Raw genomic sequence first — 57,068 nt, 5'->3', positions numbered from 1 at the left:
CGGTACAACGTCGCAGAACCGAACAGCTTGTTTTTTCCGCCGGCTACGTCAACGACAAAGGCTATCGCGCCAGCTTCGTGCGCCTTTTTGGCCAACTGCTGCTGAAGATCGTCAAGGTTGCTGGCGCCGCTGGCCGTTACGGTACCCACCGGGCGAAACGGAACGCCTGGAGCAGGAGCGGATTGGGCGCAGACGGTGGTTGTAGCGAGGAACGCGGCGGCGAAAAGCAGGTGAAAGGTGTGCATTTGTATCCCCTCCTGAAAGCAACAGGGAATACCTTAATTGTAGGCGGCGGGCAGGAAAAAGCAGCCACCGACGTGGCTGTTTTTTATTTATCGCGACGGGCATCCGGGCGAATTAAATCGAAGCGATGGCGCTCATCGATGGTGTAGTAGGCGGAGGGCCCACCCGCGCGCAGGACCGGCTGTGCGCGGGCGGTCTGATAGATTCCGTCCTCAAGCAGCGATTCATCGATATGAATACCGACCACTTCACCCAGCACCAGCCAGGTATCGACGGCGGTACCGTCGGCGCCCGTTAGCTGAATGCACTGCGAGAGGCGACACTCGAAGTTGACCGGGCTCTGCGCTACGCGCGGCGCGCTGACCAGACGGCTCGGTGCGGCGGTCAGCCCGGCGCGGGCAAATTCATCCTCGCCGTGGGGCAGGGTAGCGGAGGTTTCATTCATCGCCACCGCCAAATCACGGGTCGTCAGATTCCAGACGAACGCTTTGGTTTCCATAATATTCTGCACGCTATCTTTCCAGCCGCTGCTGGCAAAGCCGATAATCGGCGGGCGATAGTTAAAGCAGTTAAAGAAGCTGTAGGGGGCAAGGTTGCGCCGCCCTTCGACGTCAACGGAAGAGATCCAGCCAATAGGCCGTGGCCCGACGATGGCGTTTAGCGGGTCATGAGGCAGCCCGTGGCCGTGAGAAGGCTGATAAAAGTACATGACGTACCCATAATTAAGAAGCGGTAATCCAGACTCCCTTATTTACCGCGCCGCCGTCAACGGGTATCTTACGGCGCATTACGACAGGAGAAAGTCATGAGTAGCCAAAAACCGGGGTTGCACCCGCGCAACCGCCATCACAGCCGCTACGACCTGGACGCGCTGCGTCAGGCCTGCCCCGCGCTGAGCGATTTTATTATCCTCAACCCGGCCGGGGAGCAAACCGTGAATTTTGCCGACCCGCAGGCGGTGAAAACGCTGAATAAAGCGCTGCTGGCCCATTTCTACGGGGTGAAAGAGTGGGATATTCCAGACGGGTTCCTCTGCCCGCCGGTGCCGGGGCGCGCCGATTATATCCATCATCTGGGCGATCTGCTCAGCGATGAGAGCGGCAATGTGGTCAAGGGAGCCAGTATTCTGGATATCGGCGTGGGTGCGAACTGTATTTATCCGCTGATTGGTGCGCACGAGTATGGCTGGCGCTTTACCGGCAGTGAAACTCATCCTCAGGCGTTTGCCAGCGCGCAGGCTATCCTGAGCGCAAACCCGTCGCTGAACCGCATGATTCGCCTGCGTCGTCAGAAAGACGGTGCCGCGATGTTTAACGGTATCATCCACAAAAACGAACAGTACGACGCGACTCTGTGTAATCCGCCGTTCCACGATTCTGCCGCTGCCGCCCGCGCGGGTAGCGAGCGTAAGCGCCGTAATCTGGGGCAGGAGCGTGACGATGCGCTGAACTTTGGCGGCCAGCAGCAGGAACTGTGGTGCGAAGGCGGTGAGGTGGCTTTTATTAAGCAAATGATTGCTGAGAGTAAAGGCTTTGCCCGCCAGGTCATGTGGTTCACATCGCTGGTGTCAAAAGGTGAAAACCTGCCGCCGCTGTACCGGGCGTTAACCGACGTCGGTGCGGTGAAGGTGGTGAAAAAAGAGATGTCGCAGGGGCAGAAGCAGAGCCGCTTTATTGCGTGGTCGTTTATGGATGACGAACAGCGCCGCCGTTTTCTGGCGCGTAAACGCTAAAAGAAAAACGCCGTTTATCCCGGCGGGATAAACGGCGTGCTATCAGGAAACGTGCTGCAGGAACTCTTGCAGACGCTGGCTCGGTGGGTTCTTCACCAGCTCCTGCGGGTTGCCGTCTTCGGCAATCCGGCCTTTATCTATAAAGATCAGGCGCGATGCCACTTTCTCAGCAAAGCCGATTTCGTGGGTAACGATAACCATCGTCATCCCTTCCTCCGCCAGATCCTGCATGACCTTCAGCACTTCATGACGCAGCTCCGGGTCCAGCGCTGAGGTCGGCTCATCAAACAGCATCATTTTCGGCTTCACCGCCAGCGCACGGGCAATAGCCACGCGCTGCTGCTGGCCGCCGGACAGCTCGGAAGGGTAGTGGTGCGCGCGTTCCGCCAGCCCCACTTTCGCCAGCAGATCTTTCGCCAGTTTCTCCGCTTCATCTTTGTTCAGACCGCGTACGCGGGTGGGGCCAAACATCACGTTTTCCAGCGCCGTCAGGTGTGGGAACAGATAGAACTGCTGGAACACCATCCCGGCTTCCTGACGAATCAGGCGCTCGTCAACTTTGGGATCGTTGACTTTCAAACCATCAACGAACAGATCGCCGCTGGTGATTTCTTCGAGTTTGTTAATGCAGCGCAGCAGGGTGGATTTACCGGAACCGGATGGTCCGATAATGACCACCACTTCACCCTGTTTGATGTTCAGGTCAATGTTGTGCAGCACCTGGGTTTGGCCGAAGTGCTTAGAAACGTTTTTAAATTCAATCACAGGATTTTCATCCTTCTTTCAAGAATGCGGAGCACGATGTTGAGTACCTGGGTGATGATCAGGTAGATAACGCCGACGGCGGTCCAGATTTCCAGCGCGCGGAAGTTTCCGGCGATAATTTCCTGGCCGCTGCGGGTCAGCTCGGCTGCACCGATAACGATAAACAGCGACGTATCTTTGATACTGATGATCAGCTGGTTGCCTAATGCAGGCAGCATACGACGAACGGCCAGCGGCATAATCACATGGCGAATGGTTTCGCGACGCGACAGGCCGAGTGCCAGGCCTGCTTCGCTGAAGCCTTTATGGATGGACAGCACCGAGCCGCGAGTAATTTCAGCAATATACGCACCGGAGTTGATCATGATGGTGATCACTGCCGCGGTGAAGGTATCGATACGAATGTCCGGGAAGGCCATCGGCAGCGCGAAGTAGATGTACATGACCTGTACAACGATAGGCGTACCGCGGATCACTTCGATAAATACGAGGGCGATGTGGTTTGAAATCCAGCCGCCGTAAGTGCGGGCTAGACCGGCCACCAGACCGATGATGATACCGCCCGCGAGGCCGAGGATCGAAATCCACAGAGTCATTTTGGCGCCGTCCAGAAGAATTGGAATGGCAGGCCAGATGACGCTCCAGTCAAACTGCATGATGATAATCCTGTTACCGTGGTTCAAAAATAGCAGGGGCGAAAGGCCGCCCCTGAGTTTGCATCAGATTTTGGAATAATTATTTAGGTTCGGTACCGAACCATTTTTTGTAGATTTCGTTGTAGGTGCCGTTCTCTTTGAGCGTTTTCAGCGCGCCGTTCACTTTCTCACGCAGCTCGTCGCTGCCTTTAGGGAAGGCGATACCGTACTGCTGTGCTTCCAGAGATTCGCCGACCGCTTTGAACTGACCGTTACCGGCAGTTTTGATGAAGTACAGGATGTTCGGCGTATCGTGCAGCACGGCGTCAGCACGGTTTGTGCCTAACTCCATATAGGCGTTATCGATGTTCGGGAACTGGCGCAGATCTTTGGTTTTGATGTTGGCTTTCGCATAATCAACGGAGCCTGTGCCGCTTTTCACTGCGACCACTTTGCCATCGAGATCTTTCACGCTCTTGATGTCGTTATTATTGCTTTTCACCATCACCAGCAGGCCGCTTTTGTAGTAGCCGTCGGAGAAGTCGATCGCTTTTTTGCGTTCTTCGGTAATGGTGATACCGGCCAGCGCCAGATCGATGTTTTTCGTTTGCAATGCAGGGATGATACCGCTGAAGTCCATCGGCTTCAGGGTGTAATTCAGCTTCAGTTCTTTCGCAATAGCCGCCCACAGGTCAACATCAAAGCCGACATATTGATTACCCTGTTTGAATTCAAACGGGACGAATGCAGTATCGGTTGCGACGACCAGTTGTTTCTCCGCGGCCTGAGATGAAACCGCAAAAGCCAGGGTGAGTGCTGCCAGTGAAACTTTAAACATTGACTTCATAGCATTTCCTTTTATATCCACGGGGCGATCCCCTGCGAGAACAATCGTCTTATGAAAAAATCGTGCCAACTTGGCAATTAGTTGTTTCTTAACAAATAATGCTTTTCGGTCTGCACAAAAGCGGCAGGAAAAAAGTGCATTTGCACCAAAGGTGGGCACCAAAGTGGTGCGCAAAAAGTCTGTTGTTAAGTATGGCGTTTTTTAGCGCAAACGCTGGGGGGAAAACAATCTTTTATTAACGATTGTGTGAGGTGATTATTACAATTTATTTACTTCGGCGGGGATTATGCACGAACACCTGCACTTTTATGGTGCAATCCCTTCCGGCGGGGGAGCCGGAAGGTCATAAGATTTTTCTATGGTTATTCGATATTCGCTTCAATGAACCACAGGAATTTATCCAGATCGCGGGACGCGGCGGTAAAGATATCAGCGGTATCTTCATCTTTCGCTTCGCTAATGGCTTTACGCACGTCGTTCGCGACGATGGCATAGCGTTCGGCCAGCGCTTTCAGGTGATCCTGAACGCTGGAGATATCCAGCGGATAGCTTTTCAGCGGCGTCTGCGCATTAATGACCTGGGTTGTGCCGAGCGCCACGCCACCAAGCTGTACGGCGCGCTCTGCCATGGTATCCAGATGATCGGTCAGCGCAGTGCGGAAGCCATCCAGCATTTCGTGCACGGCAATAAAGTTCGCGCCGCGCATGTTCCAGTGGGCCTGTTTGGTAATCAGCGACAGATCGATAAACTGAAGAACCTGACGGTTGAGTAACGCAACGGTCGCCTGTTTTTCGCCGTCCGGAACGTCGTTACGCGTATAGAGCAGTTGGGCGTTTTTTGCTTTAACCAGTTTTGCAGTACTCATAATCATATATCCTCTTGATCCGATACACATATAAAGACGGGTGTATCTGCGTCCTCATGAATTAACGGAAACAAGTATAGCACCGTGAGCGAGACGGTATTTTCTGATTCTGCCTATAGGTATGATAGTGAGCGTGATTGGATTGATTAACTTATTTAAAAACAGTTGGTTAATTGGTGTTACTGGTGCGCTATATATTTAGGAATTTATTTTAATTGATATAAAATAAGAATCCATGCAGTTTCTCTGGGATATTATGCATAGTGGCTTGCACTATGCATAATAAAAGAATTTAGCTGACGTCAACCTGTTTGATTTTACTTTCCTGTCGCATTGTCAGCGTTGATCCCATCGAAGCAATAATGATAGCGCCCAGCGCCATCGACTGGCTTAACGTCAGCGTCTCGCCGAGGAAAATCATCCCCGACAGCGCCGCGAGCGCGGGTTCCATGCTCATCAGGGTGCCAAAGGTTCGCGTCGGCAGGCGGGTCAGCGCAATCATTTCCAGCGAGTAGGGCAGCGCGGTAGACAGGACGGCAATGGCTAACCCCAGCGGCAGCAGCGACCAGTGCCACAGCGCGTCGGCGGCCTGTAGTGCACCTAACGGTACAAAGACCACGGCGGCAATCAGTGACCCCATCGCGACGGTCGCCGGGCCATGTTCTTCACCCGCGCGGCGGCCGGTCAAAATGTAAACCGCCCAGCCAGCGCCTGCGCCCAGCGCCAGCAGCGCGCCGGTCAGGTCGACGTGCGCCACGTCCTGGCCGAGCGGCAGCAGGAACCACAGGCCCATCACCGCCAGGATCACCCAGATAAAGTCTACCGGGCGGCGCGATGAGAATAACGCCACCGCCAGCGGCCCGGTAAACTCCAGCGCCACGGCAATGCCTAGTGGAATGCGCTGCAGCGACAGATAGAAGAGGTAGTTCATCGCGCCAAGCGACAGCCCGTAAAACAACAGCGGCAGGCGCTGTTCGCGGGCAAAACGTAGACGCCAGGGTTTAAACACGACCACCAGAATCAGGGTGCCAAGGGCCAGACGCAGGGCGGTGACGCCCGGTGCGCCAATTAAAGGAAACAATGACTTAGCCAGCGATGCGCCGCTCTGAATAGAGATCATTGAGATCAGGAGAACGAGGATGGGTAACCATGACGGTAGCTTGCGAGGCGTGCTGGACATCTTTTTCCTGTCAGTATTTGTCAAAAGAGGTAAAAGCGGCAGTGTAATTGAAATAGTCGGCTACGGTTGAGGAATTGTTGAAAAAAAAACGCCCCGGAACGAGTAGAATTTGCATAGTCGATGATTATTTCGTCTGTCAAATTAGGAATTGTCTGGAAAATTGAGCGCAGTTTTTACCGAAGTAAACCGAAGATTTAACGTAAAAACATGTGTGAAATGAAGGTGATAGGCGGTGATGGAAAATTTTTGTTACATCAAGGCTGCCCTTAGACATCATCAGGACCAAAGAGTTTCTTAACAATTTTTGATATATTTAAAACTTACGGACTTATTAGAAGCACATTTGAGGTGGTTATGAAAAAAATTGCATGTCTTTCAGCACTGGCCGCTGTTCTGGCTGTTTCCGCAGGTACTGCCGTAGCTGCAACCTCCACTGTTACCGGTGGTTACGCACAGAGTGATATGCAGGGCGTCGCTAACAAAGCTGGCGGCTTCAACCTGAAATATCGCTACGAAGCTGACAACAGCCCGCTGGGTGTGATCAGCTCCTTCACCTACACTGAAAAAAGTGACACCCAGAACGGCGTGTACACCAAAGGTCAGTACTACGGCATCACTGCGGGTCCTGCTTACCGTCTGAACGACTGGGCAAGCATCTACGGCGTAATCGGCCTGGGCTACGGTAAAGCACAGGGCAACCAGTTCCCGGATAACAACAGCACCAGCGACTACGGTTTCTCCTACGGCGCAGGTCTGCAGTTCAACCCGATCGAAAACGTTGCTCTGGACTTCTCCTACGAGCAGTCTCGCATTCGTAGCGTTGACGTTGGTACCTGGATCGTTGGTGCAGGTTACCGCTTCTAATCACTTCGGTGATACAAAAAGGGGTCTCAGGACCCCTTTTTTAATGCCTTTTTTACACCCCGTTCCCGTCACATTCAACAGCCCGCCGCAATATAGTCTCCGTTTGCGCTAATCGGTATCACCGTCAGAAACAGCACCGTGGCAAACAAAATCAACATGATCCCGCCGGCTATTTTCACCGCAGGAATAACCCATTGCCCGCCGAACGCGCCGCCAAACAGGGCCACCGTGCGCTCTCTGGCATAGCGCACTGCCAGCGATAGGCAGAGAATTGATAGTGCGGTCCCCAGCGCCATCGTCATCACCGCAGCGATTCCCCACGTCACAATCCCCAGCGCGTTGGCAAACATCAAAATCATGATTGCACCGCTACACGGCCGTGCGCCAATCGCCAGAATGACGCCAAGGCGCGTTTTCCAGTCGCTCTGGGTTAGCGCCGAACCCACGCCGTGGTGATGCCCACAGCCGCAGTTTTCATCATGCTGATGCTGTGGCCTGAGCGCCGTAATGGACATTTTACGGGGGCGAAGACCTTTCAGAGACTGATAGATGACGAACAGCCCGAACGCGCCAATCATCAGCGCGCTGATTTTTTCAACGTACCAGCGGCTGGTGCTGAGATCGCCTGACGCAAGGTTGAAACCGACCGCCAGAATAAAGACAAAAAGAATCGCGCTGATGCCCTGCATCAGGCTACCGAGAAACGGCACCACACGCGCGGCGAGCAGGCTCTCTTTGTTGGTGCTGAGGTAGGTTGTGACAATAAACTTACCGTGGCCCGGGCCAACGGCGTGCAGCACGCCGTAAAAAAATGCGCCAAGCAGCAGCCACAGGCCGCCGCTGTATTCATGGTTATTGAGCTGCAGCAGGTACATGACCAGGTAGCGGTGCAGGGTAATTTGCGTGGCGAGACACCACTGGATAAAGGCGTTCCAGTGCGCGTGCAGAGCGAACGTCGCGCTGAGCAACAACAGTATCATTAGCCCGGCAATAGGAAAGCGCCAGTCGCGCGTGAGGCGTTGTGCGATCATGATGAGGCCTGCTTCAGGTGGTCGTAAAGCAAGTATAGTAAGGCGATAGCGGGGGCGTTTGCTACCCGTTTACCGGGACAAAAGGTAAACGGGAAGTCAAAGAAACGTCGTGGAATTAGCTCTTTGGATCAAACAGATCGGTCTTGAGCGTGTCGTAATCCACTTTTTGTAACTGGAAGTTAGTGATGTAGACCTTCCCGGCTTTTTGCGACGAAATAAAACGATACTTCGGCGCGATCTCTTTGGTTTGGATCCCGGTCCACTGCGTGAAGAAGCTCAGAAAATCATTGGCTGAACGTCGCGCTTTGATGAGCTTGTGCGCTTTATCATCGCTGGAAAGTACCATAAACGGCACCTGGAAGTTCTGCTGGTATTTATCGTCGTGGGCCAGGTACTGCACCGCTTTGCCGCGTTCTTTAAAGGCCAGACCGTGGTCAGAGAAATAAACCATCGAGAAGCTGTCCGTCGTGCGGCGCAGCTGATCGTAGAGCTGATTCAGCAGGCTGTCGGTTTGCGTCATGCTGTGAAGGTAGCATGAGGTCTCCTTTGACTGTACGAACTGCGCGTACTTGCCCTGGGTGCGGTCACAGGCCTGCGGATGGGAGCCCATAATATGCAGCACAATCAGCTGCGGCTGACTGCGCGGAGTGGAGAGTACCTGTTCGGTCATCTTCAGCAGATCTTCATCGCGGGTATTTTTATCCGCCTCAAAGTCACCGCTTTTCAGGAAGTGCACTTCATCGGCACGCTTGGCGATACTGGCGATCGCCGTATCGTACTCGCCAATCTGCCCTTGGTTCGAGAACCACCAGGTCTGGAAACCGGCACGGTTGGCGAGGGTGACGAAGTTATCCTGATACTGCGGCTTGCCGTCGACGACGCGGTTCAGCGTCAGGCCCAGCGACTTCTGCGTCGAACCGCTGGCTGCGACGTAGTTGGTAAACAGATAGCCGTTCACCGAGCTGGCGAACGGCGTGTTGTCCCAATGGCCGCCAAAGGCACCCAGCGCATCGCGGCGCGCGCTCTCGCCAATGACCACCACGTAGGTGTGATATTTCGGCTTCACCGCCAGCACGTTCCAGGTGTCTTTCATCCCAGACAGCTCGGCCATGCGGCGCTGTTCGTCAAGCACTTCGTTATTGTTGACGATAATGTCTTTCACGAAACGGAAGGCCGGATAGCCGCTGTCTTTTAGCTTGAAGACGCCGCCGTAGGCTTTGTTTTGTATCGGCTGCACAAAAAACACGCCAATACAGAAGATGAGGCACAGGGTGTCCATCAGGTGCCAGCGCGTTTTATCGACCGCTTTACGCCGTACGGCAATGACCCCAAGCGCAAAAATAAACACCGCGACCAGATAGCTGTACCACGGGAAGATGGTAAAAATTTCCGTCGACTCTTCTACGTTAGTGGCGTGCAGCGCCAGCAGGGTGTTGAAGTTCGGTGCACCGTAGGCCTGGCTGAACGGAAAGTAGAGCGCGGCGACGAGTGAATAAAGCCCCAGTATCACCTTTTGCACGTTGGGCGACGTGCGCCACAGGAGATGCAGCACGCCGGTAAACGCGACGGCATACAGCAGGCTAAAGGGATACCCCAGCGCCAGGTTTATCAGGATTGATTGTAAAAAGTACAATCCTGTCCACGGGCTAACGGCGAGCCCACGTGCAGCAAGGGTTTCTTTCAGGGTTAGATTCATAGATTACAACTATCAAAACGCCATGTGCGGCCCCTGGCGTCAAGGGGTCTTTATTGGCCAGACCATGCGCAAAGAGGGGACGCAAAGGACAGGGCTGCAAGAAGATAAAGCGAGCTTATTATTGGGTCAACTACTGATAACGAATTGTTTTGGGAGGGCGCTTACAAAACCAGAAAATAACCGGGGTTTTTGGGCGCAAACGGGTAGATTGCCAGCCAAATATGACAACGAGATGAAGCGGCGTTTCGCACGCCGCTTAGTGGGACGGCTTGTCCTGCTGCGGCTTGTTGTTAATCAGATCGCACAGCATACCGATCAACATTAACCGTACTTTAAAAGGAGAGTGGCTAAACACGCTGATACACCTCTTGAATTCGTTCATGGTTCCTCCTGCTTTCTGGCCCATCATTCCGTGATGAGCGTTTGCATTACATACAGATATAGCACAGGCTATATTTTATAGCTATGGCTAAAACGTTAAATTTTTGTGCTTGAGTCACAATCCATTACAATGGGCGCACTTTTGATGACGCGTTCCGGCGTCGCACAGATGAGGAAGCTTTATGGGCCGTCGCGCAGGTACGCCAATAACAAAAAAAGTGACGCAGCTGGTGAATGTTGAAGAGCACGTTGAGGGGTTTCGCCAGGTACGCGAAGCGCATCGCCGCGAACTGATTGACGATTACGTTGAGCTGATTTCCGATCTAATTCGCGAAGTGGGCGAGGCGCGACAGGTGGATATGGCAGCGCGTCTGGGCGTCTCGCAGCCCACGGTGGCGAAAATGCTGAAGCGTCTGGCGGGCGTAGGGCTGATTGAGCAGATCCCGTGGCGCGGCGTGTTTTTAACGCCAGAGGGCGAAAAACTGGCTCAGGAGAGCCGTGAGCGCCATCAGGTCGTGGAGACTTTCCTGCTGGCCCTCGGCGTTAGCGCCGATACCGCGCGCCGCGATGCGGAAGGTATTGAACATCATGTCAGCGAGGAAACGCTCGACATGTTCCGTCAGTTCACCCTGAAGCACGGGCAATTCGTGGAATGAACCTCCCTTTTCTTCGGTCGCTGGCGGGCGACCGTTTTCTGCACCTGCTGATTCTCGTCGGCGTCCTGCTGAGTTTTTTTGTTCCCTTCGCCCCCGCGCGCTGGCCGGCGGCCATCGACTGGCACACCATTATTACCCTCAGCGGGCTGATGCTGCTGACCAAAGGCGTAGAGCAAAGCGGCTATTTTGATGTCCTGGGGCGCAAAATGGCGCGCCGTTTTGCCACCGAGCGTCAGCTGGCGGTGTTTATGGTTCTGGCGGCGGCGCTGCTGTCGACCTTTCTGACCAATGACGTGGCGCTGTTTATCGTGGTGCCGTTGACCCTGACGCTAAAAAAATGGTGCGCGCTGCCGATTAACCGGCTGATTATTTTTGAGGCGCTGGCGGTGAACGCCGGTTCGCTGCTGACGCCGATTGGCAACCCGCAGAACATCCTGCTGTGGGGGCGATCGGGTCTCTCTTTCCCGGCCTTTACCCTGCAAATGCTGCCGCTGGCGGTGGCAATGTTAGCCACGCTGCTGGTGCTATGCTGGTGCTGTTTCCCGGCGAAAAAGCTGGCGTTTCAAAGCAGTGAACGCACGCCTGACTGGCAGCCGCTGTTGGTATGGAGCTGCCTGGCCTTCTACCTGATTTTTCTTGCCGCGCTGGAAATGAAGCAGGAACTGTGGGGGCTCATCGTCATCGCCGTGGGTTTCCTGCTGTTGGCTCGGCGAGTGGTGCTGAGCGTGGACTGGACGCTGCTGCTGGTATTTATGGCGATGTTCATCGATGTTCATCTGCTGACCCAACTACCGGTGCTACAGCAGGCGTTTGGCGGGGCCAGCGCGCTTTCCGGTATGTCGCTGTGGCTGACGGCGATTGGCCTATCGCAGGTGATTAGCAACGTACCGTCGACAATTTTGCTGCTGAACTATGTGCCGCCATCGACGCTGCTGGCGTGGGCGGTCAACGTTGGTGGCTTCGGGCTGCTGCCCGGCTCGCTGGCAAACCTGATAGCGCTGCGTATGGCGGCAGACCGACGCATCTGGTGGCGTTTCCACCTGTACTCTATTCCGATGCTGCTGTGGGCGGCTGTGGTGGGGTACGGCCTGCTTTTGCTTTTCTAACGCAGGCCTGACAAGCGAAGCACCTTCAGGCATTGTACGGCACGCTGCCGGATGGCGGCGTTGCCTTATCCGGCCTGCCTATCTTCTCTTCCTGTGGGAAAATTCTCTTCGATCTCACATAAAACGATCTTCCCGGTTGCGTGTTTTTTCGGCTTTACGGTATATGACTAGTCATTAAATTTAAATGACTAGTCATATAGGAGCCGAACCATGAAACCATCACTGCCCGCCCATTTCCTGTGGGGGAACTCCGTTTCCAGTATGCAGACCGAAGGCGCCTGGAATGAGGGCGGAAAAGGGATGTCGGTATACGATATTCGCGAGCCAAAAGAGTTTGCTTCTGACTGGAAGGTGGCAACCGACGCCTACCACCGCTATGAAGAAGATTTCGATCTGATGAAAGATCTGGGCATGAACTGCTACCGTTTCCAGATTGCCTGGAGCCGCGTCTGTCCGAGCGGCGATGGTGAGTTCAATGAAGAGGGCATTGCCTTCTATGAGCGTTTCATCACCGGCCTTATCGAGCGCGGTATTGAGCCGATGATCTGCCTGTACCACTTCGATATGCCGCTGGCGCTGGCCGAAAAATACAACGGTTTTACCGATCGCCGCGTGATGGAAGCGTTTATCCGCTACGGCAAAAAGATGATCGATTGCTTCGGCGATCGGGTGACCTGGTGGCTGACCTTCAACGAGCAGAATCTTTACCATATGCCGGAAACGTTCCTGATCTCCGGCTATATGCGCGGTGACAAAACGCTGCGCGAGCTGTATGAAATCCAGCATCACGTGATGATGGCGCATGCGCACCTGACGCATTACCTGCACGACACCAAACCCGGCAAACTGATGGGGGGCATGCTGGCGCACGCCCAGGTATACCCGGCCACCTGCAAGCCGCGCGACGTATTCTGCGCCCAGCAGCTCGACGAATTCTTCAATCAGAATCTCCTGCGCGCCTTTGCCGGTGAAGGCTATAGCCCGGAAGTGCTGCACTTTGTTAAGCAAGCGGGGTTCAGCGACATCTATCGCGAGGACGATCTGGCGGTGCTGGCGACCATGAAGAACGACTATATGGCGTTCAGCTACTACGCCAGCCGCACGCTGGACAGCGATCCGATCCCGGAAGGTACGCCGGTCAATAACTACATGCTGTTTGGCGACAAGCCGAACCCGCACCTGAAGGCCACCGAGTGGAACTGGCAGATAGATCCGCTCGGTTTTCGCAGTATTATTACCCGCTATTACAATGACTGGCGCCTGCCGGTGTTTCCGATTGAGAACGGCATTGGGGTGATTGAGCAGTGGGACGGCGAAAATCCGATCGCCGATGATTATCGTATCGCCTATCATCGCGACCATATCAACGCCATGAAAGCGGCGATTTTTGAGGATGGCGCCCAGGTTATTGGCTATCTGGGCTGGGGGCTGATTGATATTCTTAGCTCGCAGGGCGATATGCGTAAGCGCTACGGCGTGGTCTACGTCAATCGCGAAAACCACGATTTAAAAGACCTTAAGCGCGTGCCGAAGAAAAGCTACGACTGGCTGAAGCGGGCGATTCATAGCAACGGCGAAGAGATGTAATCACAGGAGCGGGGCATGGCAGCGAAGTACATCGCGATAGCGCGGGAAATTAAAAAACGGATCATCAGTCGGCAGTACGCTGCCGCCGATCCCTTACCTGACCAGTTTGCGCTGGCGGCGGAGTTTGGCACCAGCCGCATGACCATTCAGCAGGCGATGCGCCAGCTGATCGTGGAAGGGCTGGTCTACACCCGTCAGGGGCAGGGGACGTTTATCCGCAAAAATTTCCTCCAGCTTTCTCAGTGGGATATTCACGGCAGCGACTACGCCGGAGCGACCGAAACCTGGGGCCATCTGGGTAAAGTTGAAAGCCAGGTAATCCGCTTTGAGCTGCGTTTTCCTACCGATAAAGAGCAGGCTTCGCTGCTGATTAACGCCGATGCGCCGGTGTACGATTTTGTGCGCCTGCGCTTGCTTAACGGAGAACCGCTGTCGCTGGACACCACGGTGATGCCGGTGTCGCTGGTGCCGGGGCTGAGCAAGGCGCATCTGGAAAGCTCGGTGTTTCGCTACGTGCAGGACAACCTGGGGCTGAAGATGATGGGGTCTTATCGCGTGGTGCGCGCGCTGAAGCCGAGCGAGCTTGACCAGCAGCATCTTCACTGCGAAGCCAGCGATCCGATTCTGGAAGTTGAGCAGGTGATCTACCTGGATGACGGGACGCCGCTGGAGTATGCGCACTGCCACTATCGTTACGATCACGGCGGGATTGTGATTGTGAATAACGGATAAAAAAATGGCGGGTTTATCTCCCGCCATTTTATCTTTGCGTTTATCCGGCCTACGGACATGTAGGCCGTCACCGGGCAATCCGGATGGATTAGTTCAGACGAACCGGCATACCGGAACGGTTTTTCACTGCCTGGTCAACGATGCTCTGGTCAACGTCGGACTGGCTGGTCACTGCCTGTACGGCTTTGGTCAGCGTCACAGGTACCGTTTCACCGCCTTCGAACTGTGCTTCGGTGGTGGACAGCGGGTTGTGAACTTCGATGTAGCGGCTGCCATCGGGTTCGGTAGTGGCTTTCACCGGCTCATCAATAAACTCTACGCGAGTGCCAACCGGCACGTTTTCGAACAGGAATTTGATGTCTTCGTTACGCAGACGCACACAGCCGTGGCTTACGCGCAGGCCGATACCGAAGTTGGCGTTGGTGCCGTGAATCGCATACAGACGGCCGATGTACAGCGCGTACAGGCCCATCGGGTTATCCGGACCGGCCGGAACCACTGCCGGCAGCGGGTTGCCTGCCGCAGCATATTCTGCGTGCATTTTCGCCGTCGGGGTCCAGGTCGGGCCCGCTTTCTTACGTTCAACCTTGGTTGTCCAGTTGATCGGGGTATCTTTACCCAACTGGCCGATACCGATTGGCAGCACGATCACGGTGTTGGTGCCTTTCGGATAGTAGTACAGACGCATTTCCGCGCTGTTAATGACGATACCTTCATGCACGGTATCCGGCAGGATCAGCTGCTGAGGAATATTCAGCACGCTGCCGCCTTTAGGCAGGTAGGTATCCACGCCCGGGTTAGCTTCCAGCATGTTGGACAGACCCATCTGGTACTGGGCGGCGAAGTACTCCAGCGGCTGCTTGTTGTCCTCAGGGATCGTGATGACCTGATTCTGACCGACAATACGGCTGCCATCGGTCGGCAGCGGGTATGTTACCGCTGAAGCCGAATTGCAGAAACCTACGACAGCGAGCGCCGCAGCGAAAAGCGTTGTTAATTTCATGTTCATGTTGTGCGAGGTATCAGTGCCATTACGGCGGTTGTTTGGGAATTCAGACTGTTGGTAGGAGCGCATTATATGTGCATTCGCCGTCACAGGGAATTCGGATGTGTACGAAATCACATTTTTTTCACTTACCTTACAGTTTAGCCTTCTCGCGAAGGCGGGCGCTTTTTATTCGTAACTGTGGCATAATAGGGAGTTTGTCACATTCTTCAGGATACTCCCGTGTTAGTTACCAGCAACGTCACCATGCAGTTTGGCAGTAAGCCGCTGTTCGAAAATATCTCCGTCAAATTTGGCGGCGGCAACCGTTACGGCCTGATTGGCGCCAACGGGAGCGGCAAATCTACCTTTATGAAAATTCTCGGCGGCGACTTAGAGCCGACGCTGGGCAACGTGTCCCTCGATCCGAACGAGCGCATCGGTAAGCTGCGTCAGGATCAGTTCGCCTTTGAAGAGTTCACCGTGCTCGATACCGTGATCATGGGCCATGGCGAACTGTGGGAAGTGAAACAAGAGCGCGACCGCATCTACGGTCTGGCGGAAATGAGCGAAGAAGACGGCTATAAAGTGGCCGATCTCGAAGTACTCTACGGTGAAATGGACGGCTACTCTGCGGAATCACGCGCGGGCGAACTGCTGCTGGGCGTGGGGATCCCGCTGGAGCAGCACTACGGTCCGATGAGCGAAGTGGCGCCCGGCTGGAAGCTGCGTGTGCTGTTGGCGCAGGCGCTGTTCTCTAACCCGGATATTCTGTTGCTCGACGAACCAACGAACAACCTGGATATCGACACCATTCGCTGGCTGGAGCAGACGCTGAACGAGCGTGACAGCACCATGATCATCATTTCGCACGACCGTCACTTCCTGAACATGGTCTGCACCCACATGGCGGATATGGATTACGGCGAACTGCGCGTTTACCCGGGCAACTACGACGAATACATGACGGCGGCAACCCAGGCGCGTGAACGTCTGCTGGCCGACAACGCCAAGAAGAAAGCGCAGATTGCCGATCTGCAGTCCTTCGTCAGCCGCTTTAGCGCTAACGCATCAAAATCGCGTCAGGCAACCTCCCGCGCGCGTCAGATTGATAAAATCAAGCTGGAAGAAGTCAAAGCCTCCAGCCGTCAGAACCCGTTCATCCGCTTTGAACAGGATAAGAAACTGTTCCGTAACGCGCTGGAAGTGGAAGGTCTCACCAAAGGCTTTGAAGACGGCCCGCTGTTCAAAAACTTCAACCTGCTGCTGGAAGTGGGCGAGAAGATTGCCATTCTGGGCGCCAACGGCGTGGGTAAATCCACCCTGCTGAAGACGCTGGTTGGCGACATGCAGCCGGATAGCGGCACCGTGAAATGGTCCGAGAACGCGAGCATTGGCTACTACGCGCAGGATCACGAGTACGAGTTCGAAAACGATCTGACCGTCTTTGAGTGGATGAGCCAGTGGAAGCAGGAAGGCGACGATGAGCAGGTGGTTCGCAGCTTCCTGGGGCGTCTGCTGTTCAGCCAGGACGACATCAAGAAGCCGGCGAAGGTCCTGTCCGGTGGTGAAAAAGGCCGTATGCTGTTCGGCAAACTGATGATGCAGAAACCCAATATTCTGGTGATGGATGAACCGACTAACCACCTGGATATGGAATCGATTGAATCACTGAACATGGCGCTGGAAATGTATCAGGGCACGCTGATTTTCGTTTCTCACGACCGTGAGTTCGTCAGTTCCCTGGCGACCCGCGTGATCGAGATTACGCCGGAGCGCGTGGTCGACTTCACCGGCAACTACGAAGATTACCTGCGCAGCAAAGGTATCGACGGTTAATGCCAGATCGCTTCCCGATGGCGCTCGCGCCATCGGGAATGGTTACCACATCATTTATCACAAACAATTCATCAACAACGTTCCGAAACCCCCGCCACACCATAATTCCTGCACAATTTTATGAAGAAATGGCTCCTGCACATTCATTGATGGCGGAAGAGACGATGCAAGAATTCATGCTCTACACCAGCACGGACGACAGAACCCTTTATCGTTACCTGATACGGCAGCGCGGCCCCGTTTTCTACATAACAATGAGTCGGATGGAAAACGACGTTGAAGCGGAACAGCTTGGTACCCGGGTAGTCAGCAACATCACCCGCCAGGACGCGATTGAAGAGTGTCTGGCGCACTGTCGACGACGAAGCCATACTGAGGTCTGGAGACGGCGAAAAGCGTTGCTGGCCGGGGTGCGAAACTGGCTAGTGTGCAGCGTGGCGATGCTGACTTTTATTCGTCTGGCCATTGTCAAAAGTTAACCCTACCGCTCAACCTTTGAACGGGGCCGATGCTGATGATCATTATGCTGCTGGTGGTCAATGTCGTTTTGTACGGTGTGCTGATTGGTTTTTTGATTGCAGCAGCGTGAGAGACGCAAAAAAATGCCATGAGCGGTTACACTCATGGCGTGCTTTGTTACCAATGGAAAAAAAATCAGCGGTTTATCCACTCTGTCGCGGCGACGCCGTTAATCAGTAGCTGACGTTTTTCATTGGCAGGCAGCGTCACCTTCAGCGCCTTCCACGCCGGACGATAATCGCCGCGCGCGTTGACCTTCAGGTCAATGGTACTGCCGGTGCAGACCATTTCCCATTCCAGCCACAGCGCGTTGCCCTGCTGGTATCCCCACGACTCACCGTCATCTTCAAACAGCAGACCAGATGTGCTGCCCATGCCTTTCAGCGGGAACAGCTTCAGCTCGCGTGCATTATCTTCGGCGGCGTTAACGTAGGTGATGCGCTCGCTGAGCGGCAGGCCTGCGCCCGCGCGAACCAGCAGCGGCAGTTTCTCCAGCGGCGCATCCAGCGTTATCCATTGCCCGCCGCTGAACCAGGCACCGGTGTAAAAATCATACCAGCCAGCCTCGTTATCCGGCAGCCAGACGCGGCGTTCGCGCTCGCCGGCTTCCACTACGCTTGCGACCAGAATATCGCGGCCCAGCAGGAAGTCGTCGCACTCTTCAAACGTCTGCGCATCGTGCTCGTGGTCGAGGAAGGTTGGGCGCAGCATTGGCTCGTCATCGGCGTGCGCCTGCCACAGCAGAGTGTACAGATACGGCAGCAGGCGATAACGCAGTTCAATCGCGCTGCGAATCGCCGGGGTGACGCCGGGATACATCCACGGCTCGTTAACCGTATGATCGTCGTTCCACGAGTGGATGGTAAAGCGCGGGTGCATCACGCCGTTTTGTACCCAGCGGACAAACAGCTCCGGGTCCGGTTTATCGCCGGAGAAACCGCCGACGTCGTGGCCGAGGTTGTACAGCCCGGACAGGCTCATGCCCAGCCCCATGCGGGTGTTGTAGCGCAGGGTATCCCAGTTGGTGCGGTTATCGCCGCTCCAGGTCTGCACGTAGCGCTGCATCCCGGCGCAGCCGGAACGGGAGATCAGATACGGGCGCTTGTTCGGCGCAAAGCGCTGTTGGGCTTCCATTGAAGCGCGAATCATCAGCAGCGGCATCACCGGGCGAATATGTTTAATGGCAATCTCTTTGCCAAAGCCGTGGCAGCGCGCTTCGCCGTCCCAGACTTCAAACTCGTTGTTATCGTTCCAGGTCGAATCTATACCCATCTCCAGCAGTTGGCTGGTCACGCCGTTCTGCCACCAGGCCACGGTCTGCGGGTTGGTGAAATCGAGGTGTGAGCCTTCGTCGTCCCAGAAGCTGGAGCGTTCCGGACCGTCGCTTTCGGAATCGCGAATAAACAGCGCCTGTTCCGCTACTTCGCCGTAGCGCGGGTGATCCTGTAACAGACACGGCTTAATGTTCGCCGCCAGATGCAGACCGGCATCGTGGAACGCCTGGCTCATCACCTTCGGCTGCGGCACTTTGTCGTCGTTCCAGTTGAACACATAGCGCTTGCCGTTAATCGAGGTATAGCCAGAAGAGAGCTGGAACGAGTCGCACGGAATGGCATGCTCGTCGCACAGGCGAATAAAGTTCATCAGCTGATTCTGCGCGTCCGGCGCATCGGTGTAATGCATGGTGGAACCGCTGTAGCCGAGGCTCCATTTTGGTCCGAACAGCGTTTTGCCGGTCAGGCGAACGAAGGCTTTGGTCACGTCGAGCACGCGCTCGCCGGTAAACAGGTAGTAATCGATATCCCCGGCCTCTGCCTGCCAGCGGCGGTAGGCGGTGTGATAGTTATCAATTTCGTTACCGAGATCCAGCCAGCAGCTGCTGAGGTTGTCGTAAAACAGCCCGAAACTCACGTCGTCGCGGCGGGTGATGGTAAACGGAATATGTTTGTACAGCGGGTCGGTGCTGACCGCGTTGTAGCCCATCGCGTCGAGGTTGCGCATTTCGTAGCGCTTGCCGCCACGCTGTAAATCTCCGGCTTTATCGCCGAGGCCATAAAAACGTTCGTCTTTGCGGCGGCTCTGATAGTGCGCCACGCCGTCGCCGTGGGCGTTCACCAGATAGGCGCTGGTGGGACGGTCGTTGACCAGCGGCTGCCACTCGCCCTCGGCGTTGCGGTAATGCCATTCAATCCATAGCGGCTGGTGGACGGTAGCACGTAAGGATTCGGTCGCCACCGTTACGGTGTCGTCCTGCTGGCTCAGCGTCCAGGTCGGCAGGGTAAAGCCGCTGAGATCCTCACGGTCACGCCCTTCCCACGGCACATCCTGCGATGGGGCGATACTCCAGGTGCGATCCAGCGCCAGCTCGCCTTTGCGTTTTAACAGTACGCGGAACAGATTCTCTTCCAGCACGTACAGGCACAGGGTGTGCTGGCCGTCGACCCGCAGCTCGACGTGATGGGTTGACTGTTTTTGCAGGGTCCAGTTTTTCAGCGTTTTCATGTCTACATCCACTCTCAGGCGCGTTTTGCGCGACGTTCAGCAATAAAAGAAACCAGGAAGATGGCGCCAATCAGGTCGAAGAAACCCATGGCGATAAACAGCGGGTTGAAGCCGATTTTGTCGGCGGTCACCCCGATAATCAGGGAAAAGATGAAGCTCGCGATCCACGCGGCGGAGCCACGCATACCGTTCACGGTGGCCATCTGGCCTTTATCGAAAGACTCCACCACCAGCGCGCTCAGCATGCAGGAGATAATCTGGTGGCCGAAACCGCCAATCGACATCAGCACCACGGCGACGATAGGATCTTTAGTGAGCGCGACCACGGCGAGCGAGACCATCAGGAACGCGCCGGTCACGGAGCTTGCCACGGTGGAGTTAACGCGTGAGAAGCCAAACAGACGCACATACAGGCGGGTTAAGTAACCGCTGGCGACGCTACCGAGATCGGCGGCGAGGAAAGGCAGCCAGGCGAACAGGGCGATCTGCTTGAGATCCATGTTGTACTGCTTGGCGAAGTAGAGCGGCATCCAGAAGCTGAATACGGCCCAGGCCGGTTCCGCCATAAAGGCCGGGATCGCGATGCCGTAGAAGCGTTTGTTTTTGCCGACGGTTTTCAGCGCGGTAAGGAACGGCAGCTTGACCGGCGGCGCTTCGTTATCCTGGCGGATATAGTCCAGCTCGGCCTTGCCCAGGTTCGGGTGTTTGTCCGGGTTATGGTAAAACGCCCACCACAGCACGACCCAGGCAAGTGCCAGCAGACCGGTAAACATAAATGCGCCCTGCCAGCCGAAGGAGGCGTGGGCAAAGTAGATGATCGGCGGCGCCAGCATTGCGCCGATAGAAAAGCCTACGCCCGCCCATCCTGCCGCTACCGGGCGCTCGGATTTCGGGAACCACTCGCCAATCGTTTTGGCGTTTGCCGGGGTCGCCGCTGCTTCCGCGCCGCCCATAAAGAAGCGCAGCAGCGCCAGATGTATCCAGTTACCGGCCCCCGCATGCAGCAGACAGGCCAGCGCCCACAGGCTGGCGCAAATCATAAAGCCCAGCTTGAGGCCAATCACATCAATCAGCCAGCCGCACAGCGGCTGGAACAGGGTGTAGGCGATCTGGAAGGCACCGACGATCCAGGAATACTGCTCGGTGGTGATGCCGAGGCTGTCTTTCAGCTCTGGCGCGAGGATCCCCAGCGAGTTACGAGTGATGTAGTTGACGGTAACGCCGAGTAAAAAAAGCACCAGCATCCACCAGCGCAGGTTTTTGACGACGCGGCGGGTTTTACTGGTGGCCATTTCATTATTGATACCCTGACTCATAGGGATCTCCACAGGATGATGTAGGGAACGGTGCGGCAACTATGTGGGAAGCTGTTACACCACTTTTTTAAGGTTTTGATCGTTATTGCTTTTGTTGTTTTTGACTTCCACCGTTCTTGTATGGAAGTTGTTCTACCAATTCACCTTAAGAGACAAAAAAATCCGGGGAAAGCGGGTTTTGTGCACGTTTTTTCATAACAGGCTGATATACATTGCACATAAGTATTTCAGCCCATGCGGCATCAGGATTTTCAGTCATGAAAATTCTTTCATTTGCGAATTAGAGGCGGATCACAAAATGGAAAAGAAGCTGAAAATTGCCGAAATCGCCGCGCGAACGGGGCTGTCGGCCAGTACCGTGTCGCGGGTGCTGGCCGGTAAAGCCAACACCAGCGCCCGCGCCCGTGAGCAGGTGCTGGCCTGCGCACGGGATCTGGGGGTAATGGACGGGATGGCGGCAGGCAGAATGCTGCTAAATAGCCTGATTGTGTTCGCGCCGCCGCGTGCGTTTGACGAGCGGTCCGACATCTTTTACTACCGTGTGATCCAGAGCATCAGCAAGGCGCTGTCGCCGCATGAGGTTCGCCTGCGTTACTGTCCGCTGGATGAGAACGATAGCGATCCGGCGCTGTTTCTTTCGCGCATGAACGAACCGGAAACGCAGGCGGCGATCCTGCTTGGTATCGACTCCCCGCATATTCACGATCTGGCCGCCGATCTCGCCAAGCCCTGCGTGCTGATCAACTGTCGCGACGAACGTATGCGCTTGCCCGCCGTCGCCCCGGATCACCGGATGATCGGCGCTTTTGCCGCCCGATACCTGTTCGAGATGGGCCACCGTGAGGTCATGAACGTGATGTGCCTGCGCCGCTACACCATGGAGCAGCGGCTGGCGGGGATTAAAGAGTCGTGGCGGGCGCATAATCTGACGTTTCAGCATGAGCGCGACCTGCTGAATATCAGCAGCTTCAGCGCCAAAGGAGCCGAGGAAAAGGTGGGGGCGTGGCTGGATGCCCGGGGTAACCGTCCGCTACCGACGGCGTTTCTGGTCGGCGGCGATTTTATGGCGGCGGGGACCATCAACGCGCTGCGCCAGCGCGGACTGCGGGTGCCGCAGGATGTTTCGGTCATGAGCATTGACGGTTTTAACCTGGCGGCGATTGAAGATGTCCCGCTGACGGCGGTGCATGTGCCGCGCGATGAGCTGGGCGTTGAAGCGGTGCAGATGCTTCAGCAGCGGCTGATTCGCCCGGACGCGCCGATGGGCTCGTTACTGCTGCACGGCCGTCTGGCGGTGCGCGAGTCGGTACGGCGGGTGCGCCCCGGTAAAGGACACACCGCTGTAGAACGGGAAGGGTTGTACGACAATCAGACGTCGATGCCGAGCGCGCGTTTACCGTAAACATTGAGATCGGCGAGGGTAAAGCGTCCCTGCCACCCGGCCTCGTAGTCTTCGCGCGGGAAGTCGCCCGGCGAGGCACCACGCTCCAGCGCTGCCTTCACCTTGTGGGCGTAGGCGAGGTTTTTCGCGCACATCGGTGCTGCCGGAATATACATCACGTTACCCCAGCCTTGCTGGTTGTCGACCGGTACCACCGAGTGAATCACGTCGCAGTGCCACCATACTGAATCCCCGGCCTCAATGGCGGGAATGGCGGTCAGCGCGCTGATTAACAGCGGGTGCCACTTCTCCGAGATTGGCAGTACTTTCCCCGGCGCAACGCCGCACAGTTCATCTTCCGGAACGTCATCAAGCAGCGGGCGCAGTAGCACATAAGCCATCGCTTCGGGAATCGGCACCACGTGCAGCAGACCCTGGTCAGGAATCATATCCGACAGCGCCGTCCAGCCCTGGAAGGTGCGGAACACCGAGCATTTGGTGGTGTTATCAACGGTATACTCTTCTACATCGGTACGGTACGCCGCGTTCCACGGATCGTACTGCTCGACGTTGCCGTTAAACACGTTAGCAAACACCTGCTGATAGGCTGGCAGCAGCCAGCGCTCCAGCGCGCCGGAGTCGGTGTGCGCGCCCAAACCTTTCGACGTGGTGCCCGGCGGGCGGCGGCGAATACGGTCCGGGTAGATAACGCTGATATCCGGGTTAAACCACTGCTTACCCTCGCTTTCTACCTGCCACAGGCGGTTAAGGAACGACTGTGCCAGCGCCATCTCTTCGCTCTGGCGCGCCTGCATTTGCGCCTGTGACCAGTAGATCGGGTAGATTTCCGGGCGTGAAGCATCGAGCGAGCCGAAGAAGGTGTCACCAGGCCCTTTGTAGACGTTGTCAAAACGGTTGAGGTCGAGATAGTCGAGCATCGAACGATCCCAGGCCAGCGCCCGTTCGCGCGGGAAATGACCTTTGATCACCGCACAGCCGCGGCGTTTCACCTCGGCGCGCGTGGCTTCGCTGATTTTCCCGGCCGCCAGCGTCTCAAAGGGGATTATTGGCCACACCGGCTGTCCCTGCGCCTTCAATGCGTTAATTTCCGCTACCCGGGCCTCAATTGTGGCACTCAGGCGGTCGAAGACGGCCTGCACGTCGCCAATCTGCGCGCGCAGCGTCTGCTTCATCTGACGAATGGCCGACGTGGGATCGGCAGGGAGCGTTTCGTGGGTAAAGGTAACCGTCATATCAACCTCGCAATCTTTCGTTCGAAAGTAAAATGCATTACAGGTGATACTTTAAGTTAAAAATAAGTTAATGCAAGTTTAAATTTTAGAGGGTGTGACCGGGCGAGTCGGCCGGATAAGGCGAAGCCGCCATCCGGCACTGTGCACGATGGTGCCTGATGGCGGCTTCGCCTTATAAGGCCTACAAAGGGAGAAAATCAGAAGGGGGCATTGCCGTCCAGCACGGCCTGGATCACGTTCAGCGCGCCGTCGTGGTTATTGTCATCGGTACGATAGCCAGCAATCGCTTTTATGCTGTCGACGGCGTTATCCATCGCAAAGGCATATTTTACCAGCTTGAGCATTTCCGCATCGTTACCGCTGTCGCCGATGGCCACGCATTGCTGCGGGGAGCACTGCCAGCGCTTCAGCAGGCGGCTGATGCCGTTGGCTTTATGCAGCCCCGGAATAATCAGATCGACGAAGCCAAAGCCGCTGGTAACCGGCTTCATAATACCGTCGAGAGAGACGTGCAGCTTATCGACCAGCTCGGGAATATCGCTGTCCGGTAGATTGAGCGAGAACTTAAAAATTTTGTCGTCAACGGCGTGGAAGTCGGCCACGCGCTGGAGGCGATAGTAGTGTTTTGACATGAGCTCAACCAGCGCTTGCGGCGCACGGTCGCTGATATAGGCGCTTTCCAGGCCGCAGGCGACAAAGTGCATCTGCGGGTCTTTTAACAGTTCGCCAAGCACCGCCTGGTACTCATGACGCGTCAGCTCGCCGTGGAAAAGCTGCTGCCCGTGCTCGTATACCAGCGCGCCGTTTTCGGCGACATAGGAGATGCAGTCGCGAATTTCCGGGAAAAAGGTAATTAATTGATAGTACTGGTTGCCGCTGGCGACAACGAATTCAATGCCACGCTGTTGAAGCTGTTCAAACTGCGCCAGAAACCGCGAACGGTCGTAGGTCTTGGCGTCATTAAGAAAAGTTCCGTCCATATCAGTGACGATAACTTTAACGGTCATGCGGGATGCTCCTGGGGTAACTTCGGCCAGAAACAATTTAATTACAATGTGAGCTAAAGCACAAATTTATTTCATTTGAAAGTGGGGATGGTGCGCGGTGAACTCTGAATCCTGAACCCGTCCATCTCCCTGAAAGGGAATTTCCTAGCGGTATACGGCGTCGATGACGCTCAGCTCCTGATAACACTTCAACCATCTTATTATTCTGATTGGAGTTAAACATTGGTCTAAGGTTACCTCTTATTTTAAGAGAGACGACGTGTCTGGTGATCCATGAGACGAGTCTACGATGATATTCGCTGCGCCACTTGTCGAGATTGTCCTGCACATTTTCCAGTGACAGGAACCAGTGAATGTTCAGGCATGCATCTTGCCAACTGCTGTTACATGACTCAATAAATGACGGCTTTCCGTGGAGTGAGAAGTCCATCGTGACACCGTGCTCATGCCCCCTTTTATCCAGACTTTTTGAGATAAACTTGCCGCCGTTACCCGTCTGGATATGTACCGGCAGACGCTTATCCAGCGCCTGGGCTCCGGTCTCTTAGTTAAAAGAAAGTCTCCATTTGTATCCCAAAGCTCCATTCACCGCCGGCGGTGAAATCTTTCTGGCCTAAGGTGTCGTGCTTGCTGTAGTTATCCAGCGCTTTATCCCAGTCCATCCAGGTGGCAAAAAGGCGTATCTCAGGACGACTGAAGAACGGCGAAATATTATCGGCGCGGAAGGTTGGCGCAAACGTCAGCTTGTAAAAATTGCCGCGAACCTTCTGGTAGTCCTGATAACCATTGGGATCCAGATCCATATACTGCCAGGTGGCTTCATACGCCAGTACGAAGTTGGTGGTGAGGTTCTGCATCAACCGCCCATTAAGTGTCAGCCAGCGATAGTCATCGTTTTTGACGTAACGGTTGCGGCTGGATTGCGCCAGGATTGAGGGCGCAAAGTCCCAGTCAGGCGCCAGATTTACGATGCCATAGCTGGCGAAACGCGCAGTGGTCGCCTCGGCAAGCAACGCCGGATCCGTACCGATATTCTTGACCTCCGCGCCCAGCCCATGTCCCACGGAAAGTGCGCTTCTGGATTCCCCGGCGGCGAGGCCGTAAAAGCTGTCTGTCTTATAACCTAGCAGCCCCATATAGCCTCTGCTGGCCGCATTGAAGACCTTAATGCCATTCAGCGTTTCGCGGTCGTTGTTATCTTTTGCCTCCATACCGCTGAGAAGTATCTGGACCGGGCCAATGTAGTTGTTGGCGGTCAGAATATAGTTCTGGACGTCGTTATTGATGACGTCTACGTCGCCGAAACTACGGCCAATAAAGGAGAAGTTACTCCGCGCATTGTCGCTCCAGCGAATGTCATAAATGCCGCCGCCGGTACCATTGAGTGCCATGATTTTCGAGTCCAGCCAGGGAATTTCGTAGTTATCGCGGTCAACGCGTTTCCCGGCCCAGAGCGTGGTGTCTTTAAACGCGCCGGTAAAGCTCGGCAGCGAGGCGATCTCCGCAAACGCCTGGCTCACGTTGAGCGTGCTGGACTCGGCGGTCCAGTCGTTATAGCTCTTTTGCTGGTCCGCAATCATGGTCATAAAGCGCGTGGTGGCACCGTTATCCAGACGCTGTTTTTTCTCCAGGTAGACTTCAACATAGGTGTCTGGCTCATTGCCCAGGCGTCCGACGGCCCCGCCGGTCTGTCCCGCGGGGGTCAGGTATGGCCCCCCCTGCGCATGGCGGGCGTTTTGCGAGGTCATCAACCCGGAACGGGCATAGCCGTGCAGCTCAAAATAGCCGTTATCGTCCGGCGTATTTTTCTCAATTTTTTGGGTTCGTTGATCGAGATCTTTGGCTATTTTTTGCGTTTTCTCCATGTCCTGAATATTCTGCCGCAGCTGCTGGCGTAGCTGGACATTTTCTTGTTCGGCGGCCGCAGCGCGAAATTCTGACTGCTGTAAACGGTGTTCCAGTTGATTCAGGCGTTCTTCAACTGATAATTGTTGAGAGGATATGGCATAGGGAATAGTGAGGACATTAACGAGCGCAAGGCTAATTAATTTAGCTGAAAAGAGTTTCATATTATTCTCGTGGTTGCTATCGAATACAAAAGTAAAAAGAAACCCTGCGTAATTGAAATTACGCAACAGCGGGGTCGATATTAAAAAGCCCTAGCGGGCCCGGCTGACATTTATATATCCATGCCTTTTATTGTCAGCGGCCCGATAAGGTTACATCGGATGATTAATCCAGGTGGTATACCTCTTCCATCTCAACCCAGAGAGAATCTTCCGGTTCACCTTCCAGCGACTGTTGGCAAGGAGACGTTTCCTGCCACCATTCCTGTGTTTTAAGGTGTGCCGCCATTTTGGCCTGATCGGCCTGATAGTCATCTCCGGTATATTCCAGATAGCTAAACAGAAAACCGTTTTTATGATAAATAGAGAAATTCTGTAAATTGCAGACCTTAATCATCTCATTCACTTCAGGCCAAGGGTTGGCATGCAACTTTTTATAATAATCGAGCTTTTCGGGACGCACGCGAACGACGCATCCGAAACGACGTAGTTTTCCCATCATGACTTCCTTATTTAAGTACGCCAGCGCGCTGTAATATACTTTTTATCTCGCTTTTGCACTCCTCGGTAAGCGGTGAAGCAGGTGGCAAAGAGAACACGGGGATATCGAGGCCAATAAGCTGCAATGCATATTTAACGACATTGTAGAAAGGTAAGTCCAGATTATAGAGTGGGGGGATCCACGACAGTGATTGCTGTAATTCTACCGCTGTCGCAAAATCCTTTTTCTTCCAGGACGCGAGGATCCCGCAGGTAAGCTCCGGGGCAAAGTTAGCGCTGGCAGGAATACAACCGTCCCCCCCCAGAATCAAGGTTCCCAGCAGGTATTCATCGTAGCCGGCAAAAACCGCAAAATCAGGCCGCACGCTTTTGACGGCATGGATAGTTTCACGGATGTGCGAGAGCGTGTCGACCGTGTCCTTCAGGCCCACGATGGTAGGGCAGCTTAGTGCCAGCTCACGGATGACATCTACCGGGATCGGTTGCCCGGTCAGCGCCGGAAAGTTATAGAGCATTATCGGCAGCTCAAGCGCGCGGGCAATCGCTTTGTAGTGATTAATGAGGTTCTGTTCGCTGAGCGGGTTGTACCACGGATTGACCACCACAACCCCCGTTGCGCCACAGTGCTGGGCATGCAGACCGGCATTAATCGTTGCCTGGGTGCCGCAGCAGGCGATGCCGATAAGGACCGGTTTGCGTCCGGCAACATGCTGAATGCAAAACTCGGTGACTTCGCGGCGTTGATTTTCCGACATATGGGCAAATTCGCCAGCGCTGCCGAGGAAGAAAAGGCCATCGACAGGTGTTGTCAGCAGATGGTCAATTAAGACACTCTGCGCCTGGCTGTCGAATTCACCGTCGGCGTTAAATAGGGTCGGTACCGGGGGAATGACACCGCTAAAATAGGCTTGGGTCATCATTTTTCTCCTGAAAAAAGTTCAGCCATGAAATGCCTGAAGATAAAGAGCAGCAATATCTGCCAGTGAAGACGGGCGCGGGTTGCCCGAGGTGCAGACATCATCGAATGCAGCCTGAGAGAGCGCGGCGATATTTTCTTTTTTCATCCCGGCTTCGCGCAGCGATGTCGGGATGCCCACGATCAGATTTAGCCGTCGTACGGCATTGACGGCAGCCAGACGAACGTCTTCAAGGGGAAGTGAATCGGCATTTTTTACCCCCATCGCGCGAGCGATATCGCGGTACTTTTCACCGCTAAATTCAGCGTTCCAGGCCATTACCCATGGGAGCAGAATGGCGTTTGCGACACCGTGAGGCATGTTGTAAAACGCGCCTAAGGGGTGCGCCATGCCGTGAACCAGTCCCAGCCCGACGTTTGAAAAGCCCATGCCGGCGATATATTGCGCCAGCGCCATCTGCTCGACGCAGTCTGGATCCCCGGTAACGGAACCCGGCAGCGCCTGCGCGATAAGCTCGATGGCCTTCAGGTGCAGCGCATCGGTCAGCGCCCAGGCACCGAGCGTGATGTACCCTTCAATGGCGTGGGTCAGCGCATCAATACCGGTAGACGCTTTCAGGCCCGCGGGCATGGCGTCCATTAAATCGGCATCCACAATCGCCACCTGCGGAATATCATGCGGATCGATACAGACGAATTTTCGCTGATTTTCATTATCGGTGATGACGTAATTAATGGTGACCTCGGCCGCCGTGCCTGCCGTTGTGGGGATGGCAATAATCGGTACGCAAGGGTGTGTTGTCGGAGAGAGGCCTTCCAGACTGCGCACGTCGGCAAACTCAGGGTTAGCGATAATAATCCCAATCGCTTTGCAGGTATCCTGCGGTGAGCCGCCGCCAATGGCGATCAGATAATCCGCGCCGCTTTCTTGAAACGCCTTAACGCCAGCGGTAACGGCCTCGATGGGGGGATTAGGTACCACGTCATCATAAAGCGCCCATGCTTTACCGGCCTCGTTCAGCAGGTCGGTAATTTTGCGGATGATGCCGGACTTGACCAGTCCCTTATCCGATACCAATAGCGCTTTATTAAATCCCCGACGCGAAATTTCCGCAATTAACTGGTTACGGCTGCCACGGCCAAACCAGGCGGTTTCATTTAATATCATTCGGTGTGACATATTATCTTTCCTTAAATCAGGTGTAAGCGAACCCGTCGCACTCAAGAGTGAGTGCGGTTGTTGCTAGTCAGTTTTATTTATTTTACCGATTTAATCGGTAGCACGAAGAATGAGGATGCAAATACAAAAATAATGGCTGCAATAAAGAGTGATGAATAATTATTATCGAATGCCGACAGTAGCCAGGCGGATAAAATAGGGCTGAATGATTGCGGTAATACGGTGGCAATGGTCAGAATGCCCATATCTTTTCCCGCCTGTTTGCCGCCGCCGGGCAATACCTGGGTCATTAGCGCCATGTCGATGGACGTGTAGGCGCCGTAACCCAGACCAAGGATCGCAGCATAGATATACATGCCGGTAAGCGTCGGCATTATCAGCGGTAACATCAGACCCGCGGCCATCAGCACGCTGGAGGCGAAGACAAAAATTTTACGCCGCTGCCATCTGTCGGAGAGAACGCCAGAAATCAGGCCAGAGAACAATAATGTGACCAGCGTTATCACCGAAATGGTGCCGATGGCGTAGTTAGATTCCTGAACGCTCAGGCCGATATAGTCCTGCAGGATATACAGCTGATAGGTGACAACGCCCTGATACCCGAGGTACATGGTGAAGCGGCCAAAAAACGCCCAGCCAAAATCAGGGTACTCGCGCGGGCTGACCCAGAAGCTTTTGAAAAACGTTCCCCACTGGAAAGGTTCTGTGGGCAACGTGCGGGCCGACGGCTCCCGGTTGATCAGCACAAAGGCAAGGCAGCAGGCCGCAATAGCAAGGCCAAACACCAGGTAGCCGAGCTGCAGATTCCAGGCCAGATACCCGGCAAGGATGATGCCAACGGTACCGCCAGCGGTTGAGCCCGCGCCCACGAACCCGGACGCAATCCCCCGGTTTTCCGGCCGGAAGCGATCGGCGACAACCGTGGCAAGCGGCCCGTTCATACAGTTCAGCGATACGGCGGCCATTAGCCAGAACGCGGCAATGCCGGCAACCGTGGTGGCCATTGAAATACCAAAAATCGCCAGCCCGCCGAGCAGCGCGCCGCCCACAATCCACGGTGAGCGTCGCCCCCAGGTGGAGCGACAGCGGTCGGATAACGCACCCGCAATCGGCTGGGCAAGGATGGTAAAGAGCAGGGCTGTCGTCATGACGATCGCCAGGTTGTTGGCCTTATTGGCCGGATCGATTTGCGCAATATGGTTCGGCAGCAGCACCGAAATAACCCCACAGTAGAGCGCGAGCAGGACAAAGAAGTTGGTAAATAATGATACCAGTAAAATTCGTTTTTTCGTTCCGGTGACCGTTAATGTGTTTTCAACAGTATTTTTATTGTATTTGTTACTAGCATCCAGTGGCGCTATTGCGTTGCTATTATCAGACATGCTTATTTCCTCAATTATAGTTTTCAGTAGGGAAAATGAAATAAACGACATCCAGAGGTAGAGTCAGGTAATCGTTACCCTCCTGAGGACAGTGAATAAATTCGCCGGGCGTTTTGCGCCGTAATGGCGCTACGTTGCTGTGCGGATATCGGCAAAAGCTGCAATGACTCTTCCACGCATTTACGCCATCGGGTATATCCGCCCGCAAGGTTGACCACGGGCCAGTCCCCGCCGAAAAGACAGCGTTCGGTGCCGAAGATATCGATGGCATGCAGGATCCAGGGGATCAGCTGCTCTTTTGTCCAGTTCTGCCAGTCCGCTTCGGTGGGTAGGCCGGAAAGCTTGCAACTGACGTTCGGGTAGGCCGCGATCCGCATAATGCCTTGTTGCCATTCCAGCATGCCGTTCTGCGTAATATTGGGTTTACCCATATGGTCGAGCACCACATGTGCCTGCGGGCAGCGGTGAAATAGCCAGTTCAGCAGGTTGTCAGCGGCAAGGAGCTGATCTGCGCGGATACACAGATCGATGACCCATCCCTCCTGCGCGGCGGCCAACAGTCCGGCCCGATAGTCTGCATCGTAAAAGCGCTCAAGCGGCTCATTTTGTAGCGAACGGCGAATGCCAACGACTAATGGCCATTCCCGGAGCTGGCGTAGAAAAGGGCGTACTGCCTCGCCGTGTTCCAGCGGTGCGCAGGCGACAATCCCGGCCAGGACGATAGGGCTGTGTTCCGCTATCCGGTGAAGCCAGATAACCTCTTCGAGAGCCTGGTCGATAAGGCAATCCGCCTGAACAACAATCGCCATGTCCGGCGCGCCGTCAACGTTGGCCAGCTGTTCGGGAAGATACGGCTGGTTTAGCGCCGGCAGATCGTTGAGCCACGGGTAAGATAAACACTGTGGGTTCCACAGATGGAGGTGGCTATCTATCAGCGTCATTTTTGGGCTTTGCCTCCGTTTCCTGGCAGCATGTCCCAGCCAATATTCAGCACTGGTGCCATCAGCGCATCAATTTTGCCCATTAATTCCGGGTCGAGCGGCTGCGTGCTCCAGCGAATATTGTCCAGCATATTTTCTGCACTGGCGGTGCCAATCACGGTGGTGGCAATACCGTTTTGCGCTGCGGTAGTTAAGGCAAACTGCAGGGCTGCCTGGGCAATATTGACGCCATTGCGGTCACACAGTGCCGTGACCGCGCGGCACACTCGCTGCACATCGGTGTGCGCTGGGTGCCACTGCGGCGCGCCGTCACGGGTCAGTAATCCCATTGCCAGCGGGGACGCGTTCAACACCCCGATTCCCGCCTGATTAAGCCGACGAGCGACGTCGCCTAAACGACGATCCTGCAACGTCCAGGTGCAATAGGCCATCACCGTGTCGACCTGCTGCTCAGTGGCGATACGCTCGAGCAAATCCAGCGTATACCCGGTGATCCCAACGTGGCCCACCACGCCGTCTTGTTGCAAAGCACGCAGCGTCGGCAGCGCTTCATCAATCAGCTGTGACAGGTCGCCATATTCAATATCGTGGCATTGGATTACGTCGATATGGTCAGTTCCCAGGCGAGAGAGACTCTCATCAATACTGCGCAGGGTGGCTTCGCGGGAAAAATTCCACTGGCTATCACCGTAGCGGCCCACTTTGGTTGCCAGCGTATAGTGCTTTCTTGGTACACCTTTTAACGCTGCGCCAAGCGCCGTTTCTGCTTTTGTTAGCCCGTAGTAGGGCGCAACATCGAAATAGTTCACCCCGTGGGCCAGCGCGGTTTCGACGGTTTCATTGGCCTGCTGCTGTGAGACCGGGTGATAGATGCTGCCGAGTGACGCTGCCCCCATGGACAGTACCGGAACCTGAATACCGGTTTTGCCTAACATGACTGTTTTCATTTTTTGTCTGCTCCCGAACGTAATGTGTCGTTCTCGGTGGTGCGCAGAGATAGCCGTAATCCGGCCCGCTCTGGGCGGACGTGTGGGCCCTGTGCGACAGTCCAGCTCCCTTCCGCATGCGGTTTTGCCAGCGCTGCTTCATCCAGTGAAATCCCCAGCCCCGGGGCATTGCCCAGCACAATGCCGCCATTTTCAATGCGCTGGTCGACGCTCACCCCGGTGGGGAAAGTGAGATCCTGAACTTCGCAACTCAGATGGTTGGCAATGGCCGCTGCGGCGTGTGCGACCGGGTTGGTGTTGTAACCGACCGGGCTGACGGGCAGGCTAAAGGCCTGCGCCAGATTTGCGACGCGCAGAAAGTGGGTTATTCCCCAGCACATACCGGCCTGTAAAACGTCCACGGCGCGTTCGCGTATCAGCGGTTCAAATTGTTCAATGCCGGTCAGGTTCTCCCCAGTGGCAACCGCGCAGTGAACCTGCTGACGGACGGCGGCGTGGCCTGCGGCATCCCAGCGTCTTACCGGCTCTTCTATCCAGCTCAGATCGAGCGCTCGCTCAAGACGCGAGACGTAGCGCACCGCCTGTTTGGCGCTCATGGATTCGTTGACGTCAATCATCACCGAAGGGGCGGCGGTGTTACGGCGATACACGTCGCGCACCGCCAGTAAACGCTCCAGATCCTGCTCGACGTCCAGGCCGCCTTTCAGTTTGAACGCGGTAAACCCGCGCTCGGCGAAACGTTGGTGTAGCGCGACCAGTTCGTCAAGGGAGAGCGGATAATCGAGCCCGGAAGCATAGCCCGGCACAAAAGCCTGTCTGGCCCCCAGATGCCGCCACAGCGGTTCATTGGCGATCCTTGCTTTTAAATCCCACAGCGCCATATCGACGACGCCGATGGCCCCAAAGACGCTACCTGCATGGCCGCTTTTAAATACCCAGGACAGCATGCGGTCATAGAGCGCGGTAACCGCGCGGGGATCTTCGCCTTCAATGGCCGGGAAGATACGCTCGATATCGGCATGGCCTCCCGGCGCGATACCACAGATGCCTTCGTCAGTTTCCAGCACCAGAAAAGGGATTTCGGTGACTCCGGAGATCAGGCTACCGTTGATATCGCCGATCGGCCTACCCCAGTTATGCAGCGCTTTGAGCGTGCGCCAGCCGGTGATTTTCATGCTTCAGACTCCTGGTATTGGGTACTGGCCGTTTTGGCCGTCTGGCGCATATCAATCACCATTCTCCCTTGGATTGCGCCGCGTTCCATCTCGTTAAAAATGTCGTTGATTTCATCCAGACGACGGGCCTGAACGACCGGATGTACGCGTCCTGCCAGCGCATGATCGAAAGCTTCCGCCAGATCCTGACGTGTACCGACCAGGCTGCCGACGATTTCGATGCCGTCCAGCACGGTTTTGACAATGTTCAGGTCGAGATCGCCCGCCGGGACGGCAACGCAGACCACGCGGCCTCCGGCTCGTACGCTGTTGACCGCCTGGTTGAAGGCCGAGCGTGCGACGGCCACCACCACTGCGGCATGCGCGCCGCCTGCGGTCAGCTCGTTGATGCGAGCTGGGACGTCTTCCTCCCGCGCATTGATGGTGTACTCCGCACCGGATTCGCGCGCGAGCTGGAGTTTGTCGTCCTGGATATCAATGGCAATCACGCGGGCATTAAAAACGTTGCGTGCAAACTGAATGGCCATGTTGCCGAGCCCGCCAGCGCCCCAGACCGCGACCCATTGCCCAGGACGTACCGTGGAGACTTTTATCGCTTTATAGGTTGTCACCCCGGCGCAGGTAATGCTGCTGGCAATGAGCGAGTCGAGCCCCTCTGGCACCTTCACGGCGTAATCGGCTTTCACGATGCACTGCTCTGCCATCGCGCCATCGACGCTGTAACCAGCATTTTTGACCTTGCGGCAAAACGTTTCACGACCGCTGACGCAGTACTCGCAAACGCCGCATCCTTCATAAAACCACGCGACGCTGACGCGATCGCCAATGCGCAGGCTGGTCACATCGCCAGCGATCGCGCGCACGATGCCAATCCCTTCGTGTCCCGGAATACGACCGGGAACGGGGCCGAAATCGCCCTGCACGACGTGCAAATCGGTGTGACAAACGCCGCAGCATTCCACTTCGACCAGCGCTTCACCGGCTTTGAGATCCCGGAGCGCTATCTTTTTGATCTCGACTTTTCCGGGGTGGCGCTGGCTAACAACGGCTGCTTTCATAATGATTCCTGTTAGTTGAGTTCCGGAACGACGTTGTCCAGAATGCGCTGGCGTCGGGCAACGTAGGCCGGCAGCGGGGCAACACCGGAGGCGTCGGTAAACCAGGCAAACGGATCGGTGCTGGCGACGAGCGCAAAATTAGCCCACGGGTTAAACGAACCCGAGCGAATGATGACTTTGGCCTGCTGCGCTAGCTGCTGGCACAGCGTTTCATGGCTGGCTTCGCGGAATTCGGCGCCGGAGCCGGTATAAACCGCCTGAAGGTCGCGGTAGAGCTGCGGGTTGCAATCACGCACTTCGCTGGCGAAGTGGACTTCTTCGACGAAGATCTCTTCGCGCAGCACCTGCAGGATGGTCATGACGTCGATGGTTCCCGGCCAGAAGCCCAGGTCGATGCGGTGGGCATTCGCCGGGATTGGAAAGCCCGCATCGGTTACCAGAACAATGTCGGTGTGGCCCAGGGTCGCCAGCGCGCCCGCCAGCTCAGGATGCTGAATTCGTCCGGTTCTCATCGTGCGTGCTCCTCGGTTGTTGCCTGTGTCTGTAGGAAGGCTTCAACGTCGGCACGTGTGTGGTATGACGGCACGGTTTCCCAGGCGGTGCAGCACAATGCGGCGGTGGCGTTGGCAAATAAGACGGCATCGTGAAGCGACTGATTTTCATCAAGAGCGGTCGCCAGCGCCGCATTAAAGCTGTCACCTGCGCCGTTGCTGTCGACCACCTCAACCCGACAAGGGGCAACCTCGAGGGTTTCGTCGCGGGAGTAGACCGCCGACCCTGCATCGCCCAGTGTCATTACGACGTAGCGGCAGCCGGTATCTAACAGCAGATCGGCGATTTCCCGGTTACTACGCGGATCGTCCGGCGGCAGCCCCAGGGCGACGCGGGCTTCGGTTTCATTCGGGGTTAGGTAGTCGATGGCGCTTAAATCAAGCTGACGCAGATCCTGGGCGGGCGCCGGATTCAGGATGGTGGTTTTCCCCAGGCTATGGGCGCGACGCAAGCCGTACAGCGCGGTTTCCAGCGGAATTTCCAGTTGGGCCAGGGCAACATTGCACTCAGCTAAGGAGGCAATGGCTTCATCAACGCGAGATGGGGTAAAGAGTTTGTTGGCCCCCATATCCACCACGATGATATTTCGCGCCTCGCGATCTTTGACGATCAACCCGGCGCCGGTCGGCAACTCTTGGGTGATGCTCAGCGCCTGGATATCAATGCCTTCATCCTGCATTAAACCGACGAACTCATAGCCAAATGCATCATCACCGACAACGCCCGCATAGGCGACATCTGCACCTAAGCGTGCGGCCTGCACCGCCATGTCCGAGCCTTTTCCGCCCCAGGTCTGGCGAAAATCGCGGCCAATCAGCGTTTCGCCTGCCAGTGGGATACGATCGGTGGTCATCACTAACGCTTTTGCATAACTACCGAGAATAAATACACTCATCACATACTCCATTCTCTGTACTGCTTTTGAACGGGACGCCGCGTTGCCACGGTGTCCCGGGATAAATCAATAGCCGTTGATATCGCCTACCAGGCCTTTCACCAGCTCTGGCCCGGAGCTGGTACCCACCAGTTCCGCCCCGGCAATAAACATCTCTTTCATTTTTTCTATCGTGTTGACTTTACCGGAAACTTTCACGCGGCACGGGGCCTGGATATTCGCTTTGAGAAGTTGAACATCTTCTACCGTGGCTGCGCAGCCGCCTTTGCCCCAGCCGCTGGATTGTTTCACCCAGTCAATACCGGCTTCGTATGCATAACGAGTGGCTTTGATTTTCATTGCTTCTTCAGTGATGAAGCCGAACTCCAGCATAGCTTTTACTTTCATACCCAGATCGTGAGCAACGTGGGTGACTTCTTTCAACTCGCGGAAATAGAGCTCGTCCAGACCACCGAGCAAAAAGCCTGGGTTCGGCGGGAAATCAAATTCGTCAGCGCCTTCTTTCGCCAGTTCACGCACCAGGGCGACTTTCATGGCGGTGGTGTCGTTGGCCTGCGGGAAGTTCACGGTGGTGGCAACGCGGATCCCGCTGCCTTTCAGCACATCTTTCGCCAGAGACACCCAGCATGGCGCGATCATCGCAGCATCGAATTGATACTGCTGACAAATTTCCAGGTGCTTTAATAACCCTTCACGCGTCAAATCCGGGTTTACATTGGTGAACTGAATTGCCTTCGCAACCTGACGGGGATCGTTAAAATCAATCATCTACAACTACTCCTGTTTGCTAGGTCACCGCACAACACTATGCGGTTGGGATAACGCTACTTTAGGCAGGTCGGCGATGAGGCGTGATAGGTAGAATTCTCTGCAACATGGACAAAATTTTCATGTCAATGAAGTTGTGAAGTGGTTCAAAATTTTGTCTGGAATTCGGGCGTGTTACGGGCGTTTTGATATTGACCGTGCCACGCTGTACGCCCTTATACAGGGTGTTCAGGTAGGCAGGAGCTAATGGGAAGAGAAACGCAGAAAACCCGCATCGTGGCAAACTGGTATCGTGAGTCGGATGAGTTTTCGACGCTGGTGAACTATCGTATTTTGCGCGCCGGGCATATTCAGACGGCTGAAAACTTTCATGTCAGACGCCAGTCAGTTGTGGGGCATGAGCTGATTTTTTGCCTCAACGGCAGTGGGTTTATCCGGATGGAAAATACCCTTCATCCCGTGAAAAAAGGCGGGCTAGCCTGGCTGCCAGTACGCTGGCCGCATGAACATTTCCCCAATAAAGAGGAACCATGGGAAATTCTGTGGGTGCGAATTGAGGGGGGGAAGCTCAATAACCTGATGCAAATCCTCGAGGTGTCGCGCAACCCGGTTTTTCAGTTTGAACAGCCAGACAAAGTGACTGAAATTTATAACCATATCTTTAGCATGATGCATACACATACGCTGGTGGCGGACGCGCGCTGCGATCTTCTTTGTGCGCAGCTCATTTTTATGCTGCTGGAAAACCGCAGTTTTGAAGCGGAAAGAACGCCTATTATTTTACACCGCGGATTAGGCAAGCTGATTTATCAGATCCACAGTCACTACAGTGATGAATGGGATATTGAAAAATTTATGCATTACTGTCAGGTGAGTAAGCCCCAACTTTTTCGTTTATTTCAGGCCACATTCAATCAAAGCCCGCTAAAGTGGCTAAAAAACTATCGGTTGTCGCAGGCGCGACGGCTTCTGGTTGAAACCAACGATTCAATTAGCCGTATTGCTGCTCTTGTGGGGTATAACGATCCGCTGCATTTTTCCCGTGATTTTCACCGTGTGTCCGGTTTTTCCCCTAGTGAGTTTCGTCGTAAGGAACAGCATCTCGATGTTTTAGTTGAAAATCAGCACCGTACCGGTCCATAGGTCAGTAAACGATAAATGGTCTTCTGATCTTATCCCGCAATAGTGGACACGCAACTAAGTGAGTAAACTTTCAACCATTGGTGACTCACATAACAACACCAGCATCAACCACCAAAAAAGGTGAGAAAAATGGCTCCGTGCGGTTCCCTCTCCCCATTGGGGAGAGGGTTAGGGTTAGGGTGAGGGGGAAAACACCGAACTACAGTGTGTGCTCCGTACGGGCAATAATATCATCCTGCGCATCCGGCGACAGCGCGGTAAAGAACGCCGAATACCCCGCCACGCGCACCACTAAATCACGGTACCGATCCGGATGTTTCTTCGCTTCCAGCAGCGTTTCACGCGACACGATGTTGTACTGAATGTGCCAGCCTTTGTGTACTTCAAAGAAGGTGCGCAGCAGCGCCATCAGTTTCTGCTTATCGCTCTCGTTTTCCAGCGTTGCCGGGTTCAGCTTCTGGTTAAGCAGCACGCCGCCAAGAATGGATGCCGTCGGTAACTTACCAATAGAGCTGATCACCGCGGTTGGCCCCAGATGGTCGGTACCGGAAGCCGGGCTGGCGCCTTCGGCGAGCGGCGTTTTCGCCTTACGGCCATCCGGTGTAGCCATAGTCTGGGCACCAAACGGCACGTTGGCCGAAATAGACGAGGTGCCGGCGTAGTAGTTTCCGCCAATCGGGCCGCGGCCGTAGCGCGGGTTGTGGTACTGCTTCAGTTCGTCGATATAGGTCTGATAGGCGCGCGCCAGCAGGGTATCAACGCTGTCATCGTCGTTGCCGTACTTCGGCGCGCCGTTGATCAGGCGCTGACGCAGCTGTTCGTGGGTCAGACCCTCGTAATCGTCCGCCAGCGCTTGTGCCAGCTGCTGCTGACCTATCGCCCCCTGATCGAATACCAGCTTTTTGACCGCCGCCAGGCTGTTGCCGAGGTTGGCGATGCCCACCTGCAGGCCGGAAACCCAGTCATACTTTGCGCCGCCCTGTTTGATGCTTTTCGCCCGCTCGATACAGTCGTCAACCAGCGCCGAGCATAGAATATCGTGCACGTTTTCTTCCAGCATGGTGTCGACCACGTACTCAATCTCAATCGATTTACGCGTGTAGTAGCGGATCTGATTATCCCAGTCGGCCAGCATCTGGTCGAAGTTGGCGAAGTTGCCCTGCGACAGCGCGTGCTCCTGTGGCAGGAACACCTTACCGCTGGTGGCATCGCGGCCGCCCTCCATCGCCGCCAGCATCACGCGGGCAAAGTTGATAAAGCTCATGCCGGTACAGCGATAGCCCCATTTACCGCCGACGGCGGTTTCGATGCAGCCGATTGCCGCGTAGTCGTAGGCATCTTCCGGTTCGACGCCGAGCTTAATAAATTCCGGGATGACGATTTCATCGTTATTGAACGCTGGCATGCCGAAGCCGCAGCGAATCACCTGCACGCAGGCGTCGAGGAAATCGTTGCTCATGCCAGCGTGGTAGCGCACGCTCAGGTTTGGCTGGGTGGAGCGCAGGCGGCCGCAGGATTCGAGAATCGCGTAAGAGAGCGGGTTGACCGCGTCCTGCGCCTCGCCGTTTACCCATTTTTGGCCGCCGATGGTGACGTTCTGATACAGCGGGCTACCGGCAGAGGCTTTGGAGTGCGAGCCGGAGCGAATTTTGTTCACCTCCAGCAGCTTCAGCCAGCAGCTGTGCAGCAGTTCAATGGCGTGCTCGCGATCCAATGACTGTTCCAGCTCAACGTCGCGGCGATAGTAAGGGTACAGATACTGGTCCATACGGGCGAACGACACGGAGTGTCCATTCGACTCAATTTGTAAAATCAGCTGAATGAAATAGCACAGCTGCAGCGCCTGCCAGAAGGTTTTTGGCGGCTGGTGGGCAATCACGTCGCAGTTTTCCGCTATCGCCAGCAGCTCATCGCGGCGGCTGGCCCGCGTTTCTTCGGCGGCCATGTTACGCGCCAGCTCGGCGAAACGGGCAATGTGCAGGCTTACGGCTTCAAGAACGATATCGATAGCTTTGAGGAACTGCTCACCGTGCAGGTCTTCCAGCACGGTCAGGTTAATGCGGGTACGGCGTTCAGCCACTTTCGCGCGCATGCCGTCGAGGCCCTTTTCCAGCAGCAACGGGTAGTTTACCGCCAGGTGAGCGTCGCCCGAGGTCATATTGCCTTCAGCTTTGATGATACCGGTCGCCAGCAGCGCTTTTTGCTCATCGGTGAACATACCGTAGCAGCGGTCTTGTACGGTCTGGCCGCGCCACCATGGGCACACTTCGTGCAGCACGCGTTTGTTCTCTTCGCTGACGGCGAAGCCCGCGCCCGGACGGTCGGCGAGATCGTCGATCTCTTTTTCAATCCAGCTGACGGTATATTCCGGGAAGATCGGCGCGGCGCGCACTTCACTGGCTTGGTTGCCGATGATCAGCTCGTCGTGTTTGATCCAGATAGTCCGCTCTGCCAGGTGGTGGGCCAGCGCCAACGCGCGGCGGACTGGAATCGGCTTGTCCAGGTGCTGCTGGTACGCTTCGGTATAGTGGCGTGCGCGTTCGGTGCACACCGGCGGCTTAACAATATGCACCAGCGCGTTTTTGTGGGCCTGGATGCGGTCGGTCAGTTTATCGAGCGTCAGAGTGGTCATGGTTTTTATCCTCGTAGTGTCGCCGTTAACCCTTTTTCGTGCGCGTACTGTTGGGCAAAGTCCAGCAGCGCTGGGTCATTCAGCGGCTTGTCGGGTGCAAAGTAGGGAAGACCGAGCAGGGAATATTTGTTGATTCCCAGCGTGTGGTACGGCAGAAAATGAATGTCGCGCACGCCGGGCATTTCATCGGCGGCAAAATCGGTAATCGCTTTAATGGAGGCGGTATCAGCGTTGAAGCCCTGAATCAGCGGCACGCGCAGGGTGACTTTTTTGCCGGCTGCCGACAGGCGTTTCAGGTTATCGAGTACGCGCCTGGCCGAGCCGTCGGTCCACTGTTTAAAGCGCGCCTCGTCAACGTGCTTGAGGTCGGCGAGGAACAGGTCGATATACGGCAGCGCCGGTTCGAGATAGCGCCACGGCACATGCAGGCAGGTTTCGACCGCCGTGTGGATGCCTTGTTCATGCGCGCTTTTCAGCAGCGTCAGCGCCAGTTCAGGATTCATAAACGGCTCGCCGCCGGAGAGCGTCATGCCGCCGCCGCTGCGATCGTAAAAGGGCTTATCGCGCAGAACGGTCGCCATGATGTCTTCGGCGCTTTTCGCTTCGCCGCAGACGGTCAGCGCCTGCGTTGGGCAACAGTGTGCCAGCGCGTCGAGATGCGTTTGATTCAGCTTTTCGCGATGAATAACCAGGCCGTTAAGGGCACGGGTAATGACCGCAGGCACCGCCTGTTGACACAGATCGCAGCCCTCAAGGCACAGGCGCGGGTCAAACAGCAGATCCTGTTCACGGGCGCGGCTTTCCGGGTTTTGACACCAGCGACAGCCGAGCGAGCATCCTTTCAGGAAAACCACGGTGCGGATGCCTGGACCATCGTGGGTGGAATAGCGCTGAATGTTGAAAATCATAGCGTGCCCTCATCTTTCGTATAAAGATTAAAATACTTTCGAATGAAAGTTATCTTGACGTACGTCAACTTAAGAAGAGGTTTTGCTGTGGTAGGGTTATTCCATGCTCAATATCACGCTTTAAGGAATCATCATGGAACTCTATCTCGACACCTCTGACGTTGCGGCAGTCAAAAAGCTGGCGCGCGTATTTCCGCTGGCGGGCATTACCACCAATCCAAGCATCGTGGCTGCGGGCAAAAAGCCGCTGGATGCGCTGCTGCCGGAACTGCTTGACGCCATGGGCGGTAAAGGCCGTCTGTTTGCCCAGGTCATGGCGACTACCGCCGATGGCATGGTGGCAGATGCGCATACGCTGCGGGCGATTATTCCGGATCTGGTGGTCAAGGTGCCGGTAACGGCAGAAGGGCTGGCGGCGATTAAAATGCTGAAAGAAGAGGGGATCCCGACCTTAGGCACCGCCGTATACAGCGCCGCGCAGGGGCTGCTGTCGGCGCTGGCGGGCGCAGAATATGTCGCGCCTTATGTCAACCGCGTGGATGCACAAGGCGGCAACGGGATTCAGACGGTGTGCGAATTACAGGATTTGCTGACTCTGCATGCACCGCAGTCGAAAGTGCTGGCGGCCAGTTTCAAAACGCCACGCCAGGCGCTGGATTGCCTGCTGGCGGGCTGTCAGTCGATTACTCTGCCGCTGGACGTGGCGCAGCAGCTGATTAGCTACCCGGCGGTAGACGCGGCGGTGGCGAAGTTTGAGCAGGACTGGCAAACGGCATTCGGACGGACGTCGCTGTAAAAGAAAATACCGGATGGTGGGCAAGCGATTATCGGTTCCCTCTCCCCATTGGGGAGAGGGTTAGGGTGAGGGGGTTATGCCGAAGCCTGCCCGCACACCTCACACGCTGGGTCACGCATTAGCTTCATCTCTCTGAACTGACAGCGCATCGCGTCATACATCACGATTTTCCCCGCCGCTGGCGTACCGTAATGGGCCAGCACCTTAATGGCTTCCATGGCCTGCATTGCACCGATGACCCCGACCAACGGCGACATTACGCCCGCTTCGACGCAGGTGAGGGCATTGTCGCCGAACAGGCGGCTCAGGCAGCGGTAGCATGGCTCGCCTTCCTGATACGTAAATACCGAAATCTGCCCTTCCATCCGAATCGCCGCGCCGGAAACCAGCGGGACCTTATGGCGGAAGCAGCCCGCGTTGAGCTGGTTGCGAATGGTGACGTTGTCGGTACAGTCGAGCACCAGATCGTGTTCGGCAATCAGCGCCCACAGCTCGTCTTCTTCCAGCAGTGCGTTACGGGCCGCCAGCGTGACGTGCGGGTTAATCCGCGCCAGCGCCGCGCGGGCGGAGTCCACTTTCGGCAGGCCAATCGTGGCATCGCTGTGCAGCGTCTGGCGCTGGAGGTTGGAGAGCGCGACGGTATCGAAATCCAGCAGCGTCAGTTGGCCAATGCCCGCAGCGGCCAGATACTGGGCTGCGGCGCAGCCCAGACCGCCGAGGCCAACGACCAATACGCGCGACGCTTTTAGCTGCTCCTGACCGTCAAAATCAAAGTCGCGCAAAATGATTTGCCGGTTGTAGCGCAGCATTTCGGCATCGCTGAGTTCGACGGCCATTACAGGCCTCCCAGCAGATGGTTAAACGGCTCAACCTCGACCCATTCACCCGCTTCAACGGTGCCGCGTTCGCGCTCCAGCACGATGAAACAGTTGCCCTGGCTGAAGGAGCTGAAAATATGCGAACCCTGGTGGCCGGTGGTGGTAACGGTAAGCTCACCGTTGGCGTCGCGGCTTAGCACGCCGCGCTGGAAGTCGAGACGACCCGGCGATTTCTTCAGTCGACCGGCGGCGCGCACGCGCAGGCGGGGAGCCTGGGTGGCGTGCGTGCTGGCGCTCAGCTTCGCCAGCAGCGGTTGGACCAGCTGATAGAAGGTTAACGCGGCGGAGACCGGGTTACCTGGCAGACCGCAAAACCAGCTGTGGCTCAGCTTACCGAAGGCGAACGGTTTACCCGGCTTGATGGCCAGCTTCCAGAAACCTATTTCGCCGAGCTCGTCGAGGATGGTTTTGGTGTAATCCGCTTCACCCACCGATACGCCGCCGGAGCTGATGACGACGTCGGCCTGTCGATCGGCCTGGATAAAGGTTTCGCGAAGCTGTTCCGGGTTGTCACGGATGATGCCCAGGTTAATGACCTCACAGCCGAGCTGTTCGAGCATCAGGTGTACCGCCAGGCGGTTAGTGTCGTAGATTTGCCCGTCACCCAGCGGCTGGCCCGGCAGCTGCAGTTCATCGCCGGTAGAAAACAGCGCGACGCGGACCTTCCGCACCACGTCGACGTCGGCGATGCCGAGCGACGCCAGCACCGGTAATTCGGCAACGGTAAGGCGCGTCCCTGCGGGGAAGACGACCGCGTCGCGGGCAATGTCTTCACCGCGGCGGCGAATGTTTTGCCCCGGCTTCACGTTGGCGATGAAGCGAATACCGGCGTCGGTCTGCTCGGTTTCCTCCTGCATCACGACGGCATCGCAGCCGGCGGGAACGGGGGCACCGGTCATAATGCGCACGCAGCTGCCGGCAGGCCATTCGCCGTGGAACGGCTGTCCAGCAAAGGCTTTGCCAGCAACGGTCAGCGGCGCCTGTGCGCTAAGATCGGCCAGGCGGACGGCGTAACCGTCCATTGCCGAGTTATCAAAACCGGGTACGTCCAGCGGGGAGATGATATCGCGTGCGGTAATGCGCCCAAACGCCTGCAACAGCGGTACCGTTTCACTTTCCTGAAGTGGGGTAATCCGATCAAGCATCTGTGTGAGCGCCGCATCAAGCGGTATCAGTCCGGCGGTAAAATCCATGGGTAAACTCCTGCGGGAAACGTTCGAATCCGCACATTATGGCAGAAAACCCCCGCAGACTGTATGCCACCTGCGGTGTAGCTTTACATGACGGAAGGCTATTTCTATATTCAAAATTCATATAGGCGCAATGCCACTATAATGATATTTATAAAGAAAATGACGGAAGGGATGGCGTAATGGGCAAGGCAGTCATTGCAATTCACGGCGGTGCGGGGGCCATCAGCCGCCAGCAGATGTCGGCGGAAAAAGAGCGCGAATATGTGACCGCGCTGTCCAGCATTGTGGAACATGCACAAGGGATGCTTGAGGCCGGTGCCAGCGCCCTTGATACGGTGACGGAAGCGGTACGACAGCTCGAAGAGTGCCCGCTGTTTAACGCGGGAATCGGCTCGGTGTTTACCGCCGAGGAAACCCATGAGCTTGACGCCTGCGTGATGGACGGCAACGCGCTGCAGGCGGGGGCCGTGGCGGGCGTGAAACATCTGCGAAACCCCATTCTGGCTGCCAGACTGGTGCTGGAAAAGAGCCCGCACGTGATGCTGATTGGCGAAGGTGCGGAAGCCTTTGCTCAGGCGCAGGGCATGGAGTGGGTGGAGAATTCGCTGTTCTCTACCGACGCGCGCTTTCAACAGCTTGTCGAAGCGCGCAGCAACGGCGCATTTATTCTCGATCACGACGGTGCGCCGCTCGATGAGCGTCATAAGATGGGGACCGTCGGTGCCGTCGCGCGGGATATCAACGGCAACCTTGCCGCCGCCACCTCGACCGGCGGAATGACCAATAAGCTTCCAGGGCGGGTGGGCGACAGCCCGCTGGTGGGGGCGGGCTGCTATGCCAACAATGCCAGCGTTGCCGTTTCTTGTACCGGCACCGGTGAGGTGTTTATCCGCACGCTGGCGGCGTACGATATTGCGGCATTAATGGAGTACGGCAACCTGAGTCTGCTGGAGGCCTGCGAGCGGGTTGTGATGGAAAAACTGCCGGCGCTCGGCGGCAGCGGCGGGTTGATTGCTATCGACCGCGAAGGCAACGTCGTGCTGCCGTTCAACAGTGAAGGGATGTATCGTGCCTGGGCCTACGCCGGCGATACGCCTACGATTGGTATTTACCGGGAATAAAAGGAGCAACCGTGCCGCATGCCGATGAGCTTGATGTAACCCAGGTGCTGAGCGTTCAGAACCTGAACGTGGCGTTTCGCCAGGATAAGCAGCCCGTGCGTGCCGTACATCAGCTCTCTTTTCATCTCAATCGGGGCGAAACGCTGGCGATTGTCGGCGAGTCCGGCTCGGGGAAATCCGTGACGGCGCTGGCGCTGATGCGGCTGCTGGAGCAATCCAACAGCGACGTCCACTGTGACCAGATGCTGCTGCGTCGGCGTAACCGTGAGGTCATTGCGCTTGCGGAGCAAACGCCCGCGCAGATGCGCCGCGTGCGTGGCGCCGATATGGCGATGATTTTTCAGGAGCCGATGACTTCACTCAATCCGGTATTTACCATCGGTGAGCAGATCGCCGAATCTATTCGGCTGCATCAGGGACTAGGGCGCGAAGAGGCGCTGGCCGAGGCGAAAAAAACGCTCGATAACGTGCGCATCCCCGAAGCGCAGACCATGCTGTCGCGCTACCCGCATCAGCTTTCCGGCGGTATGCGCCAGCGGGTGATGATTGCCATGGCGCTGTCGTGTCGCCCGGCGGTGCTGATTGCCGATGAACCGACCACCGCGCTCGATGTGACCATTCAGGCGCAAATTCTTCAGCTTATCGACGTGCTGCAAAAAGAGATGTCGATGGGGGTTATTTTTATCACCCATGATATGGGGGTGGTGGCTGAAATCGCCGATCGGGTGCTGGTGATGCATCAGGGCGAGGCGGTTGAGACCGGCCGCGTTGAAGATATCTTTAACGCGCCGCAGCATCCCTACACGCGTCGTCTGCTCGCCGCGGTGCCTCGGCTGGGCGCAATGCGCGGCAGCGCGTTGCCGAAAAGCTTTCCGGATCTGAACGCGTCGGCACCTCCGCCGCCGCCGCAAAATACGGTAGTGAGCGGTGACCCGATACTCAAGGTTCGTAACCTGGTCGCGCGTTTCCCGCTGCGCGGCGGCCTGCTAAACCGTATTACCCGCGAAGTGCATGCGGTGGAAAACGTCAGTTTTGATTTATGGCCCGGCGAGACGCTGGCGCTGGTCGGCGAGTCCGGTAGCGGCAAGTCGACCACCGGACGGGCGCTGCTGCGGCTGGTGGAATCACAACAGGGCGCTATTACATTTAACGGCGAGCGAATTGACGGCCTTTCCGCCAGCCAGCTTCAGCCGCTGCGGCGCGATATTCAGATTATCTTCCAGGACCCCTATGCTTCTCTGGACCCACGTCATACCGTCGGTTTTTCGATTATGGAGCCGCTGCGGGTGCACGGTGTGCTGCAGGGGGAGGCGTTGCAGCAGCGCGTGGCGTGGCTGCTGGAGCGGGTGGGGCTGCTCCCGGAACATGCCTGGCGCTATCCGCACGAGTTTTCCGGCGGCCAACGTCAGCGTATCTGCATTGCGCGCGCGCTGGCGCTGGAGCCGAAGGTGGTGATTGCCGATGAGTCCGTGTCGGCGCTGGACGTCTCTATCCGCGCGCAGATTATTAATCTGCTGATGTCGCTCCAGCGCGAAATGGGTATCGCCTTCTTGTTTATTTCTCACGACATGGCGGTCGTGGAGCGTATTAGCCATCGCGTGGCGGTGATGTATCGCGGCCGCATTGTGGAAATTGGCCCGCGGCGCGCTATTTTTGAGGATCCGCAGCATCCGTATACCCGTAAGCTGCTGGCCGCCGTGCCGGTCGCTGACCCGGCGCACCGGCGACCGCAGCGCGTACTGCTGTCCGACGAGCTGCCGGGCAATATCTATAAGCGGGGCGAAGAGGTAGAAACGACCGGTTTGCAACAGGTTTCACCTGGGCACTACGTAGCCCGCGAACCGGTAAGCAGTGCGCTGATAAACCGATAATAAAACCATAGGCAGGGGACAATATGACACAACGCATTTCAGGTAAATGGCTGGTTGCTCTGGGGATAGCCTCGGCGCTGGCCGCCGCTCCCGCGTTCGCGGCAAAAGATGTTGTGGTCGCGGTTGGTTCTAATTTCACCACTCTCGACCCGTATGATGCTAACGACACGCTGTCGCAGGCGGTAGCAAAATCCTTCTACCAGGGGCTGTTTGGCCTGGATAAAGAGATGAAGCTGAAAAACGTGCTGGCCGAAAGCTACACCGTGTCTGATGATGGCAAGGTCTACACCGTGAAGCTGCGTCAGGGGGTGAAGTTCCAGGATGGCACCGATTTCAACGCCGAGGCGGTGAAGGTTAACCTCGATCGCGCCAGCAATCCGCAAAGCCATCTCAAGCGCTACAACCTGTACAAGAATATTGATAAGACCGAAGTCGTCGACCCGCAGACGGTGAAAATCACCCTCAAGCAGCCATTCTCGGCGTTTATCAATATTCTCGCCCACCCGGCGACGGCGATGATTTCGCCTGCGGCGCTGAAAAAATACGGCAACGAGATTGGATTCCACCCGGTAGGTACCGGGCCGTATCAGCTGGATACCTGGAACCAGACCGATTTTGTGAAGGTCAGCAAATTTGCCCACTACTGGCAAAAAGGGCTGCCGAAGCTGGACTCGATTACCTGGCGTCCGGTTGTCGACAACAATACGCGCGCCGCGATGCTGCAAACCGGCGAAGCGCAGTTCGCCTTCCCGATCCCTTACGAGCAGGCCGCGCTGTTGGCGAAAAACAGCCAGCTTGAGCTGGTGGCCAGCCCGTCAATCATGCAACGCTACATCAGCATGAACGTGACGCAAAAACCGTTTGATAATCCGAAAGTGCGCGAGGCCATCAACTACGCGATCAACCGCCAGGCGCTGGTGAAGGTCGCTTTTGCGGGATACGCAACGCCGGCGACCGGCGTGGTGCCACCGGCGATTGCCTACTCAACGCAATATCAGCCGTGGCCGTATGACCCGGCGAAAGCGCGCGAGCTGTTAAAAGAGGCGGGTTACCCGAACGGTTTTAGCACCACGCTGTGGTCATCGCATAACCACAGTACCGCGCAGAAGGTGCTGCAGTTCACCCAGCAGCAGCTGGCACAGATTGGTATCAAGGCGCAGGTGACGGCGATGGACGCCGGTCAGCGTGCGGCGGAAGTGGAAGGTAAGGGCCAGAAAGAGAGCGGCGTGCGCATGTTCTACACCGGATGGTCGGCATCGACCGGCGAAGCTGACTGGTCGCTGTCGCCGCTGTTTGCCTCATCAAACTGGCCGCCAACCCAGTTCAACACTGCATTCTACAGCAACCCGCAGGTTGATAAAGACCTGGCCGCTGCGCTGCAAACCACCGACGGCAGCGAAAAAGCGCGGCTGTATAAAGACGCCCAGGATATCATCTGGAAAGAGTCGCCGTGGGTGCCGCTGGTAGTGGAAAAACTGGTTTCAGCGCACAGTAAGTCATTGTCTGGGTTCTATATTATGCCGGATACTGGATTTAGCTTTGACGATGCGGATTTGAAGTAAGCGACCTTACCCTGCGTCATGATGGCGCAGGGGATGCGCGGCAAGGAGAGTCATGCTCAACTATGTGATGAAACGCCTGCTCGGCCTGATCCCCACGCTGTTTATCGTGGCCGTGCTGGTGTTTTTGTTTGTCCATATGCTGCCCGGCGACCCGGCGAGGCTGATTGCCGGGCCCGAGGCGGATGCGCAGGTGATTGCCATGGTGCGCCAGCAGCTGGGGCTGGATCAACCGCTGTATGTGCAGTTCTGGCACTACATTAGCCACGCCGTGCAGGGGGATTTCGGCACGTCGATGGTGTCACGTCGCCCGGTATCAGAAGAGATTGCCAGCCGTTTTCTGCCGACGCTATGGCTCACGCTTGCCAGCATGAGCTGGGCGGTAATATTTGGCATGGGGGCGGGAATTGCCGCCGCCGTCTGGCGTAACCGCTGGCCGGATAGGCTCGGGATGGCGCTGGCGGTGACCGGCATCTCGTTCCCGGCCTTTGCGCTGGGTATGCTGCTGATGCAAATTTTCTCCGTCGAGCTGGGCTGGCTGCCGACGGTGGGGGCTGACAGCTGGCGGCACTACATATTACCGTCGTTGACGCTGGGGGCCGCTGTGGCCTCGGTGATGGCGCGATTTACCCGCGCCTCGTTTGTTGATGTGCTGAATGAAGACTATATGCGCACCGCGCGCGCCAAAGGGGTGAGCGAGAAATCGGTAGTGCTCAAGCACGGGCTGCGTAACGCTATGATCCCGGTGGTGACAATGATGGGCCTCCAGTTTGGCTTTTTGCTCGGTGGCTCGATTGTGGTCGAGAAAGTGTTTAACTGGCCGGGGCTCGGGCGCCTGCTGGTGGACTCCGTCGAGATGCGCGACTACCCGGTGATTCAGGCCGAGGTGCTGCTGTTTTCGCTGGAGTTTATTCTTATTAACTTAGTGGTCGATGTGCTTTACGCCGCCATTAACCCGGCTATCAGGTATAAATAACGTGCGATTATTCAACTGGCGCCGACAGGCCGTTCTTAACGCCATGCCGATCGTGCAAGCAGACGCTCGCCGCACGCCGTGGCGCGAGTTCTGGCGGCGTTTTCGTCAGCAGCCGGTGGCGATGGCTGCGGGCATTTTTGTCCTGCTATTGATCGTTGTGGCGATCATCGCCCCGTGGATTGCACCGTTCGATGCGGAAAACTACTTTGACTATGACAGGCTTAACGACGGACCGTCGTTGATCCACTGGTTCGGCGTCGACTCGCTGGGGCGCGATATTTTCAGCCGCGTCCTGGTCGGGGCGCAAATATCCCTCACCGCAGGCGTATTTGCGGTGCTGATGGGTTCGCTGATAGGCACCGTTCTTGGCCTGCTGGCGGGCTATTATGAAGGCTGGTGGGACCGCATCATCATGCGCATTTGCGACGTGCTGTTTGCCTTTCCCGGCATTCTGCTGGCGATTGCGGTGGTGGCGATTATGGGCAGCGGGATGACCAACGTCATTATTGCCGTGGCCATATTTTCCGTTCCCGCCTTTGCCCGCCTGGTGCGTGGCAATACGCTGGTGCTCAAGCAGCAAACCTTTATTGAATCGGCGCGCAGCATTGGCGCCAGCGACAGCGTGATTATCTTCCAGCATATTCTGCCAGGCACCGTGTCATCCATTGTGGTGTATTTCACGATGCGTATCGGTGTGTCGATTATCTCCGCCGCCAGCCTGTCATTCCTGGGCCTCGGCGCTCAGCCGCCGACGCCGGAGTGGGGCGCAATGCTCAACGAAGCGCGCGCCGATATGGTGATTGCGCCACACGTCGCGATATTCCCGGCACTGGCGATTTTCCTGACGGTGCTGGCGTTTAACCTCCTGGGCGATGGGCTGCGCGACGCGCTCGATCCGAAGCTGAAAGGGTAGTCCCTGCGACAGGTTGCTGGCGTCACGGGCAGCCTGTTCCTTCTCCTTATGTTCTGGAAGAGCGACTTTGTCGCTCATCACAATCCGCTCTCTTTTTTTGACGCTTCTCGCTTTTTTCCCTGCCTCCGGAAGAAGGCATTTCCTCCTGTGGGCGGAAAACGCCGCTCAGACTGCGAGGGCAGGAAGTCTTAGTATCGACCTAACCTAATCGGGACTAAACGCATGGAGAGGTAGGTCAATGCTCATTGCTCGGGACAACATTTTTCTCAACCAGACTTTTACCGATAAGCAGTCGGTCTTTCGCTTTCTCGCTCACCACGCTGTGGCGCAGGGGTGGGCCGACAGCGCGCAGAACATTGAGGCCGATCTGTGGACGCGCGAGAACCAATATTCCACCGGCTTTGAAAGCCAGATTGCTATCCCTCATGCGAAAACCGCCAACGTCTCGCAGGCCGGGGTGATCTTTATTCGCCTGCAGCAGCCGATTGCCTGGGAAAGCCTCGACGATCAGCCTGTACAGATTATTTTCGGCCTGCTGGTGCCTGAAGAGGGGGCACCGCTTTTGCATTTACAGATCATCAATAGCCTTGCCTGCCAAATCGTTGAGGACGATTTCAGAGCGTTTTTATTTTCTGCCAAAGATGAAGACGAATTGTTTCACTTTATGCAGTCACGTATCGAAATAAAGGAGCAGAGATGAACATAGTTGGAGTGACCTCCTGTATCGCTGGTCTGGCCCATACGCCGATGGCCGCAAAATCGCTGGAAAAAGAGGGTGCCCGCCTTGGCCACAAGGTCAGTATTGAGCAGCAGGGCGCAATGGGAATCCTGGATCGCCTGCCGGAACAGGCGATTGCCGAGGCCGATTTTGTGCTGATTGCTGCCGACCGGACCATTGAAGAAGAGGCTCGTTTCGCCGGGAAAACGGTGATTCGGGTAAAAATTGGCCAATGCGTCACTCATGCCGCTGATGTGATTAGCAAATGCGTCGCGGCGGTTGAGGCGCGCCGCAACGCATAAAACTGCCGGGGTAATGTCATGAAAAAGATAATGATAGACATAAAAAACCACGTAATGACCGGCATTTCTTTTGCGCTGCCGGTCATTATTGCCGGTTCGCTGATGGTCGCGGTGGCCAAAATACTCGGCCTGATTGTTGGCGAATCCAATCTTGATGCCTTCGCCAAAAGTGACGGACTCATGAACTGGCTGTATCTGACCCAGGATGTCGGTTTCAAAATCATTGGTCTGATGAACTACGTACTGGGCGCATATGTCGCTTATTCGGTAGCGGGTAAGAAAGGACTGGCGGCCGGTTTTACTGCCGGGCTGATTGCCTCCATAACCGGCTCAGGGTTTCTGGGGGCGGTACTTGGCGGTCTGCTGGCGGGCTATTCGGCGGAGTGGGTAGGACGCAAAATTCGCATTACCGGCTCAGCTTCTAGCTCGGTACCGCTGATTATTTTGCCGTTTATCACCGTTGGCCTGCAGGTTGTGGTGATGCTGCTGTTGCTCGGCGATGCGCTTAGCTGGATTAACGCTGCGCTGATGGGCTGGGTACAGCAGATGACGGAAGACGGTACCAGTACCGTGATGCTGGCGGCGGTGCTGGGCGGGATGATCTGCTTCGATCTCGGCGGCCCGGTCAACAAAGCCGCTTGGGGTACCGCCAACGTGCTGTTTCTGAGCGGCGTTTATCTGCCTGCTATCCTGGTGAATGTGGCGATTATTATTCCACCGCTGGGCTACGCTGTCGCACGTTTCCTGCGGCCCAACAACTTCAACCAGACCCTGAAAGAGGCGGGCAACGGTGCGGTCATTATGGGTATCCTCGGCATTTCTGAAGGCGCAATTCCGTTTACGTTGCGTAACCCCGCGCGGCTCATTCCCGTTAACGTGTTAGCCGGGGCGCTGGGCGCGATGACAGTCGCGTTGTTCAAGGCTTATCCGATCATGCCACCGCTCGGTGGGCTGTACGGCGGTTTCACCGTTGGTCATCCGTGGGCCTATTTTCTCGGCGCGCTGGTTGGCACCCTGGTGATAGCCTTTGGCGCCAATTTACTGGTGAATTTTAACGATGAAGAACGGGTAGAAACCGGCGATATATCGACGGTCAGCGATGAAATAGACATTAAATTTGATTGATTTGGGCCTGTGACGGAGGGGAGAGCGGGATGAAAGAGAAAGTGGTACATATTTACAGCCATACGCACTGGGATCAGGAGTGGTATTTCACTTCATCGCGCTCGCGGATTTACCTCTTGCATCACGTGAAGAATGTACTGCGCGTGCTGGAGGAGAATCCCGATTTTTCATGTTATCTACTGGATGCGCAAAGTGCTCTTATCGAAAGTTATCTGCAGTGGGCGCCGGAAGATAAAGCGCGACTGAGCGCCTTGGTAGCGGCAAAACGCCTGCTGACCGGACCCTGGTATACGCAAACCGATCAATTGGTGGTTCACCAGGAATCGGTGGTACGCAACCTGTGGTATGGAATGCGCGTAGCCGATGAATCCGGCGGGAGCATGAAGCTAGGCTACGTACCGGACTGCTTCGGTCAGGGCGGTAATATGCCGCAAATTTACCGGCAGTTCGGTATTCGCCACGCCTTGTTCTGGCGGGGCATCGCCGACAACACACTTCATGAGACCGAATTTTGCTGGCAGGGGGATAACGGCGATACGGTATTTGCCGTGTAGATGCCGTGGGGGTATCACTATGGCGGTTTGCTGGATGAAACACCGGATACCATGGCGGCGTTCCTGCAGGCAAAGATGGCACCGATAGAAGCGCGCAGCGCCCGGACGAATCTGCTGTATCCGCACGGTTTCGATCAAGCGCCGATTCGTGAGAATCTGCCGGATCTGGTGCGTCAGTTCAACGCCTGCGACGACGAGCGCCGTTATCAAATTAGTAGCCCGCTCGATTTTATCACCGTGTTGGAGAAAGAGGCCGCTGGTGATGTCCGTACGCTTCATGGGGAACTGACGGAAGGTAAACACTCCAGGGTACATAAGACGATCTTTTCCTGCCGGGCCGACCTGAAGCGGCTTAACAACGACATTGAGGCTCTGCTGGTCAATACTCTGGAGCCGGTTTTGGCCATCAGCCGTAGCCTGGGACACGACTACCCCGCCCGCGCGGTAGCGGATATCTGGAAGCTGATGTTTTTCAATGCTGCCCACGACAGTATTGGTGGCTGCAACAGCGACGAAACGAACCGTGATATTGCCGCTCGCTATAAGCAGGCGCACGATCTCGCCAGTAATCTGCTCGAGCTGCATACCCGGCAAATCGCCATTCGTACCCCGCGTGAGCACGATTATACTTTTAGCGTATTTAACCCATTGACCGCACCCGCTGCGCCACAGATTACCTTTGAAGCGTGGCTACCGGGCACGCCGTTTATTTTACGCGATGCCGCAGGCCACGCGCTGCCGTATGTGATTGAAGCGCAGACGGATCTGACCGACTATGTGCTGAATCAGACTATTCGCCTTAACCCCGGTCAGCCTTACCATAAGCCAGAGCGAGTGTACCGCAGCAAAGTGACGGTGAGCAGCAGCGCGCTGCCCGCGCTGGGCTATACCCGCTGGTACGCAGACTTCAGTGCCGACGGTGCAAGCCAGACTCAGAGTGATACGCGGTCATGGATTGAAAATGACTATTATCGTATTGATGTAGAGGAAAATGGTCTGCTGACCGTGACCGACAAAGCCAGCGGGAAACGCTACGCCCGGCAGATGTTGCTGGTAGAAAACGGCGATGACGGCGACGCCTACAACTATTCGCCGCCACGCCACGACAGGCAGGTCACGTCGGAAGGTTGTCTCAACGGCCTGGACCGCGAGCGCAACGCGCTGCGACAAACGCTGCGTCTGCGCTATCGGATGCCAGTGCCGATTGACCTGGAAGCGCGAGCACGCGGCGTTTTCGATGGCGTCATGCCGATCACCGTCGAGGTTATGTTGCAGCAGGATGCCCTAATCCGCTTCACCGCCGAGGTCGATAATCAGGTGCTGAGCCATCGGCTGTGCGTGCATTTTGCAACGGATATTCTGGCAAATGTCTCCTGCGCCGATCGGCTGTTTGGCGCTGCCACGCGGCCGGTGCAGCTAAGCAACTCGCTGCGGGTGTGGGAACAAGAGGAATGGCATGAGAAGCCGATAGCGATAGAACCGATGCAAAGTTACGTTAACCTGCACGACGAGAACCACGGTTTTACGCTGCATACCAACGGCGTGCGCGAGTATGAAATTGTCGGCGACCGTTTTGACACGATCGCCGTCACCTTGTTCCGCTCGTTTGGCTACATGGGTAAAGCCAATCTCCTTTATCGTCCTGGTCGGGCGTCGGGAGAGACGGTTGTTGCCACGCCGGATGCCCAGCTATTGGGGACGCTCTCGTTCAGCTTCAGCTGGCGCATCTACCGCGGGGCATTTGATGACGCGCAGCACGCGCGGCTGTCGAAGACCTTAATGACCACGTTCCCCGTCTATCAGGACAGCGATTTTCTGAACGGCCGTCTGCGGTTTTGCCTTAGTGATGAAATACGTTGTTACCCGCATGAGTACAGCCTGCTGACACTGCCTGATGGGCCACAGGATGCACTGCTGAGCGTGGTGAAGTGCGCCGAGCGGGGGAGCGGCTTAGTATGCCGCTTCTATAACCCGCACCTTGAAACGCCGGTGTTGATTCCGCCGCTGAAAAATGCGCACTGTGTGCTACTGGACGAGCAGACGCCGGCGCAGGAGAGAGCGACGCTTAAGCCGAACGATGTGCAGACGCTGTATGTAGCAATCGCCTGAAGAGGGAAAGATGAGACTGTTCACCAATAAGCGAGTCAGAGATATTTTTATCCAGATCGCGCAGGGTACGGCGACGCAGGTGTCGCTCGCTAAAGCCATGAATGTCTCAACGCGGACGATTCGCAGCGATCTCAAAACGCTTAGTGACATCGTTGGCGAAGCGGGCAACCGTCTCATCTACGATCGTAAAACGGGCTTTTCGATTCAGGTTGATAACCCGGCTGGCCACCACACGCTGCTTGAACAATCGCAAAAACCGTGGAAAGAATCACGGGCGACCGGAGAGCGGCGCCGTGCGCTGCTTACGGCGTTGCTGCGGCAAGAGGCGGAGGTGTCGTTGGAGATTCTGGAGTCGACATGGTTTATTAGTCTGTACACCTTGCGTAACGACATCACCCTGCTGAAACGTCACTTTGCGCTCTACGACATTGTCATTCACAGTGAAGGCGCCGATTGCTATAAACTTCAAGGCAGCGAGATGGCGCTGCGCCGCTGTATTTATGACCATTTGCTGCGGGCGAAAGAGGCGGATGATGAATATGCTGCGCTGTTTGATACGCTTGCCCCAATATCGGAGATTAAGCAGGCGTTGGGTGGGTATGTGGTTGAGCGTGGGCTGCAACTGAGCGATGTTAATCTGCGCTTCTTTACCCTGATTTGCGCTATTAGCGCGGGGCGGATACGGCAAGAGCACTGGTTGTTGGAGGCGTCTTTCGACGCCGGGGATCGGCTATTTAACTCCGCCGCTGAAGATATTTTCCGCCTG

Annotated in this window: 54 protein-coding genes (2 of these 54 only partly in view); 22 read left to right on the top strand and 32 right to left on the bottom strand. The window is 56.1% G+C overall.

Annotated features, from left to right (window positions below):
* Both H7R56_RS16460 and H7R56_RS16455 read right to left on the bottom strand, forming a co-directional pair.
* On the bottom strand, nt 1-245 hold the 5' portion of the coding sequence (locus tag H7R56_RS16460) for a YdgH/BhsA/McbA family protein (RefSeq protein ID WP_106924569.1). It extends 4 nt beyond the left edge of the window; only the first 245 of its 249 coding nucleotides appear in the window; its start codon is at nt 243-245; its stop codon lies off the left edge, out of view.
* A gap of 83 nt (nt 246-328) precedes the next feature.
* Nucleotides 329-952: a flavin reductase family protein gene (locus tag H7R56_RS16455; protein WP_182928307.1), complete on the bottom strand. Its 624-nt coding sequence runs from the start codon at nt 950-952 to the stop codon at nt 329-331.
* Between the two features lie 96 nt (nt 953-1,048).
* Between H7R56_RS16455 and rlmF the strand changes: the two genes are divergently transcribed.
* Nucleotides 1,049-1,975 carry a 23S rRNA (adenine(1618)-N(6))-methyltransferase RlmF gene (gene rlmF / locus H7R56_RS16450; protein ID WP_106924567.1) on the top strand — a complete coding sequence of 309 codons (927 nt, stop codon included), beginning with the start codon at nt 1,049-1,051 and terminating at the stop codon, nt 1,973-1,975.
* 42 nt (nt 1,976-2,017) lie between these two features.
* Here rlmF and glnQ read toward each other — a convergent pair whose 3' ends face one another.
* The 5 genes from glnQ to rhtA all read right to left on the bottom strand — a co-directional run bounded on the left by glnQ (nt 2,018) and on the right by rhtA (nt 6,268).
* Complete coding sequence (gene glnQ / locus H7R56_RS16445) at nt 2,018-2,740, bottom strand: glutamine ABC transporter ATP-binding protein GlnQ (protein ID WP_106924566.1); 723 nt, start codon at nt 2,738-2,740, stop codon at nt 2,018-2,020.
* Nucleotides 2,737-3,396 (bottom strand): glutamine ABC transporter permease GlnP, encoded by a 660-nt coding sequence (glnP, locus tag H7R56_RS16440; protein ID WP_106924565.1) that lies wholly within the window; start codon nt 3,394-3,396, stop codon nt 2,737-2,739. Before glnP ends, glnQ begins: the two co-directional genes overlap by 4 nt.
* A gap of 79 nt (nt 3,397-3,475) precedes the next feature.
* Nucleotides 3,476-4,222 (bottom strand): glutamine ABC transporter substrate-binding protein GlnH, encoded by a 747-nt coding sequence (gene glnH, locus H7R56_RS16435; RefSeq protein WP_106924564.1) that lies wholly within the window; start codon nt 4,220-4,222, stop codon nt 3,476-3,478.
* A gap of 362 nt (nt 4,223-4,584) precedes the next feature.
* Entirely contained in the window at nt 4,585-5,088 is a 504-nt protein-coding gene (dps, locus tag H7R56_RS16430) for a DNA starvation/stationary phase protection protein Dps (protein ID WP_106924563.1), read from the bottom strand.
* A gap of 292 nt (nt 5,089-5,380) precedes the next feature.
* Nucleotides 5,381-6,268 (bottom strand): threonine/homoserine exporter RhtA, encoded by an 888-nt coding sequence (gene rhtA, locus H7R56_RS16425; protein WP_106924562.1) that lies wholly within the window; start codon nt 6,266-6,268, stop codon nt 5,381-5,383.
* Nucleotides 6,269-6,622: 354 nt separating this feature from the next.
* Here rhtA and ompX point away from each other — a divergent pair, with 354 nt between their 5' ends.
* The gene (ompX, locus tag H7R56_RS16420; protein ID WP_052284753.1) at nt 6,623-7,132 is read left to right on the top strand and encodes an outer membrane protein OmpX; all 510 of its coding nucleotides are present in this window, start codon (nt 6,623-6,625) and stop codon (nt 7,130-7,132) included.
* A 74-nt stretch (nt 7,133-7,206) separates the two neighbouring features.
* Here the strand turns inward: ompX and H7R56_RS16415 are convergent, their stop codons facing one another.
* The 3 genes from H7R56_RS16415 to mntS all read right to left on the bottom strand — a co-directional run bounded on the left by H7R56_RS16415 (nt 7,207) and on the right by mntS (nt 10,241).
* Nucleotides 7,207-8,163, bottom strand: coding sequence for a nickel/cobalt transporter (locus H7R56_RS16415; protein WP_106924561.1), 957 nt, complete (start codon nt 8,161-8,163; stop codon nt 7,207-7,209).
* Nucleotides 8,164-8,278: 115 nt separating this feature from the next.
* Entirely contained in the window at nt 8,279-9,859 is a 1,581-nt protein-coding gene (locus H7R56_RS16410; protein WP_106924560.1) for a phosphoethanolamine transferase, read from the bottom strand.
* Between the two features lie 256 nt (nt 9,860-10,115).
* Entirely contained in the window at nt 10,116-10,241 is a 126-nt protein-coding gene (gene mntS, locus H7R56_RS16405; protein ID WP_106924559.1) for a manganase accumulation protein MntS, read from the bottom strand.
* Nucleotides 10,242-10,422: 181 nt separating this feature from the next.
* Here mntS and mntR point away from each other — a divergent pair, with 181 nt between their 5' ends.
* From mntR to H7R56_RS16385, 4 genes are all read left to right on the top strand, one after another.
* Nucleotides 10,423-10,896 carry a manganese-binding transcriptional regulator MntR gene (gene mntR / locus H7R56_RS16400; protein WP_106924558.1) on the top strand — a complete coding sequence of 158 codons (474 nt, stop codon included), beginning with the start codon at nt 10,423-10,425 and terminating at the stop codon, nt 10,894-10,896.
* Nucleotides 10,893-12,002: an anion transporter gene (locus H7R56_RS16395; RefSeq protein ID WP_106924557.1), complete on the top strand. Its 1,110-nt coding sequence runs from the start codon at nt 10,893-10,895 to the stop codon at nt 12,000-12,002. Before mntR ends, H7R56_RS16395 begins: the two co-directional genes overlap by 4 nt.
* 210 nt (nt 12,003-12,212) lie before the next feature.
* Nucleotides 12,213-13,589, top strand: a complete 1,377-nt coding sequence (locus H7R56_RS16390) for a glycoside hydrolase family 1 protein (RefSeq protein WP_106924556.1) — start codon at nt 12,213-12,215, stop codon at nt 13,587-13,589.
* 15 nt (nt 13,590-13,604) lie between these two features.
* The gene (locus H7R56_RS16385; protein ID WP_106924555.1) at nt 13,605-14,321 is read left to right on the top strand and encodes a GntR family transcriptional regulator; all 717 of its coding nucleotides are present in this window, start codon (nt 13,605-13,607) and stop codon (nt 14,319-14,321) included.
* A gap of 88 nt (nt 14,322-14,409) precedes the next feature.
* On the opposite strand, the gene ldtB is transcribed toward H7R56_RS16385, so the two are convergent.
* A complete protein-coding gene (gene ldtB, locus H7R56_RS16380) occupies nt 14,410-15,330 on the bottom strand; it encodes a L,D-transpeptidase (protein WP_146145694.1) in 921 nt (306 codons plus the stop codon).
* Nucleotides 15,331-15,549: 219 nt separating this feature from the next.
* Here ldtB and H7R56_RS16375 point away from each other — a divergent pair, with 219 nt between their 5' ends.
* Both H7R56_RS16375 and H7R56_RS16370 read left to right on the top strand, forming a co-directional pair.
* The gene (locus H7R56_RS16375; protein ID WP_106924554.1) at nt 15,550-17,145 is read left to right on the top strand and encodes an ABC-F family ATPase; all 1,596 of its coding nucleotides are present in this window, start codon (nt 15,550-15,552) and stop codon (nt 17,143-17,145) included.
* A gap of 164 nt (nt 17,146-17,309) precedes the next feature.
* Nucleotides 17,310-17,624 (top strand): hypothetical protein, encoded by a 315-nt coding sequence (locus H7R56_RS16370; RefSeq protein ID WP_146145688.1) that lies wholly within the window; start codon nt 17,310-17,312, stop codon nt 17,622-17,624.
* Between the two features lie 175 nt (nt 17,625-17,799).
* Here H7R56_RS16370 and H7R56_RS16365 read toward each other — a convergent pair whose 3' ends face one another.
* Both H7R56_RS16365 and H7R56_RS16360 read right to left on the bottom strand, forming a co-directional pair.
* Nucleotides 17,800-20,166 carry a glycoside hydrolase family 31 protein gene (locus H7R56_RS16365; protein WP_146145687.1) on the bottom strand — a complete coding sequence of 789 codons (2,367 nt, stop codon included), beginning with the start codon at nt 20,164-20,166 and terminating at the stop codon, nt 17,800-17,802.
* A 14-nt stretch (nt 20,167-20,180) separates the two neighbouring features.
* The gene (locus H7R56_RS16360; RefSeq protein WP_106924551.1) at nt 20,181-21,482 is read right to left on the bottom strand and encodes an MFS transporter; all 1,302 of its coding nucleotides are present in this window, start codon (nt 21,480-21,482) and stop codon (nt 20,181-20,183) included.
* 298 nt (nt 21,483-21,780) lie between these two features.
* Between H7R56_RS16360 and H7R56_RS16355 the strand changes: the two genes are divergently transcribed.
* The gene (locus H7R56_RS16355; protein ID WP_106924550.1) at nt 21,781-22,884 is read left to right on the top strand and encodes a LacI family DNA-binding transcriptional regulator; all 1,104 of its coding nucleotides are present in this window, start codon (nt 21,781-21,783) and stop codon (nt 22,882-22,884) included.
* Here H7R56_RS16355 and H7R56_RS16350 read toward each other — a convergent pair.
* From H7R56_RS16350 to deoC, 15 genes are all read right to left on the bottom strand, one after another.
* Complete coding sequence (locus H7R56_RS16350) at nt 22,851-24,116, bottom strand: DUF1479 domain-containing protein (RefSeq protein ID WP_106924549.1); 1,266 nt, start codon at nt 24,114-24,116, stop codon at nt 22,851-22,853. The two genes, H7R56_RS16355 and H7R56_RS16350, sit on opposite strands and share 34 nt — an antisense overlap.
* A 197-nt stretch (nt 24,117-24,313) precedes the next feature.
* Nucleotides 24,314-25,123: a Cof-type HAD-IIB family hydrolase gene (locus H7R56_RS16345; RefSeq protein ID WP_106924548.1), complete on the bottom strand. Its 810-nt coding sequence runs from the start codon at nt 25,121-25,123 to the stop codon at nt 24,314-24,316.
* 37 nt (nt 25,124-25,160) lie between these two features.
* Nucleotides 25,161-25,553 (bottom strand): integrase core domain-containing protein, encoded by a 393-nt coding sequence (locus H7R56_RS16340; RefSeq protein WP_106924547.1) that lies wholly within the window; start codon nt 25,551-25,553, stop codon nt 25,161-25,163.
* Between the two features lie 118 nt (nt 25,554-25,671).
* The gene (locus H7R56_RS16335; protein ID WP_106924546.1) at nt 25,672-27,192 is read right to left on the bottom strand and encodes a carbohydrate porin; all 1,521 of its coding nucleotides are present in this window, start codon (nt 27,190-27,192) and stop codon (nt 25,672-25,674) included.
* A gap of 163 nt (nt 27,193-27,355) precedes the next feature.
* Complete coding sequence (locus H7R56_RS16330) at nt 27,356-27,691, bottom strand: L-rhamnose mutarotase (RefSeq protein WP_197974842.1); 336 nt, start codon at nt 27,689-27,691, stop codon at nt 27,356-27,358.
* Nucleotides 27,692-27,698: 7 nt separating this feature from the next.
* Nucleotides 27,699-28,610 carry a dihydrodipicolinate synthase family protein gene (locus H7R56_RS16325; RefSeq protein WP_320108814.1) on the bottom strand — a complete coding sequence of 304 codons (912 nt, stop codon included), beginning with the start codon at nt 28,608-28,610 and terminating at the stop codon, nt 27,699-27,701.
* An 18-nt stretch (nt 28,611-28,628) separates the two neighbouring features.
* Nucleotides 28,629-29,786: a lactaldehyde reductase gene (gene fucO / locus H7R56_RS16320; protein WP_106924543.1), complete on the bottom strand. Its 1,158-nt coding sequence runs from the start codon at nt 29,784-29,786 to the stop codon at nt 28,629-28,631.
* Between the two features lie 77 nt (nt 29,787-29,863).
* Nucleotides 29,864-31,168 carry an MFS transporter gene (locus H7R56_RS16315; RefSeq protein ID WP_106924542.1) on the bottom strand — a complete coding sequence of 435 codons (1,305 nt, stop codon included), beginning with the start codon at nt 31,166-31,168 and terminating at the stop codon, nt 29,864-29,866.
* Nucleotides 31,169-31,242: 74 nt separating this feature from the next.
* A complete protein-coding gene (locus H7R56_RS16310) occupies nt 31,243-32,109 on the bottom strand; it encodes an amidohydrolase family protein (protein ID WP_106924541.1) in 867 nt (288 codons plus the stop codon).
* The gene (locus H7R56_RS16305; protein WP_106924540.1) at nt 32,106-33,056 is read right to left on the bottom strand and encodes an aldo/keto reductase; all 951 of its coding nucleotides are present in this window, start codon (nt 33,054-33,056) and stop codon (nt 32,106-32,108) included. The genes H7R56_RS16310 and H7R56_RS16305 overlap by 4 nt, the downstream gene beginning before the upstream one ends.
* On the bottom strand, nt 33,053-34,231 hold the full coding sequence (locus H7R56_RS16300; RefSeq protein ID WP_106924539.1) for a mandelate racemase/muconate lactonizing enzyme family protein: 1,179 nt from the start codon (nt 34,229-34,231) through the stop codon (nt 33,053-33,055). Before H7R56_RS16300 ends, H7R56_RS16305 begins: the two co-directional genes overlap by 4 nt.
* Nucleotides 34,228-35,289: an alcohol dehydrogenase AdhP gene (gene adhP / locus H7R56_RS16295; RefSeq protein ID WP_106924538.1), complete on the bottom strand. Its 1,062-nt coding sequence runs from the start codon at nt 35,287-35,289 to the stop codon at nt 34,228-34,230. The genes H7R56_RS16300 and adhP overlap by 4 nt, the downstream gene beginning before the upstream one ends.
* 11 nt (nt 35,290-35,300) lie before the next feature.
* The gene (gene rbsD / locus H7R56_RS16290; RefSeq protein ID WP_106924537.1) at nt 35,301-35,801 is read right to left on the bottom strand and encodes a D-ribose pyranase; all 501 of its coding nucleotides are present in this window, start codon (nt 35,799-35,801) and stop codon (nt 35,301-35,303) included.
* A complete protein-coding gene (locus H7R56_RS16285) occupies nt 35,798-36,736 on the bottom strand; it encodes a ribokinase (RefSeq protein WP_181357956.1) in 939 nt (312 codons plus the stop codon). Before H7R56_RS16285 ends, rbsD begins: the two co-directional genes overlap by 4 nt.
* Before the next feature lie 66 nt (nt 36,737-36,802).
* Complete coding sequence (gene deoC, locus H7R56_RS16280; RefSeq protein ID WP_106924536.1) at nt 36,803-37,504, bottom strand: deoxyribose-phosphate aldolase; 702 nt, start codon at nt 37,502-37,504, stop codon at nt 36,803-36,805.
* Between the two features lie 246 nt (nt 37,505-37,750).
* Between deoC and H7R56_RS16275 the strand changes: the two genes are divergently transcribed.
* The gene (locus tag H7R56_RS16275) at nt 37,751-38,647 is read left to right on the top strand and encodes a helix-turn-helix transcriptional regulator (RefSeq protein ID WP_106924535.1); all 897 of its coding nucleotides are present in this window, start codon (nt 37,751-37,753) and stop codon (nt 38,645-38,647) included.
* Between the two features lie 199 nt (nt 38,648-38,846).
* On the opposite strand, the gene H7R56_RS16270 is transcribed toward H7R56_RS16275, so the two are convergent.
* Both H7R56_RS16270 and H7R56_RS16265 read right to left on the bottom strand, forming a co-directional pair.
* Nucleotides 38,847-41,279, bottom strand: coding sequence for a formate C-acetyltransferase/glycerol dehydratase family glycyl radical enzyme (locus tag H7R56_RS16270; protein WP_106924534.1), 2,433 nt, complete (start codon nt 41,277-41,279; stop codon nt 38,847-38,849).
* Between the two features lie 5 nt (nt 41,280-41,284).
* Nucleotides 41,285-42,187, bottom strand: coding sequence for a glycyl-radical enzyme activating protein (locus tag H7R56_RS16265; protein ID WP_106924533.1), 903 nt, complete (start codon nt 42,185-42,187; stop codon nt 41,285-41,287).
* Between the two features lie 133 nt (nt 42,188-42,320).
* Between H7R56_RS16265 and fsa the strand changes: the two genes are divergently transcribed.
* Nucleotides 42,321-42,983: a fructose-6-phosphate aldolase gene (fsa, locus tag H7R56_RS16260; protein WP_106924532.1), complete on the top strand. Its 663-nt coding sequence runs from the start codon at nt 42,321-42,323 to the stop codon at nt 42,981-42,983.
* A gap of 74 nt (nt 42,984-43,057) precedes the next feature.
* On the opposite strand, the gene moeB is transcribed toward fsa, so the two are convergent.
* Nucleotides 43,058-43,819 (bottom strand): molybdopterin-synthase adenylyltransferase MoeB, encoded by a 762-nt coding sequence (moeB, locus tag H7R56_RS16255; protein WP_106924531.1) that lies wholly within the window; start codon nt 43,817-43,819, stop codon nt 43,058-43,060.
* Nucleotides 43,819-45,054, bottom strand: coding sequence for a molybdopterin molybdotransferase MoeA (moeA, locus tag H7R56_RS16250; RefSeq protein WP_106924530.1), 1,236 nt, complete (start codon nt 45,052-45,054; stop codon nt 43,819-43,821). Before moeA ends, moeB begins: the two co-directional genes overlap by 1 nt.
* Before the next feature lie 179 nt (nt 45,055-45,233).
* On the opposite strand from moeA, the gene iaaA reads away from it, so the two are divergent.
* The 11 genes from iaaA to H7R56_RS16200 all read left to right on the top strand — a co-directional run.
* Entirely contained in the window at nt 45,234-46,175 is a 942-nt protein-coding gene (iaaA, locus tag H7R56_RS16245; protein ID WP_106924529.1) for a beta-aspartyl-peptidase, read from the top strand.
* An 11-nt stretch (nt 46,176-46,186) separates the two neighbouring features.
* Nucleotides 46,187-48,046: a glutathione ABC transporter ATP-binding protein GsiA gene (gsiA, locus tag H7R56_RS16240; RefSeq protein WP_106924528.1), complete on the top strand. Its 1,860-nt coding sequence runs from the start codon at nt 46,187-46,189 to the stop codon at nt 48,044-48,046.
* A gap of 23 nt (nt 48,047-48,069) precedes the next feature.
* Nucleotides 48,070-49,608, top strand: a complete 1,539-nt coding sequence (gene gsiB / locus H7R56_RS16235; RefSeq protein WP_106924527.1) for a glutathione ABC transporter substrate-binding protein GsiB — start codon at nt 48,070-48,072, stop codon at nt 49,606-49,608.
* 52 nt (nt 49,609-49,660) lie between these two features.
* Complete coding sequence (gene gsiC, locus H7R56_RS16230) at nt 49,661-50,581, top strand: glutathione ABC transporter permease GsiC (protein WP_106924526.1); 921 nt, start codon at nt 49,661-49,663, stop codon at nt 50,579-50,581.
* Between the two features lies 1 nt (nt 50,582).
* Entirely contained in the window at nt 50,583-51,494 is a 912-nt protein-coding gene (gsiD, locus tag H7R56_RS16225; protein ID WP_106924525.1) for a glutathione ABC transporter permease GsiD, read from the top strand.
* A gap of 238 nt (nt 51,495-51,732) precedes the next feature.
* Nucleotides 51,733-52,194 carry a PTS sugar transporter subunit IIA gene (locus tag H7R56_RS16220; RefSeq protein WP_106924524.1) on the top strand — a complete coding sequence of 154 codons (462 nt, stop codon included), beginning with the start codon at nt 51,733-51,735 and terminating at the stop codon, nt 52,192-52,194.
* Nucleotides 52,191-52,514: a PTS fructose transporter subunit IIB gene (locus H7R56_RS16215; RefSeq protein ID WP_106924523.1), complete on the top strand. Its 324-nt coding sequence runs from the start codon at nt 52,191-52,193 to the stop codon at nt 52,512-52,514. The genes H7R56_RS16220 and H7R56_RS16215 overlap by 4 nt, the downstream gene beginning before the upstream one ends.
* A 30-nt stretch (nt 52,515-52,544) precedes the next feature.
* Entirely contained in the window at nt 52,545-53,639 is a 1,095-nt protein-coding gene (locus H7R56_RS16210; RefSeq protein ID WP_223878901.1) for a PTS fructose transporter subunit IIC, read from the top strand.
* 29 nt (nt 53,640-53,668) lie between these two features.
* On the top strand, nt 53,669-54,193 hold the full coding sequence (locus tag H7R56_RS27720) for a glycoside hydrolase family 38 N-terminal domain-containing protein (protein ID WP_227674720.1): 525 nt from the start codon (nt 53,669-53,671) through the stop codon (nt 54,191-54,193).
* Nucleotides 54,194-56,302: a glycoside hydrolase family 38 C-terminal domain-containing protein gene (locus H7R56_RS16205; protein WP_227674719.1), complete on the top strand. Its 2,109-nt coding sequence runs from the start codon at nt 54,194-54,196 to the stop codon at nt 56,300-56,302.
* A gap of 10 nt (nt 56,303-56,312) precedes the next feature.
* Nucleotides 56,313-57,068, top strand: partial view of a BglG family transcription antiterminator gene (locus tag H7R56_RS16200; protein WP_106924520.1) — the 5' portion only. 1,155 nt of this gene lie beyond the right edge of the window; only the first 756 of its 1,911 coding nucleotides appear in the window; it begins with the start codon at nt 56,313-56,315; its stop codon lies off the right edge, out of view.

The sequence above is a fragment of the Klebsiella sp. WP3-W18-ESBL-02 genome (assembly GCF_014168815.1).
Classification (GTDB): domain Bacteria; phylum Pseudomonadota; class Gammaproteobacteria; order Enterobacterales; family Enterobacteriaceae; genus Kluyvera; species Kluyvera ascorbata_B.
This window is presented reverse-complemented; position numbering and strand designations above follow the sequence as displayed.

Coding starts and splice junctions, on each gene's coding strand:
- H7R56_RS16455 (WP_182928307.1), bottom strand. CDS start 952: ATGTACTTTTATCAGCCTTCTCACGGCCACGGGCTGCCTCATGACCCG.
- glnH (WP_106924564.1), bottom strand. CDS start 4,222: ATGAAGTCAATGTTTAAAGTTTCACTGGCAGCACTCACCCTGGCTTTT.
- H7R56_RS16410 (WP_106924560.1), bottom strand. CDS start 9,859: ATGAATCTAACCCTGAAAGAAACCCTTGCTGCACGTGGGCTCGCCGTT.
- ompX (WP_052284753.1), top strand. CDS start 6,623: ATGAAAAAAATTGCATGTCTTTCAGCACTGGCCGCTGTTCTGGCTGTT.
- H7R56_RS16395 (WP_106924557.1), top strand. CDS start 10,893: ATGAACCTCCCTTTTCTTCGGTCGCTGGCGGGCGACCGTTTTCTGCAC.
- rlmF (WP_106924567.1), top strand. CDS start 1,049: ATGAGTAGCCAAAAACCGGGGTTGCACCCGCGCAACCGCCATCACAGC.
- H7R56_RS16215 (WP_106924523.1), top strand. CDS start 52,191: ATGAACATAGTTGGAGTGACCTCCTGTATCGCTGGTCTGGCCCATACG.
- H7R56_RS16325 (WP_320108814.1), bottom strand. CDS start 28,610: ATGATGACCCAAGCCTATTTTAGCGGTGTCATTCCCCCGGTACCGACC.
- moeB (WP_106924531.1), bottom strand. CDS start 43,819: ATGGCCGTCGAACTCAGCGATGCCGAAATGCTGCGCTACAACCGGCAA.
- H7R56_RS16265 (WP_106924533.1), bottom strand. CDS start 42,187: ATGATTTTCAACATTCAGCGCTATTCCACCCACGATGGTCCAGGCATC.
- H7R56_RS16220 (WP_106924524.1), top strand. CDS start 51,733: ATGCTCATTGCTCGGGACAACATTTTTCTCAACCAGACTTTTACCGAT.
- fucO (WP_106924543.1), bottom strand. CDS start 29,786: ATGTCACACCGAATGATATTAAATGAAACCGCCTGGTTTGGCCGTGGC.
- H7R56_RS16335 (WP_106924546.1), bottom strand. CDS start 27,192: ATGAAACTCTTTTCAGCTAAATTAATTAGCCTTGCGCTCGTTAATGTC.
- rbsD (WP_106924537.1), bottom strand. CDS start 35,801: ATGAGAACCGGACGAATTCAGCATCCTGAGCTGGCGGGCGCGCTGGCG.
- H7R56_RS16390 (WP_106924556.1), top strand. CDS start 12,213: ATGAAACCATCACTGCCCGCCCATTTCCTGTGGGGGAACTCCGTTTCC.
- H7R56_RS16350 (WP_106924549.1), bottom strand. CDS start 24,116: ATGACGGTTACCTTTACCCACGAAACGCTCCCTGCCGATCCCACGTCG.
- H7R56_RS16355 (WP_106924550.1), top strand. CDS start 21,781: ATGGAAAAGAAGCTGAAAATTGCCGAAATCGCCGCGCGAACGGGGCTG.
- iaaA (WP_106924529.1), top strand. CDS start 45,234: ATGGGCAAGGCAGTCATTGCAATTCACGGCGGTGCGGGGGCCATCAGC.
- H7R56_RS16210 (WP_223878901.1), top strand. CDS start 52,545: ATGATAGACATAAAAAACCACGTAATGACCGGCATTTCTTTTGCGCTG.
- H7R56_RS27720 (WP_227674720.1), top strand. CDS start 53,669: ATGAAAGAGAAAGTGGTACATATTTACAGCCATACGCACTGGGATCAG.
- deoC (WP_106924536.1), bottom strand. CDS start 37,504: ATGATTGATTTTAACGATCCCCGTCAGGTTGCGAAGGCAATTCAGTTC.
- H7R56_RS16205 (WP_227674719.1), top strand. CDS start 54,194: ATGCCGTGGGGGTATCACTATGGCGGTTTGCTGGATGAAACACCGGAT.
- H7R56_RS16300 (WP_106924539.1), bottom strand. CDS start 34,231: ATGAAAATCACCGGCTGGCGCACGCTCAAAGCGCTGCATAACTGGGGT.
- glnP (WP_106924565.1), bottom strand. CDS start 3,396: ATGCAGTTTGACTGGAGCGTCATCTGGCCTGCCATTCCAATTCTTCTG.
- H7R56_RS16315 (WP_106924542.1), bottom strand. CDS start 31,168: ATGTCTGATAATAGCAACGCAATAGCGCCACTGGATGCTAGTAACAAA.
- mntS (WP_106924559.1), bottom strand. CDS start 10,241: ATGAACGAATTCAAGAGGTGTATCAGCGTGTTTAGCCACTCTCCTTTT.
- H7R56_RS16285 (WP_181357956.1), bottom strand. CDS start 36,736: ATGAGTGTATTTATTCTCGGTAGTTATGCAAAAGCGTTAGTGATGACC.
- dps (WP_106924563.1), bottom strand. CDS start 5,088: ATGAGTACTGCAAAACTGGTTAAAGCAAAAAACGCCCAACTGCTCTAT.
- fsa (WP_106924532.1), top strand. CDS start 42,321: ATGGAACTCTATCTCGACACCTCTGACGTTGCGGCAGTCAAAAAGCTG.
- moeA (WP_106924530.1), bottom strand. CDS start 45,054: ATGGATTTTACCGCCGGACTGATACCGCTTGATGCGGCGCTCACACAG.
- H7R56_RS16330 (WP_197974842.1), bottom strand. CDS start 27,691: ATGATGGGAAAACTACGTCGTTTCGGATGCGTCGTTCGCGTGCGTCCC.
- rhtA (WP_106924562.1), bottom strand. CDS start 6,268: ATGTCCAGCACGCCTCGCAAGCTACCGTCATGGTTACCCATCCTCGTT.
- H7R56_RS16275 (WP_106924535.1), top strand. CDS start 37,751: ATGGGAAGAGAAACGCAGAAAACCCGCATCGTGGCAAACTGGTATCGT.
- H7R56_RS16360 (WP_106924551.1), bottom strand. CDS start 21,482: ATGAGTCAGGGTATCAATAATGAAATGGCCACCAGTAAAACCCGCCGC.
- H7R56_RS16415 (WP_106924561.1), bottom strand. CDS start 8,163: ATGATCGCACAACGCCTCACGCGCGACTGGCGCTTTCCTATTGCCGGG.
- H7R56_RS16270 (WP_106924534.1), bottom strand. CDS start 41,279: ATGACCACTCTGACGCTCGATAAACTGACCGACCGCATCCAGGCCCAC.
- H7R56_RS16345 (WP_106924548.1), bottom strand. CDS start 25,123: ATGACCGTTAAAGTTATCGTCACTGATATGGACGGAACTTTTCTTAAT.
- H7R56_RS16340 (WP_106924547.1), bottom strand. CDS start 25,553: ATGGACTTCTCACTCCACGGAAAGCCGTCATTTATTGAGTCATGTAAC.
- adhP (WP_106924538.1), bottom strand. CDS start 35,289: ATGAAAGCAGCCGTTGTTAGCCAGCGCCACCCCGGAAAAGTCGAGATC.
- H7R56_RS16370 (WP_146145688.1), top strand. CDS start 17,310: ATGCAAGAATTCATGCTCTACACCAGCACGGACGACAGAACCCTTTAT.
- ldtB (WP_146145694.1), bottom strand. CDS start 15,330: ATGAACATGAAATTAACAACGCTTTTCGCTGCGGCGCTCGCTGTCGTA.
- mntR (WP_106924558.1), top strand. CDS start 10,423: ATGGGCCGTCGCGCAGGTACGCCAATAACAAAAAAAGTGACGCAGCTG.
- H7R56_RS16305 (WP_106924540.1), bottom strand. CDS start 33,056: ATGAAAACAGTCATGTTAGGCAAAACCGGTATTCAGGTTCCGGTACTG.
- H7R56_RS16385 (WP_106924555.1), top strand. CDS start 13,605: ATGGCAGCGAAGTACATCGCGATAGCGCGGGAAATTAAAAAACGGATC.
- gsiC (WP_106924526.1), top strand. CDS start 49,661: ATGCTCAACTATGTGATGAAACGCCTGCTCGGCCTGATCCCCACGCTG.
- gsiB (WP_106924527.1), top strand. CDS start 48,070: ATGACACAACGCATTTCAGGTAAATGGCTGGTTGCTCTGGGGATAGCC.
- H7R56_RS16365 (WP_146145687.1), bottom strand. CDS start 20,166: ATGAAAACGCTGAAAAACTGGACCCTGCAAAAACAGTCAACCCATCAC.
- H7R56_RS16310 (WP_106924541.1), bottom strand. CDS start 32,109: ATGACGCTGATAGATAGCCACCTCCATCTGTGGAACCCACAGTGTTTA.